The sequence below is a fragment of the Lentzea albidocapillata genome (assembly GCF_000719115.1).
In the GTDB taxonomy this organism is placed as follows: Bacteria; Actinomycetota; Actinomycetes; order Mycobacteriales; family Pseudonocardiaceae; genus Lentzea; species Lentzea albidocapillata.
Map to the genome: position 1 here is coordinate 1 of NZ_JOEA01000010.1, position 56,702 is coordinate 56,702.

Here is a 56,702-nt window from a genome sequence, read left to right on the forward strand (position 1 = left end):
ACGCTCACCCTCCCGGTGGGGAATTACGTGAGCGACGCCCTGCGGAATTACGTGAGCGAAAACCCCTCAGACCTGCGGAATTTCATGAGCGCTGACAAACCCGAACACCTCCAACAACATCTGCTCGGTCAGAACCTCCCCAGGCGTCCCCTGGGAAACGATCCGCCCATCCCGCATGGCCACGATGTTGTCCGCATACCGAGCAGCCAAGTTCAGGTCATGCAACACCATGACAATCGTCCGCCCCATGGACGCATGCAGCTCCTGCACCAAATCCAGCACATCAATCTGATGAGCAAGATCCAGATACGTGGTCGGCTCGTCCAGCAGCAACAGATCAGTTCCCTGAGCAAGAGCCATGGAGATCCACGCCCGCTGCCGCTGCCCACCGGACAGCTCATCCACAGTCCGCTCAGCCAGATCCAAGATCCCGGTCATGGCCAACGCGGCATCAACAGCCGCAGCGTCATCAGAAGACCACTGCCGATACCAGGACTGATGCGGATGCCGCCCCCGAGCCACCAGGTCAGCGACAGTCAGCCCCTCAGGAGCAGATGGAGCCTGGGGCAACATCCCCAGCACCCGAGCAACATCCCGAGTGGACATGGAGTCGATCTGCTTGCCGTCCAGCAACACAGCACCGGACCGAGCAGGCAGCAACCGCCCCAAAGCCTTCAGCAGCGTCGACTTGCCACACCCGTTGGGCCCGATCACCGCGGTAACCGTGCCACCGATGATCGACAGATCGAGCGAGTCGACGACCTGCCGTTCCCCGTAGCCCACGCACAACGACGAAGCCTCAAGACGCACACTCATACCCGCGCCTCCCGGCGGCTTCGGATCAGCAGGAACATCAGATAGGGCGCACCCAAAACCGCAGTCACGACACCGACCGGCAGCTCGGTGCGGTAGATCGTTCGCGCCACCAGGTCCGACAACATCACGAGCGCGCCGCCGACCACCACCGAGCCGAACAACGGCGGCTGAGCGGTGCCGGACAGCCGCAGGGCGATCTGCGGTGACGCCAGCGCGACGAACGTGATCGGACCGGCGGCGGCGGTGGCCACCGAGGCCAGCACGATCGCCACGATGATCAGGAACGACCGCGCGACGTTCACCCGCACGCCGAGGCCGCGTGACGTCTGGTCGTCGAACTGCAGCGCGCCCAGCACGTGACCGCCGATCAGGGCCACGGGGACCAGCACGACCAGCGCCAGGGCGACCGGCACGACGTGCTCCCAGCCGCGGCCGTTCAGCGAGCCGGTGATCCACACCATCGCGCGGCCTGCGTCCTGCACGTCGCCTACCGTCAGCAGGTAGTGCGTGAAGTTGCCGGCCACGGCGGTGATGCCGATGCCGACCAGCACCATCCGAAAGCCCTCGATGCCCTGCCGCCACGCCAGCGCGTAGACCAGCAGGCCCGCGAACAGGCCGCCGGTCAGGCCCGCCAGCGGGAGGCCGATCGAGGCCGCGCTACCGGTCACCACGCCCAGCGAACCGGCGAAGGTGATCACCGAGACCGCGCCGGCGCCGGCTCCCCAGGTCACGCCGAGGATGTCCGGCGAGGCCAGCGGGTTGCGCACGATGGCCTGGAAGATCGCGCCGGAGAGCCCTAGTGCGCCTCCGACCAGCAGGCCCGTCAGTGCTCGCGGCATCCGCAGTTCCATCACCACGAACTGGTCGCGGCGCGTGCCGCCGCCCAGCAGCGTGTCGACGACCTGGGTCACCGTCAGCGGGAAGTCGCCGATCATGATGTCGGCGACCAGCAACGCCGCCAGGACGACCAGCGAGGCCGCCACCACCAGCAACGGCCGGCGGCGCACCCTGAACGAGGCCGCGCCCAGCCTCAGGGAGGGCGTCTTGGCCGCGGGAGTCTTCACGGCGGTCGTCAAATCTTCACCAGCTTCTTGCGCCGCACCAGGAAGATGAAGAACGGAGCGCCGATCAGCGCGAGCATCACGCCGACCTCCACTTCGGACGGGCGGGCGACCACTCGTCCGACGATGTCGGCGAACAGGATCAGGATCGCTCCGAGCAGGGCCGAGTACGGCAGGATCCAGCGGTAGTCGGGGCCGGTGAACGCGCGCGCGACGTGCGGCACCACGAGTCCCAGGAACCCGATCGGCCCGCACGCGGCGACAGCCCCGCCGACCAGCAGCGTGATGGCGAAGATGCCCAGCGACCGCGTCCGGCTGACGTTCACGCCCAGCGACTTCGCCACGTCCTCGCCCAGCGACATGGCGTTGAGCCCCGGCGCGTTGAACGCGGCGATGAACAGGCCGGCCAGCAGGAACGGCAGCACCTGCGTCAGCACCGTCAGGTCGCGGCCGGCGATGGCGCCGACCTGCCAGAACCGGAACGCGTCGAGCGACTGCTGGTCGAGCAGCACGATCGCCGACACCAGGCCGTTCATCAGCGCGGAGACCGCGGCACCGGCCAGCGCCAGCGTCACCGGAGACGGCCCGCCCCGCCCGGCCGACCCGAGCAGGAACACCAGGACGCTCGCGATCATCGCGCCGGCGAAGGCGAACCAGATGTAGCCGACCAGCGAGTTGACACCGAGCAGGAAGATCGAGAGCACGACCGCCAGCGCCGCGCCGTGCGTGACGCCGAGGATGCCGGGATCGGCCAGCGGATTGCGCGTGTGGCCCTGCATGAGAGCGCCACCCACACCGAGTGCGATGCCCACCGCGATGCCGAGCAACGTCCGCGGGACCCGCAGCTCGCGGACCACCACGTCGTCCTCGACGCCGGTCGGCGTGAAGAGACCGTGCCACACCCCGGAAAGCGGGATCTCCTTCGAGCCGATCGCGATGCTCGCCAGGCACACGGCGACCAGCACGACCAGCAGGAAGAGCAGGCCGAACGACCTACGCCCCAAGGCCTTACCCTCCTCAACCCAAGACAGGAGAGGTAAGCCTAACCGAACCACCTCGCCGCACCGAGGTCCAGGGCGCCGGTTCCGGTCACATCACCGGCCTCGCCGGCGGAAGAACGAGCCGAAGAAGATCACTGAACAATATTCAGTCAACCCGTTGTCGGATCAACCAAAAAGTCAGCAGCAAGAGTGTTCTCGATCTCGTTTGGATGGCACCGTTCCACCATCGAGGCACCGAACGGTAGTTGATCGGTCACTCAAATAGCACGAAGGGGTTCCGGGGAATCTTCCCCGGAACCCCTTCGTGTTTTGCCGAATTTCAGCCCTGCTGGTGGTAGGCGTCGAGCACCTCGGCCGGGATGCGGCCGCGGTCCGACACCTTCATGCCCTGCTTACGGGCCCACTCGCGAATGGCCTGGTTCTGCTCACGATCCGCCGATGCGGGGCGCGCCTTCACGCTACCGGCCGGACGGCCGGGCCCAAGACGCTTACGGCCACCCGCACGACGTGCACTTCCCACGAAGTCGGCAAGAGCGTCCCGCAGTTTGCCCGCATTGCCCGAGGAAAGGTCGATGGTGTAGCTGACACCATCCAGTCCGAACTCGACGGTCTCCTCGGCGGTGGAACCGTCCAGATCGTCGACGAGGGTCACCGTGACCTTCTGCGCCATGCGTATCCTCCTGGACCCCGAATGCGCGGTCACCCGCGTTGCCAACTAAAGCCTTCTGCAAGGCAGGTTAGCGCACGGGTGCCGCATTGCACCTATCGACATCCGGAAAGTTACTCATTCAGGGCGAACGAGCGGGAACAAGATGGTCTCCCGGATACCCAGACCGGTGAGCGCCATCAGCAGCCGATCGATACCCATTCCGACACCACCACTCGGTGGCATTCCGTACTCCAGTGATCGCAGAAAGTCTTCGTCGATCGGCATCGCCTCGTGGTCACCGGCGGCCCCAAGACGCGCCTGTGCTTCCAGGCGTTCCCGCTCGATGACCGGGTCGACCAGTTCGGAGTAACCGGTTCCGAGTTCGAATCCGCGCACGTACAGATCCCACTTTTCGGCCACACCCGGCTTGCTGCGGTGCTGCCTGGTCAGGGGAGACGTCTCGATCGGGTAGTCCCGCACGAACGTCGGCGCGTGCAGCGAGTCGCACACCAGGTGCTCCCACAGCTCCTCGACCAGCTTGCCGTGCCCGAACTTCGGGTTCACCTCGAGTTCGTGGCGGTCACAAAGCTTGCGCAGCGTCTCGGCGGGCGTCTCGGGGGTGATTTCCTCACCAACAGCTCCGGACAACGACTCGTAGATGCTCAGCGTCGTCCATTCACCCGAGAGGTCGTACTCGCTGCCGTCCGCCAGCGTGACGATCTGGGAACCCGTCACGGCTTCCGCCGCTTCCTGGATCAGCTCGCGCGTCAGTACCGCGTTCGAGTCGTACGTGGCGTAGGCCTCGTAGTACTCCAGCATCGAAAACTCGGGCGAATGCGACGAGTCCACACCCTCGTTGCGGAAGTTGCGGTTGATCTCGAAGACCTTCTCGATGCCACCGACGACGCAGCGCTTCAAGTACAGCTCCGGCGCGATGCGCAGGAACAGGTCGATGTCGAGCGCGTTCGAGTGCGTGATGAACGGACGCGCGGACGCACCACCCTGCAGCGTCTGCAACATCGGCGTCTCGACTTCGAGGAATCCGCGCCGGTGGAACGAGTCGCGCAGAGAACGAACGACGTTCGCACGGGTCCGAACAGTGTCGCGCGCCATCGGCCTGAGGATCAGGTCGACGTATCGCTGACGAATACGGGTTTCCTCGCCGAGTTCCTTGTGCGCTACCGGCAACGGACGCAGCGACTTCGACGTCAGCTGCCACCCGTCGGCCATCACGGAAAGCTCGCCACGACGTGAGCTGATGACCTCACCACTCACGAAAACGTGGTCGCCGAGGTCGACGTCGGTCTTCCACTCGGAAAGCGCTTCTTCACCGACACCGGCAAGGCTCAGCATCGCCTGCAGTTCGGTGCCATCGCCTTCGCGCAACGTCGCGAAGCACAGCTTTCCGGTGTTGCGCATGAACATCACGCGCCCGGTGACGCCGACCTGCTGCCCGGTCTGCGTGTCGGGTTCCAGTTCGGGATGGGCGTCGCGAATCTCGCGCAACGTGTGCGTGCGCGCGACTTCGACCGGATAGGGCTCCTTGCCGGAAGCGAGCAGCCGCGCACGCTTCTCCCGGCGCACGCGCATCTGCTCTGGCAGGTCTTCTTCGCTGGTCACGAGGTTTTGCTTCGGCTGCTCACTCACGCCGAGAAGGGTACGGAAAGGCGGTAAGGCAAAGCGAACCGGATACCGTTACCTGAGGTGTGGCCGACTGTGAGGTCACGGTGTTCAGGCAGTCGTCGCCTTGCGGCGACGGCGTTGGCCCACACCAGGTGGTGGTGAGGGCCTTCCCGTGGCGCTACCCGCTGCCCACACGGTGTGGGTCTGACATGGGTTTCCATCGGGCTTGTTTAACGTCCCGGCGCAACTCGCCGCGGACGTGCCGCCCGCCGTCTCGCCGACGAGTGCGACGAGGTTGCGGGCGGCGTTGAGGTCGCGATCGAGCACGAGATCGCACTCGTCGCAGTGGTACACCCGGACGTGCAGCGGCAGTTTGGTTTTCACCGCGCCGCAGTCCGAGCAGGTCTTCGAGGACGGATACCAGCGGTCGGCAACGACCAGCCGGCCACCGGCCCAGGTGGCCTTGTAGGTGGCCTGCCGCCGCAGCTCACCCATCCCGGTATCGGCGATGTAGCGCGACAGGCGGCGGTTGCGCAGCATCCCGGACACGTTGAGGTCTTCCAGCACAATTGTGCCGAACCCGCGGACCAGGCGGGTGGTGAGCTTGTGCAGGCCGTCCCGGCGTGCGTGCGCGATCCTGGTGTGCAGCCGCGCGATGCGGACCTGGGTCTTGCGCCATCGGTTCGATGGTCGTTGCCCGCTGCGTTTGTCGGGGCCGACGCGCCGGTCGGCCTGACGCTGCAGGCGGCGTAGCTCACGCTGCGCGAGGTCGAGGTGCCTGGGGTTGGGCACCACCTCGCCGGTCGAGAGCACCGCGAGCGATTTCAAGCCGAGGTCGACGCCGACCACCGCGCCCAGCCGTGTGGCTGCCGGGTCGGCGCGGGTGATTTCCACCGAGAACGAGCCGAACCAGCGCCCGGACTGGTACGAGACAGTGGCCGAGCGGATACGAGCCGTACCTCGCTCCACATGGCGAGCCGGCTTGCGGGTGGACTCGTGCGTGCGCACCGTGCCGATGCGGGGCAGCGTCACGTGCCGCCGATCGTCCGTGAGGCCGAACGCGCCAGTGGTGAACCGGCACGACACCCCGGCCCGCTTGCCCTTGAACCGCGGAAACCACACCCTCGGGCCACGCCGCGTGCCGATGAGGGAACCCCTCCAGTTGGTCAGCGCTGTGGCGAGGTTGGCCAGCCCCGACGAGTACGCCTCTTTGGAGTTCTCACCCCACCAGGGCGCCACCTCGTCCTTGGCCTGGTTCCAGTCCTTGCGCAGGCGGTAGGCCGACCACGACACCGGCGGGGTGAGCTGATCGGCGGGGATGTCGTACGACTGCTCGGCGGCGCGCTGGTCCAGGTTCGCCTTGATCCTCGCCAAGCCCCAGTTGTAGGCGTACCGCTGCGCGCCACAATGCGACTGCAGGGCCGCCTGCTGCCCCGCGGTCGGATCGAGCGCGAATCGATACGCCTGGATCACCGTGACCATCTCGTCGCCACGGTAGCGAACGACACCGACAGTCCCAGCCCGGGACTCACAGACGCTCACGGATGCATGCACATGCTCACAGTTCACCCAGCAGTCGCCAGCCCCTGTGGATCCGTGACGGCCTAAGTTGGACGGATGGATCTACACGCGAGGCGAGCGGACTCGTTCGGCGCGCAGGCCGGGGCCTACGCCGAACACCGGCCTGACTATCCCGTGGCGGCGATCCGGTGGGCCCTGGAGCCACTAGGCACGTCGGAGCGGCTGGACGTGCTCGACCTCGCCGCCGGCACCGGCAAACTGACCTCGGGCCTGGTCGCCGAGGGACACCGCGTAACAGCCGTGGAACCCAACGAGCAGATGCTGTCCGAGCTGGTACGCCGCGTTCACGACGTGCGCGCGCTGCCCGGCCACGCCGAGCACATCCCGGTCCCGGACAGCACCGTCGACGCCGTGTTCGTCGGCACCGCGTTCCACTGGTTCGACCAGGAGAAGGCGCTGCCGGAGATCGCCCGCGTGCTGCGGCCCGGCGGCGTGCTGGCGGCCCTGTGGGTCGAGACCGTCCCGGACGTCGAGTGGGTGAGCGAGCTCGAACAGCTCTCGGCGAGCAGCGTCGAGTCCCGGCGCGACGACCCGACGGAGATCATGGCGCACCCGTCGTTCGGGCCGGTGGAGCGCAGCATCTTCCCGCACACGCAGCGCAGGGACTCGCCGGAGGCGCTCATCGCCACGACGAACACGTACTCGCGCATGATCGTGATCGACGAGGAGGAGCGGGCCGCGATCAACGAGAAGATGCTCGCTTTTCTCCGCCAGCGCCCGGAGACGTCGAACGGGCCGTTCGACGTCCCCCTGCGCTCGGAGGTCTACCGGATGGTGCGCGTCAGCGAGTAGCGGGCATGTTGCGCTCGAACACCATGCGCAGGCCCAGCAGGGTGAGGTCGGGCACGTGGTGCGCGATCGTCGAGGACTCGGAGACGACCAGAGGGGCGAGCCCGCCCGTGGCGATGACCGTCACGGGACCGGGATCGGTCTGCTGGAGCTCCTCGGTGATCTTGCGCACCAGCCCGTCCACCTGGCCGACGAACCCGTAGACGATGCCGGACTGCAGGCACTCCACGGTGTTCTTGCCGATCACGTTGCGGGGCCTGACCAGCTCGACCTTGCGCAGCTGGGCGGCGCGGGAGGCGAGGGCGTCGACCGAGATCTCGATGCCCGGTGCCAGCGCGCCGCCGAGGAACTCGCCGCGCGACGAGATCACGTCGAGGTTCGTGGACGTGCCGAAGTCGACCACGATGCACGAGGTCGCGTAGAGGTGGTGGGCGGCCAGCGTGTTGATCACGCGGTCCGAGCCCACCTCTTTCGGGTTGTCGACGAGCAGCGGGACACCGGTCTTCACGCCCGGCTCCACCAGGATCTTCGGCACCGCGTCGTAGTAGCGGCCGAGCATGACCCGCAGCTCGCGCAGCACCGCGGGCACGGTGGACAGCGCGGAAATGCCGGTGATCTTGTCGGCGTACTCGCCGAGCAGGCCGCGCATGGTCAGCGCGAGCTCGTCGGCGGTCATCCTGGCGTCGGTGCGCATCCGCCAGTCGCGCACGAGCGGGGCCGAGTCGCCGACCCCGTCGTACAGACCGAGCACGATGTTGGTGTTGCCGACGTCGATGGCGAGCAGCACGTTGCGTTTCCTTAGTTCTCGGCCTGGATCAACGCGTCCAGCGCTGTCGCTTCCACGGTCTCAGAAGAAGGCGCGCTGGTGGAGCCGTTCACCAGACCGGACCCCTCTGGGGCGTGCGCGGGGTCGCTGCCGAGGTCGACGGCCTTGTTGTCGGCGTCCACGAACACGACCCGCGGCTTGTAGGCGCGCGACTCCGCGTCGTCCATCTGCCCGTACGCGATCAGGATCACGATGTCGCCGGGGTGCACGAGGTGCGCTGCAGCGCCGTTGATGCCCAGCACGCCGGTGCCGCGCTCGCCGGGGATGACGTAGGTCTCCAGGCGGGCGCCGTTGGTGACGTCGACGATGGCGACCTGTTCGCCCGCCAGCAGGTCGGCGGCCTCCATCAGGTCCTCGTCCACCGTCACCGAGCCGACGTAGTGCAGGTCGGCCTGCGTCACGGTGGCGCGGTGGATCTTGGACTTCAGCATCGTGCGGAACATGTCATTCCCCCTTTTCGTCGCTTTCGCCGAGCAACACCGCGATGTTGTCGATCAGGCGGGTGGAACCGACGCGGGCCGCGACCAGCAGCCGGGCGTCGCCGTTCTCCGGTGCGGGACCGAGGTCGACCCCGCGCAGCTCCAGGTAGTCCACTTCGATCTCGGGCGTCTGCGCCAGCACGTCGTGCGCGGCCTTGAGCACCGCGTCCGCGCCCTGCGACGACACGTGTGCACCGGCGGTGAGCGCGGCCGACAGCGTCACGGCGTGCTGGCGCTGTTCCGGGGTCAGGTAGGCGTTGCGCGACGACAGCGCGAGACCGTCGTGCTCGCGGACGGTCGGCACGCCGACGACGTCGAGCGGGAAGTTGAGGTCGCGCGCCATCTTGTGGATGAGCTGCAGCTGCTGGTAGTCCTTCTGCCCGAACACCGCGTACGTGGGCTGCACGATGTTGAACAGCTTCGACACGACGGTGAGCACGCCCTCGAAGTGGCCGGGGCGGACAGCACCCTCCAGCTCGTCGCCCAGCGGGCCGGGATGCACGGTGACCTGCGCGCCCTCGGGGTACATGTCCTCTACGGACGGCGCGAAGACGATGCCCGCCCGCTCCGCGCGGCAGATGTCCACATCGGACTCGAACTGGCGCGGGTACTTCGCGAGATCCTCGTTCGGCCCGAACTGCAACGGGTTCACGAAGATCGACACGACGACCACCGTGTTCTGCATGACCTGCGCCTCGCGGATCAGCTGCCGGTGGCCCGCGTGCAGCGCGCCCATCGTGGGCACCAGCGCGACGTTGCGCCCGGCGTTGCGAAGCGCCCGGATCACCCTGTTGAGGCGAGCCGGGTCGCGGTGCACCGTGACGTCGTCCGGGCGGTAGTCGTCCTTGGTCAGTGGCTTCGTCACGTCAGTCCTCAAGAGTGGTGCGAACGTCGTTGGCCGCGTCGGGCTTGAGCAGCCCGGAGTCCTCGGCCCGCTCGGCGGTGCGGCGGGCGAGCACGCGGTAGCTGGAAAGGATCTCGGGTGCCTGCTGCGCGAGCACGTCGAGGTGCTTGCGCAAGGTACCCGTGTCGCCCCGGGCAACCGGACCGGTCAGGGCACGGTCGCCGTGGCGCAGCGCGTTGTCGAGCGCGGCGGACAGCAACGGGCCGAGCAGTCGCTCGGCGTTGGCGATTCCGGAGCCGGTGAGCAGGTCCGCGGCGTCGCGGACCAGCGTGATCAGGTGGTTCGCGCCGTGGGCCAGCGCCGAGTGGTAGAGCGGGCGGACGGCCTCGGGGACCCTGACCGGTTCCGCGTCCATCTCGACGACCAGCGCCTCGCCGACGCTCCAGGCCACCTCGTCGCCGTCCGCGGCCGTGACGCCGACGCACGCGGCGCTCATCCGCTGCAGGTCCTCCGGGCGGCCGGTGAACGTCATGACGGGGTGCAGCGCGAGCGTCAGCGCGCCCAGTTCGGCAGCGGGTTCGAGGACCTGCACGCCCATCGCGCCGCTGGTGTGCACGACGATCTGGCCCGCGCGCAGCGACTCGGTGGCGATGAGGCCCTTGACCAGGCCTTCCAGCTCGTCGTCCGGCACGGCCAGCAGCACCAGGTCGGCGCGCGCGGCGACCTCGGTGGGGTCGGCGATCGGGACGCCGGGCAGCAACTCGTCCGCGCGGTCGCGGGAAGCCTGCGAGACGGCGGAAACGCCGGTCACCACGTGGCCCGTCCTGGCCAGCGCGGCGCCCAGCACGGAACCGACGCGGCCTGCCGAGATGACACCGACGGCGAGCCTCGCCGGACGTGGGGTCGCGTCCATGCGACTAACTCCTTCTGACGTTCCAGTCCCTGGTGCGGGTACCGGACGACGCCGCCGAGGGTAGCTGCGCCGAGTGCCCGTGCACCCGCTCGGTGACCGGATTCACCGGCGGGCGGCGGCCCTGGCGGCGTGCAGCGAGTCGAGCAGCGCCCCGTGGCGTTGCTCGGCGCTCTGACCGGCCGTTCCCTGCTCGATGCGGTGCCGCAGGAAGGCCAGTTCGGTGACGGCGATCTGGTAGGTCTTCACGGCCTTGACCGACGCCTCACCCGACTTTCGCTTGACCGCCCGCAGCCAGTTCCGGCGGCCGTTGAGACTGGCCAGCAGGGCGACCTCGCTGTTGGCGATCCACCGGTTCTGCGCCATCGCGGCGAGCTGCCCGGCGACGATCCGCTGTTCGCGTCTGCGCTGCCACACCACGATCGCGACGGCGCCGGCGAACACCGGGACCATGATCAGGAAGTACAGGTTGATGAAGGCCGAACCGGTGCCGACGGTGGTCGAGAAGTTCCACAGCGAGTGCAGCCCGACGGCCGTGAGGTAGCCACCGATCGGCGCGATGACGCGGACCGTGGCGTTGCCGGTGGTCGCCGCTATGCCGACACCGATGCCCGTCATGGCCGTGAACAGCGGGTGCGCGAACGGCGAGAGCACCCCGCGCAGCACGAACAGCGCGATCACGCCGCCGCTCATGTCGCCGAGACCGTTCTCCAGGAAGACCCGGCCGAAGTACCAGATGTTCTCGGTGAACGCGAAGCCCGCGGCCGTGATGCCGGCGTAGACCATGCCGTCCACGACACCGTCGAACTCGTGGCGGCGACGGAGGAACACGGCGATGAGGAACGCGGCCTTGGTGGCCTCCTCGACGATCGGCGCCCCGACGACGGCCGTGAACGTCGTGCCGTCGTCGGTCAGCAGGTTGCCGAGCACCCTGGACGTCTGGTTGAACGCGAGCGAGCTGATGGTCGCGCCGCACGAACCCCAGACGAACGCGAAGAGCAGCATCTTCGCCGGTTCCGGTTCCCAGCGGTCGATCCAGAGGAACGCGCTCACCACGAACGCGACGGGGATCAGCGCCGCGGCGGCACCGACCAGCAGCGGCTCGATGCCGATGCTCGACGTACCCAGCGCGAACAGCACTAGCCCGGCCGCGGCGAGCGCGATCAGCGCCACGACGGGGAACAGGACGGTCCAGCGGCGCTGCTCGATGCGCTTCTTCGTCGGCGTCGGCATGGGGTCGGCGTCGGTCACGGGAAATGACCTTAGATGCACACTTGTCCGATGTTCGACTGGGAAGCCGCTTGGCACGCCGCGTTGTACGGCCCCGGTGGCTTCTTCGCCCGCGGCGAGAAGCCGTCCGCGCACTTCCGGACGTCTCCGCTGGTCGGTCCGGAGCTCGCGGAGGCCCTGCTGACGTTGCTGTCGCGGGTGGACGCCGCGCTCGGATTTCCCCCGGTCGTGGACTTCGTGGACGTGGGTGCGGGCGGGGGCGAACTGGCGTTCGCGGTGCGCTCGCTGGCGTCCGGGTCGCTGGCGGCGCGGCTCCGGGTGACCGCGGTCGAGGTCGGTCCTCCCGTTGAGCTGCCTGGGGTTCGGTGGACCTCGTCCGTACCCCCGTGCGTCGGGCTGCTGGTCGGGCACGAATGGCTCGACGCGATCCCCTGCCCGGTGGTGACCGGGCCTTCCGCCGACCCATGGATCACCCGGTGGTGGCCTGCGCTGGCCGATGGCGCCCTGGCCGAGGTCGGGGCACCCCGGGACGCGGCCTGGGCCGCGGCGGTGTCGTCGGTGCGTGGCGCGGCGTTGGCGATCGACTATGGGCACCTCGCGTCCTCGCGGCGGTTCACGCTGACGGGGTATCGGGGCGGGCAGCAGGTGGAGCCGGTGTTCGACGGGTCCTGCGACATCACGGCGCACGTGGCGTTCGACGCGTGCGCTGCCGCGGCCGGCGGGGACTTCGTGCTGGTGTCGCAGCGGGATGCCTTGCGCGCCTTGGGATTGAGCGGTTCTGTTCGTGGTTCCGGGTGGGACTGGCTGGAGTCGGCCGCGCGGGCCGGACGGATCGCCGAGCTGCGTGATCCGTCCGGGTTGGGCGGCTTCGGGTGGCTGCTGCACGGGAACGGGGTCGCGGTGGCGGACCTGCTGCCGGAGCTGCCGCCCTGGCGTCCGAATCCCGCCAGCTTTTCCACCGGCTGACGACGATCGTCGTCTTCATGCGAATCCACACCGTGTCGCCGTCCGACTCGTTCTCCGACCCCGGCCGTGAGTACCGCGCCTCCGAGCCCGGCGTGCCGTTGCGCTGCTGTCTGCGGAAGTCACTGGAGGCGGAGCCGGTGTGGCTGTTCCGCTACTCGCCTTCGTCCGGGAAGGGCCCGTACGCCGAGGTGGGCCCGGTCTTCACGCACGTGGACTGCCCGGAGGCCCCTTCGTTGGATCGTCTCCCTGTTGAATTGTTGAACAATCCCCGGATCCTACGTTCCTACAACGCCGCAGGTCAGATCGTCGACGGCGAGGTGGCGGAGCCCGGATCGTTCGATCGTGCGATTGCAGGATTGTTGAACAATCCCGCAATCGAGTCGGTGCAGGTCCGCAGCGTGTCGCACGGCTGCTTCTTCTTCGCGGTCACCAGGGCGTGAGTCGGATGCCTCGGCAGCGTCGTCCGGGATACCGACCCGCACGACGGCGCGCTGATCCGGCTCTGCCACGCCGAACTGCGTGAGCTTCACCGGTGTCGACATGACACGATTGCCGGCGTGAGCGAGCAGATCACCGTCGGCGTAGGCGCAGGCGCCCGCTACCTGGGCGTGGACCGCGTGATCGATCTGGGCCCACTGCACCCGTCGGCCCACGGCGCCTACCGCCTGCGCCTGACCGTCACGCCGGACCTCGTGATCACCGCCGCCGAACCGCTGGTGGGCCACCTCCACCGCGGCGCCGAGAAGCTCTTCGAGGTGCGCGACTACCGGCAGGTCCTGACGCTCGCCAACCGCCACGACTGGCTTTCGGCGTTCTGCAACGAACTCGCTGTCGCACTCGCCGTTGAGCGCATGACGGGCATGGACGTCCCGGCCCGCGCGCAATGGTTGCGGGCCCTGCTGTGCGAACTGAACCGCCTGATGGCGCACATGGTCTTCCTGACCCCGTTGTCTCCCAACGCCGCCACGTACCGCGAGGGTGTGCAGGCACTGATGGAGGAGGCGTCGGGCGGGCGCATCCACTTCATGTTCAACAGGATCGGCGGCCTGCGCGAGGACGTCCCGGCCGGCTGGACCGAGCGGGTCGCCGCCTTCCTGTCCACTGTGGACACAGAAACGCTGACCATCGATTTCGGTGCGCTCGAAGGACTCGGAGTGCTGCCGCACGAGGACGCGCTGGCGTACGGGGTCACCGGGCCCATCGGGCGGGCCAGCGGAGTGGACTTCGACCTGCGCCGTGACGACCCGCTGCCCGCTTACAAGGCGTTGGGCTTCTCCCCCGTGGTTCGGACCGAGGGCGATGCGGCCGCGCGTGTCCGGTGTCTTCTCGACGAGGTCCAGAAGTCGGTGGAGCTGGCGCGCGCGTGCCTGGAGCAGTTGCCTCAAGGGCCGGTGAACCTCCGGCTGCCCAAGGCCATCAAGGCGCCCGAGGGTTCCGTCTACACGCGCGTCGAGGCGCCGCTGGGCACTTCGGGCGTGCATCTGTCGTCGCGCGGCGAGAAGACGCCGTGGCGGCTCAAGCTCCGCACGCCGTCGTTCAACAACGTTCAGGCGCTGTCCGCGCTTCTGCCCGGCACGAAGGTGGACGACCTGCCGGCCGTGCTGAGCTCGTTCGCCGTGGTCGTCGGCGACATCGACAAGTAGCCGCCGGCGAAGAACTAGTCTTCGCGGCGGCGCCGGCGACGAGGTGCGTCGCCTCCGCCCAGCGATGCCAGCAGTTCGCTCACCGACTTGCCGTCCGCATGCGCGCCCGACGGGTCTTCCGGCGCGGCACGGCGGCCCGTCGAGACCGCGGGCAGGCGGGCGGACGAGTCCTCGGCGACCCGGCGGCCGGAGACCGGGGCCTCGTCGGCCGGGGAACGCCGGGGCGAGACCGCCGGGAGCCTGGCCGACGACTGCTCGGCGGCGGAACGGCGGCCCACCGGGGGCAGCGACACCAGCGAGTCCTCGGAGGCGGTGCGGCGGGGTGTCCGCTCGTCGGAGCGGCGGCTGGGGCTCGGGGCGTCCGGCTTCAGGGTCTCCCACGAGCCGCTGTCCTGCACCGGAGCCTGAGCCGGCCGGTCGTCCGCCCGGCGGCGGCCTCCGCCGGCCGCCAGGGCCTTCGGGTCGATCATCTCGGTGCGCTCGGCGACGCGGGAACGTGGTTCGGGCTTGCGGGTCTCCACCGACTTCGCGACTGCCGCGGGGGCCTTCGGGGGCTGCTCCGGGCGCGACAACGCCTCGGTGCGGGCCGGGGGCTGCGGCGGGCGCGGCACCCGTTCGGTGCGGTGGACCTGTGCCTGCACCGGCTGGGCCTGCACCGGCTGGGCCTTCACGGTGGGGGGCGGCGGGGCCTTCTGGGGAGCCGGGGTGGCGCCGCTGAGCCTGGCCGAGACGGCGGCCGCCGCCGAGGCCGGGCGGGGCTGCGGCCTGGCCGGTTCCTGCTTCGCGGCCTTCAGCGGCTCGCGGCGGACCACGGCGGGCTGCGGGCGCGGCGAGTTCCTGGCCGGGTCCGGGCGCACGGGCTCGGGGCGCGCCTGCTCGCGGCGCGGGGGCTGCATCTTGGCGTCGTGGGCCACGCGCTCGATCAGTTCGGTGCGCTCGGACGGCTTCTCCGAGGTGACGGACGACGTCGCGGCGATCACCGGCTTGGCGTTGATGACGCGCTGTTCGGGCGCCGCCGCCAGCCGTGTCGCTTCCGAGCCGATCGAACGCAGGCGGGTCGACTCGGCGCGCAGGGCCACACGTTCGACGAGGACGTCGCCGCCGAGCAGGCCTTGGAGGTTGTCGCGCAGCGCGTGCAGATCGGCGCGCAGGGCCTCGATGTCCGCGCGCGACTCTTCCTCGATGCGCTTGCGGGTCTCCGACTCGATCTCGAGCTCGTACTCGCGGCGGGCGGCGACCTCGCGCTCCAGTTCCAGTTCGTAGACGGACTGGAGATCGGCCACCTCGTCGTCACGTTCCGTGACCTGCCTGCGATACCTCGCAGCGAGGAAGGCACCCACCAGAGCCGCCCACAACGCGGCCACCACGGCCAGACGCAGCATGCGGGCGCTGTCACTCAGCACGAGCACCGCCGCGGCCACGAGGGCGAGCGCCAATGCCGCTACCAACAGCAATCGCCCTGAGCCACGACCGTGATCATCTCGCTCGTCGTCGGTCGACGCGCCTCGCCCGGTCATGCGCACTACGGTACCGCGTAGTTATGTGACTGAGACCTATGGCCGGGTATCTAATCCTTCCCGGAACCCTCTTCCGGCGTCTTGCAGCAGTGCTCCAGCCACAGCGCCGCAGCCGTCAGCGCGACCGCCGCGATCACCCCGACAACGCCCGCCACCAGGTCGTTCGAGGCCGCGGGGAACGAGTCGCGGACGGGCAGGACGAAGATCAGCAAACCGGTCCAGGCACCGAACATCAGAGCGCCCAGAACGGACGAGGCCTTCGCCAGCACGACCGCTCGGGCGGCCGTCAGCGGCTGCACCGGACGCGCGCCCCGCCGGCGCTGGATCCTGGCCCGCAACGAGAACGCGAAGACGGCCTCCACGACCGCGATGACGAACAGCGTCGACCCGGCCAGCAGAGGCAACGGCGGCAACGAGTCGTACGTGAGCCGCAGCAGCAGATGCGCGAGCAGACCGCCGACGATCGCAACGGACGCCAGATCGCGAGGACGGGTGAACTTCACGCTTCCATCCAACCCGAAAGCACGAGATCGTCGCGCCGCCGCACGCCTTCGGCCGAAAACTGCAGGCCCGCAACGGGTCCGTGGCCCGCCAGCACCGCGTCCGGCTCGACGTCGAGCCACGGGATGAGAACTGTTGCGCGCTCAAACGCCCCAGGATGCGGCAGCAGCAGGTCCGGGTGGTCCGAAGTCACCCCGTCCACCGAAACCACGTCCACGTCCAATGTGCGGGGGCCCCAGCGCTTCTCCCGCACGCGTCCGGCGGCGTTCTCCAACGCCTGACCGCGCCGCAGCCAGCCCCACTCGTCCACGTCGTCCGAAGAGACGATCACGATGGCGTTCAGGAAGTCCGGCTGGTCCTCGACGCCCCACGCCGCCGTCTCGTACACCGGCGACACAGCGACGACGAACGGCCGCAACCCGTCCACGGCGGACTGCAGGAACGAAAACCGGTCGCCGAGGTTCGAGCCGATCGAGAGGACCGCGCGGCTCAACGGGCTTCCTTGGGCAGCGGCGCGGCCAGCCGGCGCGACCGGCGGATCGTCACCGACACGTCGTCGAACGTCAGCGGGATCGGCGCGGACGGCTTGTGCAGTGTCACCTCGACCGCGTGCAGCCGTGAGTCCGCCATCGCGGCGTCGGCGATACGGCCGGCCACGGTCTCGATGAGATCGCACGGCTCGCCACCGATGATCCCCGCGGCCATCTCGGCCAGCTCGCCGTAGTGGTAGGTCTCTTTCAGGTCGTCGGTGCGGGCCGCCGCGCTCAGGTCCAGCCAGAGCGTGACGTCGACGACGAACTCCTGCCCGTCGCGCTTCTCGTGCTCGAACACCCCGTGGTTGCCGCGCACCCGCAGGCCCGTCAACGTGATCCGGTCAGCCATGTCCCCGCCTCCACGCAGCGGCGACGGCGACCGCGTCCAGCGTCCGGTCGACGTCGTGCACCCGCACACCCCACGCTCCGTTGAACGCGGCCAGAGCGGACACCGCCGCGGTCGCGTCCTCCCTGCCGTCCGGTGGACGGTTGCCGAGCAACGTGCCGAGGAAGCGTTTGCGCGACGCCCCCACCAGCACCGGGAAGCCCAGCTCGACCAGTTCGTCCAGGCGCTGCAACAACTCCCAGTTGTGGTCGCCGAGCTTCGCGAACCCCAGCCCCGGATCGAGCACGATCGACGACTCCGCGACACCGGCGGCCAGCGCGGCCTCGACGCGCTCCAGCAACTCCGTGCGAACGTCCGTCACCACGTCGTCGTACGTCGCCAGCGTGTCCATCTCCGTGCTGTGCCCACGCCAGTGCATGAGCACGTACGGAACTCCGGCCGCGGCGACGACAGCGGCCATCCCGGGATCGGCCAGGCCACCGGACACGTCATTGACGATCGACGCGCCCGCCTCCAACGCCGCTGCGGCAACGGAAGCGCGCATGGTGTCCACGCTGACCGGCACGCCCTCACCGGTCAGCGCCCTGATCACCGGCACGATGCGGGCGATCTCCTCGGCCGGTGCCACGCGCTTGGCTCCGGGCCGGGTCGACTCGCCACCCACGTCGATCATGTCCGCACCGCGCTCGAACATCTCGACGCCGTGCGCGACCGCGTCCCGCCGGTCGATGTAGCGGCCACCGTCGGAGAACGAATCGGGCGTCACGTTCAGCACGCCCATCACGACACAGCGGCCGGGACGATGCAGACCGTTCACCTCGACCGGCCCCTGATCAGTTCGATCGCTTCCGCCCGTGAGGACGCGGACGTGCGCAGCAACCCCCGCACCGCCGACGTCGTCGTGCGGGAACCGGGCTTGCGCACACCGCGCATGCCCATGCACAGGTGCTCGGCCTCCATCACGACGATCACGCCGCGCGGCTCCAGCTTGCGCACCAGGGCGTCCGCGACCTGCGACGTGAGCCGCTCCTGCACCTGCGGCCGCTTCGAGTAGAGGTCGACGAGCCTCGCGAGCTTCGACAACCCCGTCACGCGGCCGTGCTCGTTCGGGATGTATCCGACGTGCGCGACGCCGTGGAACGGCAGTAGGTGGTGCTCGCAGAAGCTGAACATCGGGATGTCCGTGAGGAGGACGAGCTCCTCGTGGCTCTCGTCGAACGTCTTCGCGAGGACGCTGTCCGGCTCGGTGTAGAGACCGGCGAACAACTCCCGGTAAGCGCGCGCCACCCGTGCGGGTGTCTCGCGCAGACCCTCCCGGTCCGGATCCTCACCGCACGCGATCAACAGCTCGCGCACCGCAGCCTCCGCGCGCGCATGGTCGAAGACCCGCCGCGCGGAGACGCCGGCCTCCCCGTCGTGGGTGAGGCCGGCGTCTCCGTCGAGCTGGTTTTGCTCGGTCACTGCCGCTCGTCCTGGTCGGGCTGCGCCTTCTTCGGCTCCCAGACGTTGTGCGGCTTGCCGCCTGGCACCGTCGCCGGGGTCCATCCGGGCGGGGCGCCGTAGTTCGGCGGACCCGCCTGGTTCGCAGGCTGACCGGGCTGGTGGACACCGTTCGACCCGTTGGGCGACGGCAGCGCCTCGGTGGCCGGTTCCGCGGCAGCGGGCTCTGCCTGCTGCGGGTTCGGCTCGTCGTCGAGGGTGTCCTCGACGACCGGGGGCCACGGTTCCCCGCGCTCCCTGGCGAGCTCACCAGGGGTCTTGATCGGCGGGATTTCGGACGGCCTGCGGTCACCGAAGTCGTTGAACTGGGTGATGCGCGGCCGCTTCTCGACGCGGGCGAAGATCCGCTCCAGTTCCTTCTGGTGCAGGGTCTCCTTCTCGATCAGCTCGAGCGTGAGGTCGTCGAGGACGTCGCGGTAGGTGACGAGCACCTCGTACGCCTCGGTGTGCGCGGCCTCGATGAGCTTGCGCACCTCCTCGTCGATCTCGTGCGCGACCTCCAGCGAGTAGTCCGCCTGGCGACCGGCCGAGCGTCCGAGGAACGGCTCGCCCTGCTCCTGCCCGTACTTCACGGCGCCGAGCTTCGCGCTCATGCCGTACTCGGTGACCATCGCGCGGGCGATCTTCGTCGCCTGCTCGATGTCGTTGGACGCACCCGTCGTGGGTTCGTGGAAGACGAGCTCCTCGGCGGAACGGCCACCCAGTGCGAACACCAGTCGCGCGATCATCTCGGACCTGGTCATCAGGTCCTTGTCCTCTTCCGGCACCGACAGGGTGTGACCACCCGTGCGGCCGCGGGCGAGGATCGTGACCTTGTAGACCGGGTCGATGTCCGGCATCGCCCACGCGGCCAGGGCATGCCCTGCCTCGTGGTACGCGGTGATCTTCTTCTCCTTCTCGGAGATGATCCGGCTCTTGCGGGCCGGACCGCCGATCACGCGGTCCACGGACTCTTCGAGCGCCGCACCGTCGATGGTGTGGCCGTTGTGGCGCGCGGTGAGCAGCGCGGCCTCGTTGATGACGTTCGCGAGGTCGGCGCCGGAGAACCCGACGGTGCGCTTCGCGAGGCCGTCGAGGTCCGCGTCCGCCGCCAGCGGCTTGCCCTTCGAGTGCACCCGGAGGATCTGCTTGCGGCCCTTCAGGTCCGGTACGGACACCGGGATCTGACGGTCGAAGCGGCCGGGGCGCAGCAGGGCGGGGTCGAGGATGTCGGGACGGTTCGTCGCCGCGATCAGGATGATCCCGCCGCGCGAGTCGAAGCCGTCCATCTCGACGAGCAGCTGGTTGAGGGTCTGCTCGCGCTCGTCGTGACCGCCGCCCATACCCGCGCCGCGGTGGCGGCCCACGGCGTCGATCTCGTCGACGAAGACGATGCACGGCGCGTTCTGCTTGGCCTGTTCGAACAGGTCACGCACACGCGAGGCACCGACACCGACGAACATCTCGACGAAGTCCGAACCGGAGATCGAGTAGAACGGCACGCCCGCCTCGCCGGCGACAGCTCGGGCGAGCAGCGTCTTACCGGTGCCCGGCGGGCCGTAGAGCAGCACGCCCTTCGGGATCTTCGCGCCGAGTGCCTGGTAGCGGCCGGGGTTCTGGAGGAAGTCCTTGATCTCCTCGAGCTCCTCGACGGCCTCCTCGGCACCGGCGACGTCGGAGAACGTCGTCTTGGGCATGTCCTTGGACAACTGCTTGGCCTTGGACTTGCCGAAGTTCATGACGCGGTTGCCGCCACCCTGGGCGTTGTTCATCATCCACATGAGCAGCAGCAACAACAGGCCGAGCGGCACGAGGTAGATCAAGATCTGCATCAGGATGGACTCCTGGCTGACCTTGGTCTCGACGGTCGGCTTGTTGCCGGCCTGGTCGAGGACGGTGAAGATCTCGTCCGTCGAGCTGGCCGGGAACTGCGTGATCAGGCGGTTGCTGCCCTCGAAGGTGGTGCCGTCGGTGAGGGTGAGTCGGAGACGCTGCTCCTTGTCCTCGATCGTGGCTTCCTTGACCTTGCCGTCCCGCACCTGTTGGAGTGCTTGAGACGTCTTGACCGGGTGGTAGCCGCGTGCGTCGTCGAAGAGCACGGTGAAGACGAAGTAGAGCAGCAACACCGCAGCGATCCACAGCAGCGGGTTGCGAAGCAGGCGCTTGCGGTCCATGCACTTACGGCCGGCGGGCGGCCTCGACCCTCCCTGACTTGCGCGTCGGGCAGTGGAAGACCCACATACCGCGTCCGACCAGCCTACCGCTCGCTGGCCGGGTACTGAGCAACCAACGGGTGGGGGCGATCCGTGGTTCCCGCGGGTGACCCCCACCACGCATGTTCACGCAGTTTGGTTCATCCGGAACAAATACGGCCGTCCAGACGAGTGACGCAGGTCACGCCATCTCATTACGTTTGCGGGTCACATGTCATCCTCATTCATCCCCCGAGTGTTCTCCCCGCCACTCGAAAGAGTGAACACGTGACCGAAGGTAAGTAACTGTATGTCAGCACGTCATACGTCCCCCGGATTGTTCCGGCGGGTGGCCCTCCCCGTGGCCGCCCTGCTCGGGGTGGTCGCGGCGGCGGGCGTCACGGTCGTGGCACTGCGTGCCACCAGCGGTGCCGACTGCTCCGGCGCACTGCCGTTGAAGATCGCCGTCACACCGGCCGCCCTGGATGTGGTGAACGCGGCGGCGCAGGACTACCAGCGATCACAGCCGGTCGTGCGCGGCCGGTGCGTTCAGGTCCAGGTCGAGTCGCGCAACGCGGCCGACGTGGCGAACGAGCTCCCCACCGCGCAGATCAACCCCCACTCCCTCTGGATCCCGGACTCCTCGATGTGGGCGGCCGAAGCCCAGCGCCAGGCCGCCGAGACCGGCCCGGAGGCCCCGAAGCTCGACATCAAACCCTCGCTGGCGTCGAGCCCGCTGGTGATGGCGGGCTCCGAGCAGGCGATGTCCAAGATCGGCTTCCCGATCACCCCCGTCTCGTGGGCCAAGGTCGTGGACCCGAAGGTCCAGATCTCCATGAGCGACCCGACGATGACGTCCGAGGGCCTCGCCTCGCTGTTCGTGATCCGTACTTTGCTGGGTAACCCGGACGGAACGCCCAAGCCTGAGCTGGTCGGCACCCTCCTGCGCGTGGGCCGCAGCGCCGTCCCGTCGGTCCGCGACTCGTTCGGCAAGGTCACCACCGACGCGGAGAAGGCACCGCTCTTCGCCGCCACCGAACAGTCCGTGGTCGCCAACAACCGCTCGGCGAAGGACAACGCCGTCCTGGGCGCCCCGCCCAGGGAGGGCACGCTCTCGTTCGACTACCCGCTGGTCCGGGTCTCCCGCCCGAACGAGACGGACGGCATCGGCGAGGCAGCGGCCGAGTTCGAGAAGGCCCTCCGCTCCGGCGAGACCTCCAAGCGCTTCGGCGAGGCGGGCTTCCGCACGGTGGGCGGCGCCGCCCCCGCGAAGTGGAGCACCGACGTGGAGGGCGTGCAGGCGGGCGACGTCAAGCTGATCGAGACCCCGGACGCGAACCAGGTCTCCGAACTGCTGCGCACGTGGGGCGCCATCAGCCTCGACATGCGCATGCTGACGGTCATCGACGTCTCCGGCTCGATGATCGAGAAGAGCGGCAACGGCAAGACCCGCGTGGAAGCCGCCACCCAGGCGTCCATGACCGCTCTCTCCATGCTCCCGGACACCACGGCGATCGGCCTGTGGGCGTTCTCCACCGACAAGAAGCCGCCGAACGACTGGATCGAACTGGTCCCGATCGGCCCGCTGGGCGAACCCCTGGCCGGCGTGACCCGCCGCAAGCGCCTGGAGGCAGGCGCCTCCCAGCTGCCAGGCCTCGTAGGCGGCGGCACGGCCCTGAACGACACGACCCTGGCCGCCTACCGCCACGTCCTGAAGGGCTACGACCCGTCGAAGGTCAACTCGGTCGTCCTGATGACCGACGGCCGCAACGACGACATCTCGTCGATCGACACCAACGCGCTGATCGAGACCCTGAAGCGGGAGTCCGACCCCGCGAAGCCCGTCCCGGTCATCATGGTGGGCCTCGGCGACGAGGTGGACATGGACGCGCTCCGCGCGATCTCCGCCGCCACCGGTGGCAAGGCGTACCAGGCGCCGAACCCGGAGGACATCCGCGGCGTGCTGCTGGACGCCGTGTCGCAGCGGCGGTGCCGTCCGAACTGCTGATTCTCGTGTGACGCACGCGGGGCGCTTTCGTACTCTCATGCAGTACGAAAGCGCCCCGCGTGCGTTTCGAGCAGGCCGATCAGAAACTCAGCTGGAGTAGACCTTCGGATCCAACGTGCCGATGTACGGCAGATCCCGGTACCGCTCCGCATAGTCCAGCCCATACCCGACGACGAACTCGTTGGGGATGTCGAAGCCGACGTACTTCACCGGCACCTCGACCTTCACCGCGTCGGGCTTGCGCAGCAACGTGCACACCTGCAGCGACCGGGGCTTGCGCGACTGCAGGTTCTTGAGCAGCCACGACAGGGTCAGTCCCGAGTCGATGATGTCCTCGACGATCACCACGTTGCGGTCGGCGATGTCGCGGTCCAGGTCCTTCAGGATGCGCACCACGCCGGACGACGACGTGGACGACCCGTAGGACGAAACGGCCATGAATTCGAGCTGCACCGGAACGGGCAGCGCGCGGGCAAGGTCGGCCATGAACATCACGGCGCCCTTGAGCACAGTGATCAGCACGAGGTCGGAGTCACCTTCTGGGTGATCAGCCGCGACCTGCTTGGCGAGTTCGGTGACCTTGTCGCTGATCTCCTGCTCGGTGATGAGCACGGATGCGATGTCGCCGTCGTACACGGACAGGTCCCCTCTGCTTAAGACTGTGGTTCCACAACGAGCCTGCCATGCGCGCGCCGCACGACAAAGCCGCCAGGTAGCCAGACACCGCCCTGACCGCGCCATTCACTCACCAGTGCGTCAACGCGGCGCAGATGCGAATCGGACAGTTCGGGCACGCCTTCGTCGATCAGCCACGCCCTGACCACTCTGCGTCGCAAAGCCGCAGGCAACTCTGCGATGTCGTCGACGGCACAGCAGTCGCCGGCGAAGGCTTCCGCGAGAGAGTCGAGTGCGTCACAGTCCTCACGCAACTGTGCCGCCGTGCGCGCCAGTGACGAGGCCACGCCGCCCTGCAGCACGTTCTCCAGCAACGGCAGGACCTCCGTCCTCAGCCGCACACGCGTGAACGACGGGTCGAGGTTGTGCGGGTCCTCCCACACCGCGATGCCCTGCTCCGCACACGCCGCACGGGTGACGGCACGGGACACGCCGAGCAGCGGACGGCCCCACGGCGCGTCGAACGCGCGCATGCCGGCGATCGAGCGCGGGCCGGACCCGCGCCCCAGGCCCAGCAGCACGGTCTCCGCCTGGTCGTCCAGGGTGTGGCCGAGCAGCACGACGCCGGATGACGGCTTCAGGGCCGCGTAGCGGGCTTTGCGGGCCGCGGCCTCGGGCCCGCCGCCACCTTCGACGAAGACCGGCTCCACGCGCGCTACGAGACCGAGTTCGGAACACTGCCGGGCCGCCTTCAGGGCCACGTCGCCCGATCCCGGCTGCAGCTGGTGGTCCACGACGACCGCGGACGCGCTGGGCACCAGCCGTGCCACGGCGGCGGCCAGGGCGAGCGAGTCCGCGCCACCGGAGACCGCGACGGTCACGTGCTCCGGCCGCACCTCGTCCAGGAAACGGCGGACCGCCGTCCTGATCTCGGCGACCGGTCCGTTCACGGTGACACGCGGCGCAGCCAGCTCATGGGCTCGGCGATCTCGGCGCGGGTCGGCAACGTGTCGGCGGACGTCCAGATCGCGTTGAAGCCGTCCATGCCGACTCGTTCCACCACGTAGTCGGTGAACGCCGCGCCCTCCTCGTACTGCCGCACCTTCGCCTCGACGCCGAGCACCGTGCGCAGGATCCGGTCGAGCAGGCCGCCGCCCTTGCGCCGCGCGCTGAAGCGGGTGCGGATGGTCGACACGGACGGGACCACGGTGGGCCCCATCGCGTCCATCACGTGGTCGGCGTGGCCTTCGAGCAAAGTGGACAGTGCGATGAGCCGGTCCAGCAAAGCTTTCTGCTGCGGCGACTGGATGAGCTCGATCAGCCCCATCGGGCCGTCGCCGGCGCGCAGCTTGGTGCGGAAGTCGCGGATCACGTCGGTCAGCGGCGCGCGCTCTTCATCCATTGAGGACAGCAGCGCCGTGACCTGGTCGGAGAAGTACTTGCGCAGCCACGGCACGCCGGTGAACTGCAGCCGGTGCGTGCACTCGTGCAGGCACACCCACATGCGGAAGTCGTCGTCCGGCACGTCCAGGGCCTGTTGCGCGCCAACGATGTTCGGCGCGACGAGCAACAACCGTCCGGCGAGCTGCTCATTGGGGCTGAACGGGTCGTACTGGCCCAGCACCCGCGAGGACAGGAACGCCAGCACGACGCCCGCCTGCACACCGGCCGTACTGGCGAGGATGCCCGCCATCGGACCTGTCTGGCGCGGCATCGCGGGCGCCGTCAGCGCGGCCAGGCCCTGCGCGGCGGCCGCGACCCACGCTGGCCTGTCCACGACCTCGCCCGGCAGCAGCGGCAGTCCCTGACCGAGCCCGGTCAGCTCGCGGACGTGCACCTCCGCCTGGGGGGCGAGCTCACGAAGTCTGCCTACGACGTGGTCGGCCTCGTCCTTGCCGATCACGGGGCCCGGCCGGACGAGCCGCACGGCGGTCGAAACCGCCAGCTCCCAGTCCACCGGGCCGAGCTCTGCCTCCGTCGCGCCGTTCACGCTTCCGACGCTACCTGCGCACGGCCCGCTACCGAAGTGCGGGCTGGTGCGCTGGGCACGCAACCAAATGCGCGAGCAGCGCTGAAACACAGCGTCTGCCGGTGCGAATTCCCGCGAAGTCGGTCATGAAACCAACCGAATAGGCTGGTCTTGTGCAGCTTCGATACAACTATCGCGTCTACCCGACGCCTGGTCAGCGTGACGCGCTGGCGCGGGCGTTCGGGTGCGCGCGTGTGGTGTTCAACGACGCGTTGCACGCCCGCCGGGCAGCCCACGTGAACGGCGACCCGTACCTGTCGGACGGCGAGCTGTCCAAGCGGGTCATCACCCGCGCCAAGACCACGCCGGAACGGGTGTGGCTGGGCGAGGTGTCGGCGGTGGTGTTGCAGCAGGCCCTCGCGGACCTCAACACCGCGTACCGCAACTTCTTCGCCTCGGTCACCGGCAAACGCAAAGGCCGCAAGGTCGCCCCGCCCCGGTTCCGGTCCCGCAAGGACAACCGGCAGGCCATCCGGTTCACCCGCAACGCCCGGTTCACGGTCCTGGGCAACGGCCGGTTGCGCCTGCCGAAGATCGGTGACCTCGACGTGCACTGGTCGCGTGACTTTCCCGCCGAACCGTCCTCGGTGACCGTCCTGAAGGACGCGGCAGGCCGGTACTTCGCCTCGTTCGTCGTCACGACCGAGAAGGATCAGACACTGCCGGCGGCGGAGTCCGAGGTCGGTATCGACTTGGGCCTGACGCATTTCGCGGTGCTCTCGGACGGCACGAAGGTGGTAGCGCCGAGGTTCCTGCGCCAGGCGGCGCGCAGGCTACGGCGATTGCAGAAGTCGCTGAGTCGCAAGGTCAAGGGCTCGAACAGGCGCAGGAAAGCCGTGGTGAAGCTAGCCCGTGCTCATGCGCGGGTGGCTGACACCCGGCGGGACTGGCAGCACAAGCTGTCCACGGCGATCATCCGCGACAACCAAGCGGTGTACGTCGAGGACCTCTGTGTCGCCGGTCTCGGCCGGACCCGGCTCGCGAAGTCCGTGCACGACGCCGGATGGGCCGGTTTCACCGGCATGCTGGAATACAAGGCGGCCCGATACGGGCGGACCTTCGGCCGGAGCGGCCGGTGGTTCCCGTCCACCCGGATGTGCTCGGTCTGCGGACATGTCAACGACAAGATGCCGTTGAACGTCCGGGTGTGGATCTGCCTGTGTGGCAGCGTCCACGACCGGGACATCAACGCCGCCATCAACATCCTCGCCGCAGGACGTGCGGAGAGGCTAAACGACCGTGGAGCGCAGGTAAGACCAGCACCCGTGCCGGCACCGCGCCGTGAAACGGGAATCCACCCAGACGCCGCACTATCCACGCGCGGCGTGGAGGGAATCCCAGCCCTTTAGGGCGAGGAGAACGTCAAGAACAGCCACAGCCTCGCAACGCGGCGGCCAGCACGTCCAGCGCGGGCCGCACCTCGGTCTCCGGGTTGCGGTTGCTCGCGGACATGAACGAGAACACGAGCACGCGGCCGTCCACGTCGACGACCATGCCGGCGAGCGCGTTGACGCCGGTGAGCGTGCCGGTCTTGGCCCGCACCCAGCCCTTGCCCGGCGCCGCGGTGCCGTTGTAGCGACCGGCGAGGGTGCCGCTGCCGCCCGCGACCGGCAGCGCCGTGAGCAACGGCCGCAGCTTCGCGGTGCGCGCGTCGTCCAGCGTGGGCTTCGCCGCCGTGGTGAGGACGTCGGTGAGCAGCTTGGGCGGGATCTTGTTCGTCGCGGACAGCCCGCTGCCGTCCACGAAGTTCGCCCCGGTGAGGTCGAAACCGTTCTTGGTGAGCACGTCCCGCACGGCCTTCACGCCGCCCGCGAACGACGGCTCGTTGCCCGTCCTGATCGCGATCTCGCGGGCGATCGCCTCGGTCAGCACGTTGTCCGAGATCTGCATCATGTTGTCGACGAGCTGCTCGATCGGCGCCGACTTGATCTCGCCGAGCACCTGCGCGCCCGCCGGAGCCGCGCCGGCCGTGGCCGCGGGGGCCCCGATGCGCTGTGCGAACGCGTCCGCCGCGGCCTGGGCCGGGCTGCCGGTGCGCGTGCCGTTGACGTTGGTCTGGTCGATCCGGCCGCCGTCGAGCATGAACGGCATGATCGGCGCGACCGAACCGCCCACGATGTCCACCGACTCCCACTGCGGCCCGAGCGGCTCGCCCGCGTACCGGCTGAGGTCGAACTGGACCTTGGTGACCGGGCCCTTGGCCTTGACCTGGCCGACCAGGTCGTCGAGCGTCGCGGCGCCGGGGTAGACCGACCGGCCGGGCGCGCCGGAGATCGTCGGATCGCCACCGCCGACGATGACCACGGTGCCGGGCTCCGCGCCCTGGACGACCTTGGTGGACAGCTGGTCGGTCTTCTCGAGGCTCAGCAGTGCCGCGGCGGCCGTGAGGATCTTGAGGCTCGACGCCGGGGTGGCGGCGGTGGTGTCGCCCTGCTGCCACAGCGCGGTGCCGCTGGCAGGGTCGATGACGCTGCCGGTGAGCGTGCCCAGCGCGCTGTTGCCCGCCGGTCCGGTCAGCGCCCGCTTCACGCCGGCGGCGGTCGGTGCCGGTGCGCCCGCGGTGACCGCCTTGACCAGCGGCTGGACGTTCGCGGGCGCGGCCGGGGGCCTGGTCTCGATCGCCTTGGTGCCGCCGAACTCCTTGACCGCGTAGATCGTGGCGCCGGCCAGTGCCGCGACGACGAGCAGGCTCAGGACCGCGAACAGCGGCTTGCGGCTCTTCCTGGGCTCCTCGGCGAGGCGGTCCTCGGGTTCCTCCTCGTAGCCGGTGACGGGGAGGTCCCGGGGCTCCTGGCGCGGAGGCGGCGGTACCGGACGGGCCGGCTCGGCACGCGGCGGTTCCTGACGCGGCGGTTCCTGACGCAGCGGTGCCTGGCCCTGGAGCTGGTCGACGCGCTTGGTCTGCTCGGGACGCGGCTGATGCTGCTGCCGGTCGGACTTGACCTGCTGGTCGAACCACGACTGTTCCAGGTGCGGCAGCTGGTCGACGCGCGCCGTCTTGCCGGGCGGCACGGAGAGCTCCGTGGTCCTCTGCTCCGGCCTCGGCACGACGCGGGTCTGGTCCTTCTTCGGCTCGACGCGCATCGGGACGGCCCGAGGTTGGCCGACTTCTGGACCAATCGTCCCGTGAGACTTCCCACCGGCGGTGTCGCCGGAAGGCCTGCCGGAACCGCCGGAACCGGCCGTTGGCACACCCAGGGTGGCATGACCCGGCCCGGTGGCGTTCGGGGCGGAACGGATCGGCGACGAGCGCGGCGGCTCCTGAGTGGACGGTGCCGAGAGCACCGCGGCGAGCGGCAAACGCATCGTCGGCTGATCCACGGACGGGCGGTTGACCTGCACCGTTGGCTGTGAGGCGGCAGCGACCGACTCGGCGTCGTCGTCCTCGGTCGGCCACTGGGGGTCGTCCGGCAAGAGAGCCTCCGTCAGCTCGGTACGGGCAATCTCACACCCACCAACCGCCGCTCCGATGAGGGTTGACAAGGCGTCGTGGTCCACACTAGTGGGCGTCACGAATGGGCTACATGAGCGAGGACCAGTGGAGTTCGACGTCCTGATCGAGATCCCCAAGGGCGTGCGCAACAAGTACGAGGTGGACCACAAGAGTGGCCGCATCCGCCTCGACCGCACGTTGTTCACGTCGACGCAGTACCCCGCCGACTACGGGTTCATCGAGAACACCCTGGGTGAGGACGGCGACCCGCTGGACGCCCTCGTCCTCGTCCAGGAACCGACGTTCCCCGGCTGCCTGATCGCCGCGCGCGCGATCGGCATGTTCCGCATGACGGACGAGAAGGGCGGCGACGACAAGGTTCTGTGCGTCCCGGCCTACGACCCTCGTCACGAGCACCTGCGGGACATCCATCACCTGGCGGAGTTCGACCGCCTGGAGATCCAGCACTTCTTCGAGGTCTACAAGGACCTGGAACCCGGCAAGAGCGTCGAGGGCGCGAGCTGGGTGGGCCGCACCGAGGCCGAGGCCGAGGTCAAGCGCTCCTACCAGCGTCTGAAGGACGCCGAGGCGCGCGGCGAAACGCTGCACTGAGCACGACGAAAAGAGGGGGCCGCTCGAAGCGACCCCCTCTTTTTCATGTCCTGGCCTAAACCGCGATCGCCTCCGCGTCCGCCACGCGCTCCAGGCCCGACCGGGTCGAGAGCGGCTTCTCGCGCAGGAACCACACGAGGACGAACGCCACGATCATCACGATGCCGCCGGTCAGGAAGACCGTGTCGATCGCGCTGGAGAAGCCGTCGAGGAACGGCTTGGCCAGCACCGGGTCGAGGCCGTTGAGGAACTCGGTGTTGTTGATGTCCACACCGGTCCCGCCCTGCAGCATCTTCGCGAACTCCGGGTTCTGCGCCAGGGCGGCCTTGAACGCGTCGGTCTGCAACGCGGACTGCAGCCCGGAAGCGATCTTGTCGCCGACCGTGGTGAACAGGATCGACAGGAACACCGCGGTACCGACGGTGCCACCGATCTGGCGGAAGAACGTCGCCGAGGCGGTCGCCACGCCCATGTCACGCGGCTCGGCGTCGTTCTGGATCGCCAGCAGCAGCGTCTGCATGCACTGGCCGAGGCCCGCGCCCATGACGAACATGTAGACCATGACCAGCCAGCTCGGCGTGTCCGTGCCGATGGAGCTGAGCAGGAACAGCGCGATCGTCATCAGCCCGGCGCCGATGATCGGGAACATCCTGTAGCGCCCGGTCTTCGACGTGACCTTGCCCGCGATCGCGGTGGCCGACATGATGCCGAACGTCATCGGCAGCAGCATCAGACCGGCCGTGGTGGGCGTGACGCCCTTGACGATCTGCAGGTACAGCGGGATGGAGACCATGCCGCCGAACATGCCGATGCCGAGCACGAAGTTGATCGCGTTGCCCAGCGAGAACGTGTGGTTGCGGAACATCCGCATCGGCAGCAGCGCCTCGTCGCCCATGCGGTTCTCGACCCACACGAACGCCACCAGGCCGAGCGCGCCGATCACGTACATGGCGATCGACGTCACCGATGCCCAGCCCCACTCGCGGCCCTGTTCGGCCACGATCAGCAGCGGCACCAGGCCGACGGTCAGCGCGATGGCGCCACCGAAGTCGATGCGGTGGTTCACCCGCTGGTGCGGGATGTTCAGCACGCGGGCGACGACGAACAGCGCGAGCAGCGCGATCGGGACGTTCACGAGGAACACCCAGCGCCAGCCGGTGACACCGAGGAACGTGGGAAGACCGGCGAACACGCCGCCGATGACCGGCCCGAGCACGCTGGCCGAACCGAAGACCGCCATGAAGTAGGCGGAGTACTTGCTGCGCTCACGCGGCGAGATGATGTCGGCCATGATCGCGAACGCGAGCGACATCAGGCCGCCGGCGCCCAGACCCTGCACGGCGCGGAACGCGGCCAGCTCGTACATCGACGTCGCGATGCCCGCGAGCAGCGAGCCGATCAGGAACAGCGAGATCGCCGCGAGGTACATCGGCTTGCGCCCGTAGATGTCCGACAGCTTGCCGTACAACGGGGTCGTGATGGTCGCGGTGATCAGGTAGGCGGTGGTCGCCCACGCCTGCAGCGTCTGTCCGTGCAGCTGGTCCGCGATGGTCTTCATGGCGCTGGCGACGATCATCTGGTCCAGCGCCGCGAGGAACATGCCCAGCAGCAGCCCGGACAGGATCGTCATGATCTGGCGATGCGTCAGGGAAACCCCTGGCGTGGGTGTCGCATCGGTTGTCGTTGACATTTCTAGTTTTCCCCTCCTGCGCGGGTCCCCATCCCGCGTGCGGTCAAAAGCACCGGAATCGTGCGCTCGTAGTCCTGGACGAAGCGTTCGAACAGGTCCGCGAAGCCCCTGAAGTCCTCGTCGACCCAGTCCGCGAACACCTGCTCGATCGCCTCGTTGCGCTGCCGGCGTCGGCTCAGAATCAGCTCACGGCCCGCTTCGGTGACCGCGAGAACGCTGGCCCGGCCGTCCGCCGGATCAGCACGCCTCTCCACGAGTCCGTCCTTCACGAGCCCGGCCACCTGCCGGCTGATCGTGGACGGATCGGAGAGCACCGCCTCCGCGAGCGCACTCGAGCGGCACTCCCCGAGGCCGGAGAGTGTCGCGAGAAGCACGAAGGCGGACTTGTCCATGCCCTGCTTGGCCATCTGATGACTGACCTGGGCGTGCATCTTGTTCAGCCGCACCATCGCCATGCCGACTCGGTCCGCGAGCTCGTGCTCGGGATCGACACCGGTGCCGAAGCACCTGCCCGGATCGACCATCTGACACCTCGTTGCTTGTAGCATCCAACTAGTTGCTCGGTACAAGCATCCATCCCGGTCCAGCGATTCGCAAGTGAGTTCCGAGTCTCACTCCACAGCGGAGTGGTACGGACGCGCCGAGTAGTGGTTACCGGCGGGTAGCAACTTGGGTTACTCGTCGGTAGCATCGCTCTCATGAGCCAAGACGTGTCGTTCATCGCCGATGCCATGAAGCAGGCGGTGCCCTACGTGAAGACCACGGGCATCGAGTTCGAGGAGGTCTCCGCCAGCCGCATCGTCGCGTCGCTGCCGGACACCCCGACGCTGCACAACCACATCGGCGGGCCGCACGCCGCCATGATGTTCGGCCTCGGCGAGTCCGCGTCCGGTGCCGTCGTGATGGCCGCGTTCGCCGCGCACCTCGGCAAGGCCACGCCGCTGGCCGTCCGCGCGGAGATCGCCTACAAGAAGATCGCGATGGGCCCGTTGCGCGCGGAAGCCGTGCTGGGACGCTCCGCGGACGAGGTGCTGGCCGAACTCGAGTCCGGCACGCGGCCCGAGTTCCCCGTCACGATCACGATCACCAACGCCGAGGGCGTGACCACCGGCGAGATGACCGTCGTCTGGACGCTCAAGCCCGTGCGCTGAACTGGGCATCTCCGTATTTCAGTTCGGAATCGCGGTGAACCGATCCGATCCAAATACGTAACCTTGGCCACACCGCTCCGGGCAGGCAGTATTCCGGGCTATGTCGGGGTGGAGAAGTGTGGGCGGAGTCGTACTGGTCTTGCTCACCGCAGGATGTGCCGCGCAGGTGCAGTCGAGGCCCGTTGCCGTGGAGAAGCCGGCCGAGAACACCCCGGTGACGGCGTCGTCGTCCGCGGTGATCCCGCCCGCCCAGCTGGGCATCAGCGTGGCATCGATCGTCGACGGCCGTTCCGTGATGCTCTCCGACGGGTCGAAAGCCGAGGTCAGCGGCCTCGCACAGCCGGGACCGTGCTGGGCTGAGGCCGCCGGCGACTTCGCCAAGGCGATGCTGCTGAACCAGCAGGTGCGCTACGACCGCGCGACCGGCGCGCTCAGCCTCACGGACGGCACCGACTACGCGTTGCTCGCGCTGGGCAACGGCGCCGGGCGCACCGCGGGCGCGCCGACACCGGGCCAGAAGGAAGCCGAAGGGGCCGCGCAGCGCGTTCCGATGGGCCTCTGGGGAGCGCCGTGCGGCGGCAAGGACGCCCTGGAGACCTCCACTCCCCCGCCTCCGCCACCACCGCCGGCCCCGACCACGACGACGAAGCCGCCCGCGCCGCCCAAGCCGAAGCCCGTCTTCTACGCGAGCTGCGACGAGGCACGCCGGGCAGGCGCGGCACCGCTCTACTGGGGCCAGCCGGGCTACCGCATCGAACTCGACGGGAACCGCAACGGCGTCGCCTGCGAGTCCCGCTACAGCGGCGGGTATCGCTGACCGGCGGGCAATAACCTCAGCGGCATGAAGCTGGACAGCGCTGCCGTCGACTACACGCCGGGCGAGGCCGGGGCCATCGCGAAGCGGGCGGAGGACCGGGGTTGCGACGGGTTCTGGCTCGCCGAGACCAGGCACGACCCGTTCCTCGCGCTGGCCGGCGCCGCCGCGGCGACCGAGCGGATCGAGCTCGGCACGGCGATCGCGGTGGCGTTCGCGCGCAACCCGATGACCGTCGCGACCACGGCCAATGACCTCCAGTTGCTCTCCGGGGGCCGGTTCAACCTCGGGCTGGGTTCGCAGGTCGAAGCCCACATCACCAAGCGCTTCGCCATGCCGTGGAGCAAGCCGGCCGCGCGCATGCGCGAGTTCGTGCTGGCGATCCGCGCCATCTGGCACGCCTGGGAGACCGGCGAGCGGCTGGCGTTCCGCGGCGAGTTCTACAAGCACACGCTGATGACGCCGTTCTTCGATCCCGGCCCGAACCCGCACGGCACCGCACCGATCTACCTCGCGGGCGTCGGCGGACTGATGACCGAGGTGGCGGGCGAGGTCGCGGACGGCTTCCTGTGCCACAACTTCACGACCGAGCGGTACCTGCGCGAGGTCACGCTGCCCGCGCTCGAACGCGGCCGCGCGAAGGCCGGCAAGACGTTGGAGGGCTTCGAGATCAGCGGCCCGGTGTTCGCCGCGACGAACGACCAGGAGATCGCGGACGTCAAGCGGCAGATCGCTTTCTACGGGTCGACGCCCGCGTACCGGCCGGTGCTGGACCTGCACGGCTGGGGCGCGCTGCACGAGGAGCTGCACCGCATGTCACGGCGGCAGCAGTGGGCGGAGATGAGCGAGCTGATCACGGACGAGGTGCTGGCCGAGTTCTGCGTTCTCGGCACCCCGGAGACCGTCACGGCCGCCTTGCTGGACCGGTACGGCGACGTCGTCACCAGGGTTTCTCCGTCGAGCGCGGTGCTTCAGCGCCCGGAGAAGTGACTGAGCCCCTGACGTGCCAGCTCGGCGTGGAACGCGTCGAGCTCCGCGCGCACTCTCGAGACGCCCCTCTTGCGGATCCAGCGGCGTCTGCCGACGGTGGCCGCGGTCAGGGCGAAGGGCAGTGCCAGCAGGGTCAGGGCCAGCATCATGATCATGTCGTCTCCTCAAGGGTTGCGAACAAGCAACGACCAATCGAGACATCGCTTACGGTACCGGCTCGAACGCCACCCAGGTGGAGCAAAGCCACCGACAGCAACTCAGTTCTTGACTAATTTTGTTTTCGGTGTGACGCTTGCGCCATGTTCGAAGTGGCGGTGATCGAGGATCCTTCCGCGGCCGAGGTGTCGCTGGACCCGGTGCGGGCACGACTGCTCGCGGAGCTGGTGGAGCCCGGATCGGCGACGATGCTCGCCGCGAAGGTCGGGCTGCCCAGGCAGAAAGTGAACTACCACCTGCGCACGCTGGAGCAGCACGGCCTGGTGGAGCTCGTCGAGGAACGGCGCAAGGGCAACGTGAACGAGCGCCTGATGCAGGCGACCGCCGCGTCCTACGTCATCTCCCCGACGGCGCTCGCGGCCGTGCAGCCGGACCCGGCGCGGGCACCCGATCGGCTTTCCGCCCGGTGGCTGCTGGCGGTCTCCGCCAGGCTGGTGCGAGACGTCGGCACGTTGCTCACGGGCGCGACCAAGGCGAAGAAACGACTCGCGACCTTCGCGCTGGACGGCGAGGTCAGGTTCGCCACGGCGGCGGACCGCGCGGCGTTCGCCGAGGAGCTCGCCGGGTTCATGACGCAGCTGGTCGCCAAGTACCACGACGAACAGGCCGAAGGAGGGCGTCCGCACCGAGTCGTCGTCGCCCTGCACCCCAGCGTGAACGCCAAGGAGGAAGAGTCGTGACGCACGAGTTCGAGATCAGCAAGGAAGTCGAGGTCGACGGAACTCCCGAGCAGGTCTGGGACGCCATCGCGACCGGGCCGGGCATCGACTCGTGGTTCATGGGCCCGCACACCGTCGACGGGCGCCTGGGCGGTCGCATGTCGCTCGACCTGGGCTTCTTCCAGGAAGCCTCGACGATCACCGCGTGGGAGCCCGGCAAGCGCCTCGCCTACGAGAGCGACAAGGGCGAGGACGGCACGTTCCACGCGATGGAGTACCTGATCGAGAGCAGGGAGCAGGGCTCGACCGTGCTCCGGTTCGTGCACAGCGGCATCCTCGCCGACGGCTGGGGCGACGAGTTCGTCGACCAGCAGTCGAAGGGCTGGGACATGTACCTGTTCACGATGGCGGAGTACGTGAAGCACTTCGCGGGCAAGCACGGCGTGTACGTGTTCGCCCAGTGGCCGCCGCAGCCAGAAGGGGCCGACAACTGGCCGGTGCTGCTCAACGCGCTCGGCATCCCCGAAGGCGCGCAGGTCGGCGACGAGGTCACCCTCGAACCGTTCGGCGTCACCGGCGTCGTCGACTACCTGGTCGAGCACGACGTGCACAACTTCCTGGGCGTGCGCGGCCCGGAGGGCATCTACCGGTTCCACGGCACCAACGCCGTCGGCCACCACCTGTTCGGTGACGCGACCGGGCAGGCCGAGAAGTGGCAGGCGTTCCTGAATCAGACCGTCGGCGGGCAGACCTCGTAGACGTAGTCCGCGTGCCCGTACGGCACCACGTTCCGGTCGCGGCGGATCACCGAGACCCGTCCGCCGCGATCGGAGCAGGACTTCCGGAAACCCTCGTCGGTGTACTCGATCTGGAAGAAGTCGTTGCCGAACGCGTCGGCGTACGCGTTGCACTCGTCGCGAGCCTGGCAGTCCTCGGCGATGGCGAAGTCGAAGCCGATCTCCTTCTTGCCCGCGTCACCGAGTTCGGCGGTGTTCTTCTGCGCCACCGCAAGGCCCTGTTCGTGCGCGTACCTGACGAACGCCTTCATGAACTCCTTGGTGGCGTTGAGGTCGAACGCCCCCTCGGCCCTCGTGTAGGAGTCGAGGTTGTCCGGCTCGACGCCCTTGAAGAAGGCCGTCTTGCAGTCCTTGATCCACTTCTTCTGGATCTCGAGGATCCTGTTCCGCTTCTCCACGGTGGAGATGTCGAGGATGCCCTCGGCCCACTCCGGGTCGATCGCGACCTCACCGTCCGGCTTCTTCACCAGCAGGTCGGCGTGGTTCTTGCGCCACCAGTCGAGCCCGCCGTCCATCGTGCCCGGCTGCGTCTGCAACGCGTTGAGGTAGCAGATGTTGTAGCGCCGGCCGTCGATGATCTTGCTCCGGTCCCGCACGACGATCTTGACCGGCACGTCCGGCTGGTAGGCGCCGCCGAGCTGGTAGTCGAGCTGCCCACCGGCCGGCGGCAACTCGCGCGGCGGCAGGTCCGGCTCGCCCGAACAGGAGGCGACCAGCAGGAGCAGGGCGGCCACCACCGCGGTGGTTCTCATGCGCGGCAGTCTGTCACTCGCCGGGTTGCGCAGGCGTAACAGCACAGCACTCCATTGCTTTTGAATGAGATCCAGCTTCCTGGTTACGCCGTTGGGCGGCCATCACGCCCTTCACGGCGGGTACGCCCTTCTCATGCGGTGGCTGTTGCTGATCATCCTGCTGACCGGCTGTTCCGCGATACCCCTGTCGTCCTCCGCACCACAGGTGGACCGGGTACCGACCGGCACCCTCGACGCCGCCACCGCGCGCACGTCGCTCGCGGCCCTGCCCGTCGCCGCTCCGGGCCGGATGGACGGGTACGTGCGCGACTGCGCGGACGGCAAGGCGTGCGTGTTCGGCCAGCCGTGGTTCGACACCGACGGCGACGGCTGCGACCAGCGCAGCCAGGTCCTGGCCCGCGACCTGACCGGCGTCGAGCGCAAGCCGGGCCGCTGCGGCGTCCAGGCGGGCACGCTCGACGACCCCTACACGGGCTCGCGCGTCACCGGCGTCTCGAAGATCCAGATCGACCACGTGGTGCCGTTGGCGGAGATGTGGCGCAGCGGCGCTTCGGCGTGGGCGCCCGAACAGCGCCTGGCCGCGGCCAACGACCTGCGCAACCTCGTGGCGGTTTCCAGCAAGGTGAACCGGTCGAAGAGCGACAAGACGCCCGACGAGTGGATGCCACCCAATGCCGGGTACGCGTGTTCGTATGGGCGGATCTACGTGACGGTGAAAGCCGCTTATGGGCTGTCGGTGGCTCCGGCGGAACGTTCGGCGCTGGAGAACGCGCTCACGGCGTGCGGTTAGCGAAAGGCAGAAGGGCCAGGTCAGCGAATGACCTGGCCCTTCCGTCTCACCGAGCCGCCTATCGGAATCGAACCGATGACCTGCTCATTACGAGTGAGCTGCTCTGGCCGACTGAGCTAAGGCGGCGAGACGCGATAACTATAACCGACCCGCAGCCGCGTTACTCACAGGGGTCGGCATCGTTGTACGGACCGTGACCGACGTCACCGCCTCCTAACCGCCGAGGAGAGGTTCATGCGCCGTTCGTTGTCCGTGCCGCTGGCCGGGTTGCTGCTTGCGCTCGTCGCGGCTCCCGCGCTCGCGCAGCCTCCGACCACTCCGGTTCCGGGGCCGCGCGATCCGAACCAGCCGCCGGCGTCGGCGCCGAACGGGCCGCAGCCCCTTGCGCATGCCGTCGGTGATGCCGGGACCGGGCTCAGCGTGGTGCGGCTCGGGCCGCAGGGGGTGCCGACGAACACGATCCTGCCTGGGCTCGGTGAGCAGTTGCCGAAGCAGTCGGTGACCGAGTTCGGGCTGGGGCTCGCGAGTGCGCAGGTGAACACCGAGGCGTTCCTGAGCACCGAGCGGGTGGTGACGCAGGCGAATCCGTTCGGGTTCGCGGTGGCGGGCCGGTCGCCGCAGTCGCCGGGGACGTTGGTGCAGACGGCGATTCCGGACAACCCGCAGCCGACGAACGGCGGGCTGCCGATTCCGGAGACGCCGCTTGCGAAGCTGAAGGTGCTCAACGGCAGCGTGCACGCGCGGTGGGACGAGAAGGTCGGGCCGTGCGTCAGCCCGCTGGCCACGGCGAAGACGTCGCTGGCCGGTCTCGAGGTGTTGAGCGCGTTGCCGGCCGAGGTGCCGTTGCCGGTGAAGACCAGTCTGATCAGCATTCCGGACACGTTCGAGGCGAGTTCCGTCGTCAAGCTCGTCGACCTGCCCGGCAGCAAGAACAAGGCGGTCGAGTCGACGTCGACGATGCGCGCGGTCAGCATCGAGCTGGCTGGTGGCATCAAGATCGACGTCGCCAGCCCGCCGACGCTCACGGCGACGGCCACCGGGGACGAGGCGACCTCGAAGATCACCTACACCGCGCCGGTGCTGAAGGTCAGTCAGAACGGCAAGGAGCTCGGCACGCTCGACGCCGCGCACCCGGCCCTCGACATCCCGTTGCTGCTGGACCTGGTCGTGGTCAAGCTGCAGATCGCGGGGCTCAACGAGAAGAAGGCGGCCTTCACGGGCACCGGGTTCAGCGGGTTCCAACTCGGGGCCACCGCGCGGATGCTCGACGTGCAGGTGCTGCCGACGGACAAGCTGAAGCTGCCGAACCTGCCGACGGCGCTCGCGCAGATCTCGCTGGGCGAGCAGATCGTGCGGGCCGCGGCGCCGCAGGGCGGCGTGATCTGCGGGACCTCGCAGCCGCCGCAGACGACCGTGCCGCAGCAGCCCGGCGCGCCAGTGGCGGCACCGCCCAAGGGAGCACCGCCGCTGGCTTACACGAACGCCGCGTACCAGTCGATCCCGCTGTTCTGGACCGGCACGGCATTGCTGCTCGCCGGAGTGGTGATCTTCGCGGCGCTGCCGGCCAGGCGCAGGTCGTCCTAGGGCACGAGGTATCAGCCTCGCTTCATCCCCGGTGCAGCGTCGTCACCATCGCCTCGATGGCGATGCGGGGCTTCACGTTGACCTCGATGGCCTCCCGGCAGGCCAGCACGGCCTCGAGCCGCCGCAGGATCGACTCCGACGACCACTGGGCCGCGGCGGTCCGGGAGTCCTGGGCCCGGTCCGGGTGCATCAACGCCGCCTCGGAGCCGGTCCGAACCACCAGCGCGTCGCGGTAGAACGCGGCCAGGTCGACCAGGGCCATGTCCAGGGAGTCGCGCTGGGTCCGGGTGGCCCGCGACTTCTGCCGCTTCTCCAGGTCCTTCAACGCGCCCTTGGCGCCGCGGGAGGCGGCGGCGGTCCCCTTGCCCGTTCCGCCGGCCCCCATCGCGGTCTCCAAAGCCTCCCGCTCGGACTCGTTGCGGGACTCGTTGGCGGTGGAAGCGTCGTCTTCTGCGGCCTTGATCAGTTCGTCGGCGCAGGTGAAGACGTCGGCGGGCTTGCGCAGCGCCAGCGGGATCCGCAGCACGGCCTCGCGCCGGGACCGCGTCTGCTCGTCCGAGGCCAGCCGGCGGGCCCGTCCGACGTGCCCGCCGCAGACCGCGGCCGCCCACTGCGCCATCTCCGGCGACACCCCGTCGACGGCCTCCAGGGCCGAGGCGATGGCGGCGGGCCGAGGCGATCCCAGCGACACGAGCCGGCAGCGGGAGCGGATGGTCACCGACACGTCGTCGGGGTGGTCGGACGGCGCGCACAGCAGGAACACCGTCCGCGCCGGCGGCTCCTCGACGGCCTTCAGCAGCGCGTTGGCCGCGCCCTCGGTGAGCCGGTCGGCGTCCTCGATGATCACGACCTGCCACCGGCCCGACGTGGGACGGCGAGCGGAGATCTGGACCAGGGAGCGCATCTCGGCGACGGAGATCGACAGGCCTTCGGGCGCCACGACGCGAACGTCGGCGTGCGTGCCGTGCAACGTCGTGCGGCAGCCGGAGCACTCACCGCAGCCGGGGCGGTCGTCCGCCACGACGCACTGCAGCGCGCCGGCGAAGGCGCGGGCGGTGGACGAACGGCCGGAGCCGGGTGGGCCGGTGAAGAGCCAGGCGTGGGTCATCACGCCGGGTGCGGGGGTGCCGCCCGCGACGATCATGGCCGCTGCCTCTGCGGACGCCGACAGCATCGCCACCGCCTCGGGCTGGCCGACCACCTCGTCCCACACGCTCATGGGTGCAGTCTTCCAGCGACGGATCAGACCGCGGCCTGGGGGACCGCGCGCTTGCGCCCGGCCAGCAGCGGGAGCACGGAGGAGCGGACCCGGTCGGCCACCTCGTCGGCGTCGCCCTCGGCCTCGACCACCACGTAGCGGTCCGGATCGGCGGCGGCCATCTCGCTCAGCAGCCGCTGCACGCGCCAGTGGTGTTCCGGGCCGATGCCCTTGGCGTCGGCGCCGGGGCGGTCGAGCAGGATCGTCAGGTCCGGGCGCAACCGGCCGGTGGCCCAGTCGACCAGGCCTTCGAGCTCCTGGTGTTCCAGCGTGCTCGTCGCGGTGAAGTGCGCGAGCGGCGAGTCGACGTAGCGCTCCATCACCACGATGGAGCCGCTGTCCAGCGCGGGGCGCACCTGCCGTTCGACGACATCGGCACGGACTGCGGCGGCGACCAGTGCCTGTGCGCGCACGCCTGCCAGTTCGGCGGACGACAGCATCGTGCGCAGGCGGCGTTCGTCGTGTTCGGGGTCGGCGGCCAGCAGCACGTCGAGGCCCTCGGCGCGCAACGCGGCGGCCAGGCGGCGGGCCTGCACCGACGTGTCCTCCTGGGTGTCGCCCTCGACCGCGATCAGCATGCCCTTGGCGTGCCGGCGGCCGCGGATCGCCGCGAACAGCGACGACAGCACCGGCTCCTCACGGCGGTCGTCCATCTGCCGGTACGCGACGAGCCCCAGGACGATCGCGATCGCGGCGCCGCCGAGCATCACCGGCCGGGTCGCGTCGACCTCCATCGGATGGCCGAACACGCTGACCTGCCGCTTCTGCAGCAACGCGACCAGCAGCGGCGCACCGGCCGAGGCACCGAACAGCACGATCTTCAGCAACGACTGGATCAGCGCGACCGTGCGGCCGCGCATGGCGTCCTCGACCTGCGAACCCACGATCGTCAGGCCCGTCAGGAACGCCACGCCCGCGCACGCGCCGACCAGCGCCACCGTCAGCAGCGCGATCCACAGGTGCGGGGCCAGCGCGACCAGCACCAGCGAGATGCCGGCGAAGACGATCGTGACGCCGAACAGGCGGTTGTAGGCGAGGCGCTGGGCCAGCCGGGGCGCGGTCGCCATGCCCACCGCGAGCCCGAAGAACACGGCCACGAACAGCAGGCCGAACGTCGAGGCGCCGCCCAGCAGCGACTGCGCGTAGAGCTTCGCCGTCGCGATCACGACACCGGCCGCGGCGAACGCGCCGATCATGCCGATGACCAGGCCGCGGACCAGCGGCGTCGCGGCGGCGAACTTCAGGCCCTCGCGGAACATCGCGCCGAAGCCGGGCTTGTCGCCCTCCTCCTCCTTCTTGGGGGCGGAGGAGACGCGGCCGGACAGCTCCGGCAGGCGGGTCGCGACCAGGATCGCCGAGGTGAAGTAGAGCAGTCCGTTGATCACCACCGCGATCGTCGCGATGTTGAACTCGAGGTTCCCGCCCTGCAGGTTCAGGTACGCGGGGATGCCCGCGATCAGGGAGTACAGGCCGAAGCCGCTGATCGTGGAGATGCCGTAGGTCATCACCAGGCCGAGCTGGTTCGCCGACTCCACCTGGTCGGGGCGGCGCAGCAGGTTCGGGACGGCCGACTCCTTGGCCGGGATCCACAGCATCGCGCAGCAGCCGACCAGGAAGTTCGCCACGAAGAGCCAGATCGGCGAGCCGATCAGCGCGATCGAGATGAACAGCGACCCGCGCAGGACGTCGCAGATGACCATGACCTTGCGGCGGTCGAACTTGTCCGCGAGCACGCCGCCGATGGGCGCGAAGAGGATGCCCGGCAGCAGCTGGGTCAGCACGACCAGCGACAGCGCGAACGACTGCCACTGGTAGCTCTTCATCATCTCGGAGACCAGACCGGTCAGCGCGAGCAGTGACAGCCAGTCACCAACGCTGCACAAGTAGGTGACGAGCCAGAGCCGCCGGAACGGCCTGATGGCAAGTACCGATCGAAGCCGGTGAACCGTGGACACGCTGGACTGGGCCTGCCCTGCCTGGCCTGCCTCGGTCGCCGGTGTGTCCGCGTCCTGAATTTCAGTCACCCCTAAGTCGCCACTCCCGTGCGGTCAGCGTAACCGGATGTGGTGATTCAGGATGCCGGACTCACAGCACGGCTAGCTGAAGATCGCTCCGAGAATACTGACCAGGACCAGGACGAAGAACCCGATGACGACCAGGCAGCCGATGAACGCGGCCACGCCGCTCGTCTGCTTCGCGGGCAGCTGCTGTTGCTGCTGTTGTTGTGGCGCAGACATTTGGTTCGTCGACGCGAACTGCTGGATCGCGTACTGGTGCGCCGGCTGAGGCGCTCGCTGCGCCCGGCCACGCGGCCGGCGCTGCTCCTGCTGCATCTGCGACCAGACGGCCTGCCGCAGTTCCTCGGTCGGCTCGACAGGTGTAGGCACCGCCACACGTGACCTAAAAGAAAGAGACGTCCACTGTGACATTGATTGGGGAGCGACGAACTTGTCAGCCGTAACCAGCCCCGCGAGCGGGTCGGGGTACAGCCGGGGAGGCGGCGGGGCCTGAGTCCCGTCGGGTCCGAACTCGTTGATCGGCACCGCCACCCCCTGATCAGCTCTTGGACTTGGCCGGAGCCTTCTTGGCCGCGGGCTTCTTCGCCGCCGCCGGCTTCTTGGCCGGAGCCTTCTTCTTGACCGGGCCCTTGGCGCGCTTCTCGGCCAGCAGCTCGGCCGCGCGCTCGTCGGTGATCGACTCGACGCTGTCCGTCTTGCGCAGCGACGCGTTCGCCTCACCGTCGGTGACGTACGGGCCGAAGCGGCCCTCCTTGATCACCATCGGCTTGCCGGACACCGGGTCGTTGCCCATCTCACGCAACGGCGGCGCGGCGGCGGCGCGACCGCGCTTCTTCGGCTCGGCGTAGATCTTCAGCGCCTCTTCGAGCGTGACGGTGAAGATCTGGGACTCGTCGACCAGCGACCGCGAGTCCGTGCCCTTCTTCAGGTACGGGCCGTAGCGGCCGTTCTGCGCGGTGATCTCGGCGCCCGTCTCCGGGTCCTTGCCGACCACGCGCGGCAGCGAGAGCAGCTTCAGCGCGTCGTCCAGTGTGACCGAGTCCAGCGACATCGACTTGAACAGCGAGCCGGTGCGCGGCTTCGGGGCCTTCGCCTTCGACGGCGTGCCGTTCTCCGCCGGCTCGGGCAGGACCTCGGTCACGTACGGGCCGAAGCGGCCTTCCTTGGCCACGATCTCGTTGCCCGAGACCGGGTCGGTGCCCAGCGAGCGGCCCTCCTGCGGCGTCGAGAAGAGCTTCTCGGCGATCTCCGCGGACAGCTCGTCCGGCGCCAGGTCGTCCTGCACGTTCGCGCGCTGTGCGACCCCGTCGACCTCGCGCTCCAGGTACGGCCCGAAGCGGCCGACACGCACGACGACCGTGCGGCCCTCGGCGTCGCTGAACAGCGGGATCGAGTTGACCTCACGCGGGTCGATGTCCTCGACACCCGTGCCGACCAGCTTCTTCAGGCCGCCGGAACGGCCGATCGAGCCGTCGGGACCGATGCTGCCGCCGAAGTAGAACCCGGACAGCCAGTTCGTGCGGCCCTGACGACCTGCGGCGATGCCGTCCAGCTCGTCCTCGAGCGCGGCGGTGAAGTCGTAGTCGACCAGGCGGCCGAAGTGCTGCTCCAGCAGCCCGACCACGGCGAACGCCACCCAGGACGGGACCAGCGCCGCGCCCTTCTTCCACACGTAGCCGCGGTCCTGGACGGTGCTGATGATCGACGAGTAGGTGGAGGGACGGCCGATGCCGAGCTCCTCCATCGTCTTGATCAGCGACGGCTCGGTGTAGCGCGAGGGCGGCGAGGTGGAGTGACCGTCCGCGGACAGCTCCGCGATCGTCAGGTCCTGGTCCTTGACCAGCAGCGGCAGGCGCGACTCCGCGTCGTCCGACTCGCCGCCGGCCTCGGCGTCGACGGTCTCGACGTAGGCCTTGAGGAAGCCGGCGAACGTGATCGTGCGGCCGGACGCGGCGAACGTGACCTCCTGGCCCGTGCCCGCACGGCCCTGGATGCGGATGCTGGTCGTGTTGCCCCGCGCGTCGGCCATCTGGGACGCGATCGTGCGCTGCCAGATCATCTCGTAGAGCTTGAACTCGTCCGAGTCGAGCTCGGCGGCCACCTGGCCAGGCGTGCGGAAGACCTCTCCGGCCGGCCTGATCGCCTCGTGGGCCTCCTGCGCGTTCTTGACCTTGCGCGTGTACTGGCGGGGCTGCGGCGAGACGTACTGGGCGCCGTAGAGGTCCGTGGCCTGCGCACGAGCGGCGTTGATCGCGGTCTCCGACAGCGTCGTGCTGTCGGTACGCATGTAGGTGATGTAGCCGTTCTCGTACAGCTTCTGCGCCGTGCGCATCGTGCGGTCGGCGGAGAACCGCAGCTTGCGGCCCGCCTCCTGCTGCAGCGTCGAGGTCATGAACGGCGGGTACGGCTTGCGCGTGTACGGCTTCTCCTCGACCGAGGAGACCTTGACCGGCGCGTTCTGCAGTCCGGCGGCGATGGCGCGGGCCTGCGCCTCGTCCAGCACGGTGACGTCGGACTTGCCCGTCAGCTTGCCGTCCGAGCCGAAGTCGCGGCCCGTCGCGAGACGCGTGCCGTCGACGGCCACGAGACGCGCGCCGAACTGACGCGGCGCGGCGTCGGCACCGGCGTCCATCTGCGCGGAGATGTCCCAGTAGCTCGCGGAGACGAACTTCATCCGCTCGCGTTCGCGCTCCACGACCAGACGCGTCGCCACGGACTGCACGCGGCCTGCCGAGAGCTTCGGCATGACCTTCTTCCACAGGACCGGGCTGACCTCGTAGCCGTAGAGGCGGTCGAGGATGCGCCTGGTCTCCTGCGCGTCGACCAGGTCCTGGTCGAGGTCGCGGGGGTTGGCCGCGGCGGCCTGGATCGCGGACTCGGTGATCTCGTGGAACACCATCCGGCGAACCGGGACCTTCGGCTTCAGCGTCTCCAGCAGGTGCCACGCGATGGCTTCACCCTCGCGGTCACCGTCTGTCGCGAGGTAGAGCTCGTCGACGTCCTTCAACGCTTCCTTGAGCTCGGAGACCAGCGACTTCTTGTCGGCGGAGACCACGTAGAGGGGCTCGAAGCCGTGGTCGACGTCCACGCCGAGCCTGGCCCAGGCCTGGCCCTTGTACTTCGCCGGAACGTCGGCGGCACCGCGCGGCAGGTCCCGGATGTGTCCCCTGGAGGACTCCACGACGAAGTTGGCGCCGAGGTACGAGGCGATCTTGCGCGCCTTCGTGGGCGACTCGACGATCACCAGTCGTCGGATGCTGCCCTCGCCTCCGCTGCTCTTCTTCGTCCGTGTCGATCCAGCCACTCGCCGTCCCGCTCTCTTCCAAACCCGGTTCCCAGGCCCGCCAGTGTTGCCCAGCGTCGGCCGAAAAGCACACCATCCGTCATGTCTCCGCGACGCCCGTACGACGAGACAGAGTGACACAACCATGCCGGACGGCCCGCTCAGGCCGCCGGCCAGGTGCTCATCGCCACTCCCTGCGGAGGGCTTCCGACCAGTTCAGCCAGCCGCGCCAGCCTCCGTCGACCGGTTACCCGCAACGCCGGAGCCCCTACCAGGGTGCACGGAAGTCCGGATGCGAGCAGCGCATTTTGCAACGGTGCGTGTGTCTGCGGCGCGTTGGGGTCCAAACCGAGCAGGTACGCGGACTCCATCCAGCTGCCCGCGGCCAGCGCCCAGACGCGCAGCACTGCTCCGTTCAGCTCGAAGTCCGGCGGCACCGTCTTGGCAGATCCGTCCAGCCAGCGAGCGGCCAGAGGGGTGAGGTCGGTGCGGAACGGCGTGCGGACGAAGTGCGTGCCTTCCCCGTTGACGCACAGCTCAGTGGTGACGCCACGGTCGGCGCAGGCCTGCTTGAGGGGACGCAGCCGCCACTCGTCGCGCAACTCGGTGTACACGCGGGCGGCCGTGCCGCGCGCGAAGCTGACGGCCTGACCGGGCCCGCAGAGGAAACCGGCGAGGTCCGCCTTGGCCGGGGTGCGCGCCTCGGCCGAGAAGAAGGACAGCTGCCCAACCACGGCCCACAGGGTAGAACAGACGTTCGAGTGTGGCCAGTACGAGCCCGCCGCGCTACTGCTGCCCGACCTCCTGCCCCTTCGACCTGATCTCCGTGCAGGGGGCCGACTTGCCCAGCGCATCGGAGTACTTCGGCCGTTTCTGCAGCTCCTGGAAGGTCGCTCGGAGGTCTTCCGGACTGGTCACGACGTTGGTGTCGGCCAGCGCCTTCTCCGCGCCCTCCAGGAACTGGGCATTGGGTTCCAGCGCCTGGACGGGTGCCTGCGCGTCTCCGTACGACTTCGCGGACTCCGTGACGAACTTGACCAGCTGTTCGTGCACGTTCTCGAGGTCGTCCTCGGGCGCGCCGAGTTCCTTCAGCTTCTTCTCCGCACCGGCGAACGCGGTGGCGTTGGACGTCAGCAGTCGGAGGTAGGCGGTCTTGACCGCGGCGAAGTCCGCTGGGTCCTGTTTGCGCAGCTCAAGGCCCGCTTCCAGGCCCGGGAGGACGCCGCCGCAGAACGCGTCCACCCACTGCCGCTGGGTGTCGGTGATCGGCTTGTCCGCCTCGGAACCGCAGGCGGTCAGCACGATGGAACCTGTCATCAGAACGGCGAGCAGACGTGTCCTCACCCGGCCTAGTTTCCCCCGGACTGCTTCGCCAGCCCCTGCCAGGCCGTGCACACCTTGTTCGCACGGAACGCCTCGGTGTACTTCGGGGTCGTCTCCACGATCTGCTTGAACAACGTCCCCACGCTGTCACCGCTGCTGCCGACCATGATCTGCTTGTAGCGCTCTGGGAACTTGTCGTCCGCCGCCTGCGCCCGCAGCCGCGCTGAACTCTCGTCGAAGGTCTTGGCCTCGTTCCGCAGCGCCTTGACCAGCCGCTCGTGCAGGCTGCGCACGTCCGAACCCAACGGGCCGAGTTTCTCGAGTGCGTCGGCCATGTGCCGGTTCGACACCGCCGCTCCCGCCGTCCAGACGACCACGGCCTCCTTGACGGCCTCCATGCCCTCCTGGGCCTTGCCCTGGAGTTGGAGTCGCGCGGTCTGCGTGACGCCCATGGGCCCGCAGTACGCCTCGAACCAGGCCACCGGGTCGGCACCTGGCACGTCCACCGTCGTGGTGGGTGCCGGTGTGGTCGTCGGCCGACTCGGAGGAGCAGGTGTGCTGCACGCGACGAGCGCGACGGCACTCAGGACAGCAGCGATCGACAAACGTGCGTGCACGGTGAATCCCCCAGGAAACGTCTGACCAGACCGCCGAACGGTACACGTTCGGGCGATCTGGTCAGACGGATTTCCGCGCGTCAGGACGGAGGAGGCGACGCCTGCAGGCCCTTGCAGTTCGACGCCTTCTGCGCCGCCCCCGCAAGGCCCGTCTCGTCGAACTTCTTCTGCACGTCGGCGCCCGCCTTCTCCAGTTCGCCCGCCTTCGTGACCATCTCGGTGAAGGCGGTGACGACCTGGGTCGCGTCCGTCGACGAGTCCAGCTTCGACTTGGTGTCGGCGAGCAGGGTCCTGATCTGCCCCATGCCGTCCTGCGCGGCGGTGGCCAGCTCCTTCGACCTCGGGTGCGGGCCGTTCTCCAGCGCCTTGAGGTCCGCGATCGACTTGTCGACCACCGCCACCTTCGACCCGAGCCAGTCCGACAGGCCCGTCTTGAGCTTCGACGGGTCGCTCATGTCGATCGGCGGCTCGTCGGCCATGGTCTTCACGGTGCCGTCGACGGCACCGCAGACCTTGTCCATCCACGCCACGACGTCCGCCTCGCTGGCGGCGGGCGTCGGCGAACCTCCGCCGGTGCACGCGGTGACCGCGAGCAGGCAGCTGGCCATGACTGCGATGAGTGTGCGGCGCATGGGCCGGAAGTTACTCCGAACGGCCCCGCTCAACTCGTCGGCGTGACGTCGAGGCGCTGCATCTCCTGGCACTTCTGTGCCGACTGCGTGGCCTTCTGCAGCTCGGGGACGTCCTTGAGGTCACGCAGCGGGTCGGCGAGCTCGGAGAGCTTCGCGATGGCCTCTCCGGCGGCCTGGAGGCCTCCGGTGGCGTTGTTGGCGTCCGCCTGCTCGACCTTGATCTTGGCGTCGGCGAACACGGCGCTGAGCGAGGTGAACGTCTCGCCCATCTTGGTGACGGCCTGCTCACCGCCCTCGACGGGCGACGGGCCGACGTTCTTCAGGCCCTCCGCCGACTTCGCGAAGGCGTCGGCGAGCTGGCCCATGTACGCGGCCATCTCGGCCTTGAGCTTGGTGGAGTCGCCGGCGTCGAGCTTCGGGGCCGTCTTCTCGATCTTGGCGAACTCGGATGCCGCACCGCACACCTTGTCCATGTAGGCGACGGCCTGGGGGTTGGCCGCGCCGCTGGTGGGTGTCGTCGAAGTGCCGGAGTTGCCACCGTTGGTGCACCCAGCCAGCGCAAGCGCGGCAACAGCGGCAGTGGCGACGAGGCTGCGCCTCATGTCGTAACTCCTCGGTCGGGGTACGTCGGGGGGAAGACCCGAACGTACCCCGACCGGAGCTGGATCTACGCGGCGCCGTTGCTGACGGTCTCCGCGGGAGCGTCCGCGATCGAGGTGCCTCGACGCTTGGACACGACCACCGCACCGACGATGATCAGGGTCGCGACCAGGGCGATCGCGATCCGGATCGGGTCGGACGCGCTCTCACCGATGGAGAAGGTGACGATGGCCGGCGCGATCAGCACCGAGACCAGGTTCATGACCTTGATCAGCGGGTTGATGGCCGGACCGGCGGTGTCCTTGAACGGGTCGCCGACCGTGTCACCGATCACCGTGGCCGCGTGGGCGTCGGAGCCCTTGCCACCGTGGTTGCCGTCCTCGACCAGCTTCTTGGCGTTGTCCCAGGCACCACCGGAGTTGGCCAGGAACACCGCCATCAGCGTGCCGGTCGCGATCGCACCGGCGAGGTACCCGGCCAGCGGGCCGACGCCGAGGCCGAAGCCGACGGCGACCGGGGCGAGCACGGCCATCAGACCCGGAGTCGCCAGCTCACGCAGCGAGTCCCTGGTGCAGATGTCGACGACGCGGCCGTACTCGGGCTTGACCGAGTAGTCCATGATTCCGGGGTTCTCGCGGAACTGACGGCGCACCTCGAACACGATGGCGCCGGCAGCGCGCGTCACGGCGTTGACCGCGAGGCCCGAGAACATGAAGACAACAGCCGCGCCGATGGTGATGCCGACGAGGATGTTCGGGCTGAACACCAGGTTGGTGAACGACACGGGCAGGTCGCCCGTGACGCTGCCGACCTTGGCGATGGCCTTCTCGATCGCGTCGCGGTAGGAGCCGAACAGCGCCGTCGCGGCGAGCACCGCCGTCGCGATCGCGATGCCCTTGGTGATGGCCTTGGTGGTGTTGCCGACCGCGTCGAGCTCGGTGAGGATCTGCGCGCCCTCGCCGTGCACGTCACCGGACATCTCGGCGATGCCCTGCGCGTTGTCGGAGACCGGGCCGAAGGTGTCCATCGCGACGATGACGCCGACGGTCGTGAGCAGACCACAACCGGCGAGCGCGATCGCGAACAGCGAGACGATGACCGAACCGGACAGCAGGAACGCGCCGTACACGGCGGCACCGATGACCAGCGCGGTGTAGACGGCCGACTCGAAACCGACCGAGATACCGGACAGGATCACCGTGGCGGCACCGGTCAGCGAGGTCTTGCCGACCTCCTGCACCGGCTTGTGCTCGGTGCCGGTGTAGTAGCCGGTCAGCCAGAGGATGACGCCGGCCAGCACGATGCCGATGATCACCGCGACGGACGCGATCAGCGCCGGGTTGCCGGTGGTCGACTTGACCGCGTCACTGATGCCGTTGAGGTCGGCGAAGGAGCTCGGCAGGTACGCGAACGCCGCGATGGTGCACAGCACCGCGGAGATGACCGCGGAGATGTAGAAGGAGCGGTTGATGGCGGCCAGGCCGTTCTCGCCCGCCTTCGCCTTCGTCGTGTACACGCCGATGACCGCGGTCAGCACGCCGATCGCGGGAACGATCAGCGGGAACAGCAGACCCTGCACGCCGAACGCGGCGGTGCCGAGGATCAGCGACGCGACGAGCGTCACGGCGTAGGACTCGAAGAGGTCCGCGGCCATGCCGGCGCAGTCACCGACGTTGTCGCCCACGTTGTCCGCGATGGTGGCGGCGTTGCGGGGGTCGTCCTCGGGGATGCCCTGCTCGACCTTGCCGACGAGGTCGGCGCCGACGTCCGCGGCCTTGGTGAAGATGCCGCCACCGACACGCATGAACATCGCGAGCAGCGCGGCACCGAAACCGAAGCCCTCCAGGACCTTCGGGGCCTGACCGGCGTAGACGAGCACGACGAGCGCCGCACCGAAGAGACCGAGACCGACGGTGGTCATGCCGACCACGCCACCGGTGCGGAACGCGATGCGCGTCGCCTTTTCGCGACCGCCTTCTTCGTTCGCGGCGGCGGCGACACGCACGTTGGCGCGCGTGGACAACCACATGCCCAGGTAGCCGATAGTCGCCGAGAACGCGGCACCGACGATGAAGAACAGAGATCGGCCGATTCGTTCGGCCAAATCGTCTGCCGGTAGCGCGAACAGCAGTACGAACACGATCACGACAAAAATGCCGAGCGTGCGGAACTGCCGGTTGAGGTAGGCCGCTGCGCCCTCCTGAACCGCCTTGGCGATGTCCTGCATCTTGGGGGTGCCCTGGCCTGCGGCCAGCACCTCCTTGAGCAGCACGTACCCGACGGCGAGAGCAGCCAGGGCGACCACGGCGACCACGGCTACGACGCCGCGATCACCCCCGGAGAGCTCGAGGCCCTCCGCGAGGAAATGCCGGGACATCCGTCCTCCTGGTGAGTTGCCATGTGCAGCGCCAAGGCAGTCCAGCCGCCCAGCGCGACGTGACGCATCCCTCATTGGATGCGATGAGCGGGGAGTCTAGGGGTTGCTTGCAACGAGGCAACGAAACGTCCCGATCCGTGCACACACCGTTATCTGCGCAGGAAGTCGAGTACGGCCCGGCCGGGACTGTCGGTGGTGTATGCGAAGCTCGATCCCGTGGTGGATCAGGGACGCCGGTTGCTGGACCGCGTGCTGGCGGGTGTGCCCGCCGGGGAGTCACCCCTCACGCACGCGCGTGATTTGCCGTTACGCCAGGCAGATCACGTGCAGTGGCCTGCGTGGACGGCTCCCGCGGTCGTTGAGGCGTTCGTCGAGACGGGTGTGCGCGAGCCGTGGCGGCACCAGGCCGAGGCCGCCGCGCTGGCGTGGTCCGGGCGGCACGTGGTCCTCGCGACGGGCACGGCGTCGGGCAAGTCACTTGCCTACCAGTTGCCCGTACTTTCCACTCTTTTGGCGGACACGAAGGCCACCGCGCTGTACCTGTCACCAACCAAAGCCCTTGGGGCGGACCAGCTCCGGTCGCTCGAGGAACTGGGGATCAAGGGGGTGCGCGCGTCGTCCTACGACGGGGACACCCCGATGGCCGAACGCGACTGGGTCAGGGCGCACGCGAACTGGGTCTTCACCAACCCGGACATGCTGCACCGCGGAATCCTTCCGCAGCACCCGAAATGGCTGCGGTTCTTCCGCCGGCTGAAGTACGTGGTGATCGACGAGTGCCATTCCTATCGAGGCGTTTTCGGTTCGCACGTGGCGTTGTTGATGCGGCGCTTGAGGAGGGTCGCGCGTAAATACGGCGCGGATCCGATCTTCGTTCTGGCATCGGCCACTGTGGCTGATCCTTCTGGATCCGCGCAGCGATTACTGGGCGTCCCGGTTTCCGCTGTCGTGGACGACTTTTCGCCGCGTGCGTCGCGCACGGTCGCGTTGTGGGAGCCCCCACTGACCTCTCTGGAGGGTGAGAACGGCGCGCCCGTCCGGCGCTCGGCGGGCGCGGAGACGTCGCGCATCCTGGCCGATCTCGTCGTCGAGGGCGCACGATCGCTCGCCTTCGTGCGCTCGCGCCGCGGTGCCGAACTGACGGCGCTGGGCACCCAGCGGATTTTGTCCGAAGTGGACGATGAGCTGCCTCCCCGCGTGGCCGCGTACCGGGGCGGGTTCCTGCCGGAGGAGCGGCGGGCGCTGGAGAAGGCGCTGTCCACGGGCGACCTGCTCGGCGTCGCGACCACGAACGCGCTGGAGCTCGGTGTCGACATCGCCGGGCTGGACGCGGTGGTGGTGGCCGGTTTCCCCGGCACCCTGGCGTCGTTCTGGCAACAGGCGGGCCGTGCGGGCAGGTCCGGGGACAGTGCACTGGTCGTGTTCGTGGCGCGCGACGACCCGCTGGACACGTACCTGGTGCACAACCCGGCCGCGGTGCTGGACAGACCGGTCGAGGCGACGGTGCTGGACCCGCTGAACCCGTACGTGCTGGGCCCGCAGCTGGCGTGCGCGGCGTCCGAGATGCCGTTGACACCGGCCTGCCTGGACGACTTCGGCGGGCCGCTCGCCGAGGCCGTGCTCGCCGACCTGGTGGCGGAGAAACTGCTGCGCAAGCGGCCTGCCGGCTGGTACTGGGCGTCGCACGACCGGCCGCACGCCGGGGTGGACATCCGCGGTTCCGGCGGTGACCAGGTGGCCGTCGTGGAGTCGGACTCGGGCCGGATGCTCGGCACGGTCGACCCGGGATCCGCCTGCTGGCAGGTGCATCCCGGCGCCGTGTACCTGCACCAGGGGCGGGCGTACGTCGTCGACGAGCTCGATCTGGACAGCGGTCTTGCGATGGTGCACCGCGAAGACCCGGAGTGGACGACACAGCCGCGTGACTGCGTGGACATCACCGTCGTGCGCGAGGTCGAACGCACCGACTTCGGCGGGGTGTCGGTCTGCCTGGGCGAGGTGGAGGTGACGACCCAGGTCGTCGGCTACCTGCGCCGGCTGCCGTCCGGCGTGGTGCTCGACCAGATCCCGCTCGACCTGCCGGAGCAGTCGCTGCGGACGCGCGCCGTCTGGTACACCGTCGACGAGTCGCTGCTGTTCGACGCCGGCGTGGAGGCGAAACGCGTCCCCGGCGCCCTGCACGCCGCCGAGCACGCGGCGATCGGCCTGCTGCCGCTGTTCGCGACGTGCGACAGGTGGGACATCGGCGGCGTGTCGACGGCCGCGCACCCGGACACGGGGATGCCGACGGTGTTCGTGCACGACGGCCACCCCGGCGGCGCGGGCTTCGCTGATCGAGGCCACTCGGCCCTGCGGGCCTGGCTGTCGGCGACCCGAGCCGCGATCAGTGCCTGCGGGTGCCCGATGGGCTGCCCGTCGTGCGTGCAGTCACCCAAGTGCGGCAACGGCAACGATCCGCTGGACAAGGCCGGTGCAGTGCTCGTGCTGGACGTGGTGCTGGGCAAAATCGCCTGACCGGGTGGCCGCTTTTTGGCTACCGTGGCGTCGTGAACGCATGCGGCTGCAACGCCACCGACCGGACCCGTCGCGCCTAGGCGCGGCTGAGCCGGAAGCCCGCCGCGCCCTCGCGCGCCGGGCCTGATCACTCCGCCGCGCCCGTCCCTTCTGGCCACGGGTTCATTGGAGACTTCCTTGTTCACGCCCTTTTCCGACCTCGACAGCCTTCTCGCCGACCTCGTCGCCTCCGTGCGCGAGATTCTCGGCCCCACCTACGTCGGCACGTACCTGCAGGGTTCGTTCGCCCTGGGCGCTGGTGACGTCCACAGCGACTGCGACTTCATCGTCGCCTGCACCGAGCCGCCGTCCGGCGATCGCGAAGCCGGGCTGCGCGCGTTGCACGCCGAGATCCCGGCCCGTCCCGGTCGGTGGTCGACGGAGATCGAGGGCTCGTACGCCGACGTGGAGTCACTGCGCTCGGTGGCAGGCCTCGGGGTTCCGTGGCTGTTCAACGACCACGGCACGCGCACCCTGGAGTGGGACCTGCACTGCAACAGCCCGCACGCCCGCTGGATCCTGCGCCACCACGGCATCGTGCTGGACGGCCCGCCGATCACCTCACTCGTCGACGAGGTACCGGCTTCCGCATTGCGCTCGTCGATGCTGGCCGAGCTGCCGCACGTGCTCGACGGCATTCGCGAGTGGGCGCCGATGGGCAACGCGTGGTCGCAGCGCTACATCGTCTCGGCCTACTGCCGCACGCTCTACACCATCCACACGGGAGAGGTGGAGTCCAAGCGCGGCGCCCTGTTGTGGGCAAAGAAAATGCTCGATCAGCGGTGGCACCCGCTGATCGAGCAGGTCTTGCAGGACCGGAACCTCGGCTGGCACGCCGACGCGGTTCCGCGGCCCGGATCCATGGAGGAGACCTTCGCTTTCGCTTCCTACGCGGAAACTCTCCAGCTCTAGGTCTACCACTTTTCCGTGAGGGCGCCCAGCGCCCGAGCCTGCGGGGGTCTGGGGGTCGCCCCCCCAGATGGACAACGCGTCCGACCCGGTGAGCGCGTAGCGCGAGCAGGGTCGGCCCAAGGACGCTGAGGCGCGGCGGGGCTCACGGGTACCCCGCCGCGCTCTCCACGTGCCGAACACTGTTTTCCCGCCTGCTACCGCTTCGTGACCGGATCCCTTGGAACATCGGTGGAATCTGGTTCGTTCGTCTCGACAGGACACGCGGGAGGCGACGGTGTCGACTGTCTTCTGACGAACTCCGGGGAGGAGCCGGCTTCACCGACCGCGGCAGAGCTGGTGCTCTGCCACTAACGTCCTCGGCCCGGTCACTGTTGCGGGAGGCTGTCCTTCGGGGTGCGTGTTCGGCTTTTCGCCCGTTCCTCTGCCGGCCCCCGACGTGCGGGGTGCGGAGGCCGATCGTCGGATCGGGCTTGGTGGAACGGCCGTGCAGGGCATCGCCTTCGGGGTTGTCGGGGAGAGTCCACGACGACACCCAGCACGGCCGGGCTTCGCATTCAGTTGTGTGTCAGACGGCTTCGAGCTCGTAGCGCGCCGGGGCGTGCACGGCCTCGACAAGCGCGTCCTGCACGACGTGTGCGTCCGGCAGGTTCCAGCCGCAGACCTGCGGCTTGACCCGCCAGTGCACGACACCGTGCGCCATGGTGGTGGGCGGCAGCGGGATGTACTCCCCCTTGCCGTAGAGGTGCACGTCCGGGTTGTTGGCCAGCTCGGTGTTGAGCGTCGAGCCGGACTTCACGAGGAACATCCAGCGGCCGGACGGGGTCGCGGCGATCGGCACGGGGACGCCGATCGACCGCAGTGCGACGGCCGCGCGGCGGCCGAGGTCGGTGCCGACCTCGATCGCGTCCACGACGTGGCCGGTGGCGACGAGAAGGCTGTACGAGCGGCCCGCCCACCACGTGGCGACCTGGTCGGGACGGGTCCCGACGCGGTCCACCCAGTCGCGGTGCACGGGGATCGGGCCGTGGAGCTCGAGGCCGCTGCGGCCCGCCCACTTCGTGACGCCGTTCTCCGTGCCGGCCGGATAGGTGCCGGGCAGTACGGGCCAACCGCGGTACGCGAGGCTCACGGCCTCGGCACGCAGTTCGATGCGGAAGGCCCCGCGCCAGCTATCCGACCAATCCATCTTCCGTCGCCTTCTTCCTAGGCTCTGACTCGACATCGGCAAGGTGTCGGTGTCGTAGGGACACCGCGTCGGTGCCGCCACTACAACTAACGACACCGGCACCGGCCTCCGTAACCCCCGCTCGACAACTGGTAGCTACGGAACGGCGAACGTCCTTTGCCGGACCGGGCAACTGAACTCCGCGCGTTTGGTTCGATCACCGTTCAGCATGTCCCGGCGCCAGTGTGAGTCCGCTCACCGCTGTGAGCCGACCGCTCGTCGTGCTCCAAACGGCTCGATCTTCGGCCGGACCTGCCCTGGCTCGTGCAGTCGCCGGGCCGAACGGCGTAGTCGCTGACACCTCCACAACCACCTCCCATCCGTTCACCGCGCAGCTCGTCAGCTCGGCCCGGTTCTCCGAAGCCACGCGTTTCGCCTGCTCACAAGCACTTTCGGCGCCGTCGACGACACGAGCGGCCGCCGCGAGCGCCGCCAGGTCGGCGGCACCGGTCACCCGGTGCCGGGCGACGACCGCCGAACCGATCCGCGCACCGGCCACCACGACGACGATCAGCGACAACATCGCCACCACACCGCTCACCGCAGCCGAACCGCGCTCGCACCCGAACCGTTCGCCGTTCATCGCGGCTCCGGCACGGCGAACGCCCGTGCGCTGAGCGGTAAGCCCAACGGCCCGCGTTTGCTGACCATGACCTTGATCGCATCGTCTTGGGTGTCGATCACGACGTCGGCGCCGGACACGATCCGCCCGGCCGCTTCCTCGCCACGCTGCTGTTCGCCGCGGGCGGTGAGCCGCGCCGCCTCTCTCGCCGCGTCG

At 69.0% G+C, this 56,702-nt stretch carries 55 protein-coding genes and 1 tRNA gene (1 of these 56 running past the window's edge); 16 read left to right on the plus strand and 40 right to left on the minus strand.

The genetic code is table 11. The features are described 5' to 3' along the window. Positions 1–66: 66 nt before the first annotated feature. From IG04_RS0116315 to tnpB, 6 genes are all read right to left on the minus strand, one after another. Positions 67–816, minus strand: coding sequence for an ABC transporter ATP-binding protein (locus IG04_RS0116315; protein WP_051770043.1), 750 nt, complete (start codon positions 814–816; stop codon positions 67–69). Continuing rightward, positions 813–1,880, minus strand: coding sequence for a FecCD family ABC transporter permease (locus tag IG04_RS0116320; RefSeq protein WP_036014937.1), 1,068 nt, complete (start codon positions 1,878–1,880; stop codon positions 813–815). The genes IG04_RS0116315 and IG04_RS0116320 overlap by 4 nt, the downstream gene beginning before the upstream one ends. 8 nt (positions 1,881–1,888) lie before the next feature. Continuing rightward, positions 1,889–2,881 (minus strand): FecCD family ABC transporter permease, encoded by a 993-nt coding sequence (locus tag IG04_RS0116325; RefSeq protein ID WP_245816598.1) that lies wholly within the window; start codon positions 2,879–2,881, stop codon positions 1,889–1,891. A gap of 316 nt (positions 2,882–3,197) precedes the next feature. Beyond that, positions 3,198–3,548, minus strand: coding sequence for a histone-like nucleoid-structuring protein Lsr2 (locus IG04_RS0116330; protein ID WP_030477509.1), 351 nt, complete (start codon positions 3,546–3,548; stop codon positions 3,198–3,200). Between the two features lie 114 nt (positions 3,549–3,662). Further along, positions 3,663–5,117: a lysine--tRNA ligase gene (lysS, locus tag IG04_RS0116335; protein ID WP_051770093.1), complete on the minus strand. Its 1,455-nt coding sequence runs from the start codon at positions 5,115–5,117 to the stop codon at positions 3,663–3,665. Positions 5,118–5,258: 141 nt separating this feature from the next. Further along, complete coding sequence (gene tnpB / locus IG04_RS0116340) at positions 5,259–6,632, minus strand: IS607 family element RNA-guided endonuclease TnpB (protein ID WP_030477511.1); 1,374 nt, start codon at positions 6,630–6,632, stop codon at positions 5,259–5,261. Between the two features lie 135 nt (positions 6,633–6,767). On the opposite strand from tnpB, the gene IG04_RS0116345 reads away from it, so the two are divergent. Beyond that, positions 6,768–7,523: a class I SAM-dependent methyltransferase gene (locus IG04_RS0116345; protein WP_030477512.1), complete on the plus strand. Its 756-nt coding sequence runs from the start codon at positions 6,768–6,770 to the stop codon at positions 7,521–7,523. Here the strand turns inward: IG04_RS0116345 and IG04_RS0116350 are convergent. The 5 genes from IG04_RS0116350 to IG04_RS0116370 form a co-directional block, all read right to left on the minus strand. After that, on the minus strand, positions 7,513–8,307 hold the full coding sequence (locus IG04_RS0116350) for a type III pantothenate kinase (protein WP_030477513.1): 795 nt from the start codon (positions 8,305–8,307) through the stop codon (positions 7,513–7,515). The two genes, IG04_RS0116345 and IG04_RS0116350, sit on opposite strands and share 11 nt — an antisense overlap. Before the next feature lie 11 nt (positions 8,308–8,318). After that, entirely contained in the window at positions 8,319–8,789 is a 471-nt protein-coding gene (gene panD / locus IG04_RS0116355; protein WP_030477514.1) for an aspartate 1-decarboxylase, read from the minus strand. A gap of 1 nt (position 8,790) precedes the next feature. Next, positions 8,791–9,690: a pantoate--beta-alanine ligase gene (panC, locus tag IG04_RS0116360; protein ID WP_084402009.1), complete on the minus strand. Its 900-nt coding sequence runs from the start codon at positions 9,688–9,690 to the stop codon at positions 8,791–8,793. Position 9,691: 1 nt separating this feature from the next. Further along, complete coding sequence (locus tag IG04_RS0116365) at positions 9,692–10,582, minus strand: Rossmann-like and DUF2520 domain-containing protein (protein ID WP_030477516.1); 891 nt, start codon at positions 10,580–10,582, stop codon at positions 9,692–9,694. 102 nt (positions 10,583–10,684) lie between these two features. After that, positions 10,685–11,812, minus strand: coding sequence for a PrsW family intramembrane metalloprotease (locus IG04_RS0116370; RefSeq protein WP_030477517.1), 1,128 nt, complete (start codon positions 11,810–11,812; stop codon positions 10,685–10,687). Between the two features lie 48 nt (positions 11,813–11,860). Between IG04_RS0116370 and IG04_RS0116375 the strand changes: the two genes are divergently transcribed. The 3 genes from IG04_RS0116375 to IG04_RS0116385 all read left to right on the plus strand — a co-directional run bounded on the left by IG04_RS0116375 (position 11,861) and on the right by IG04_RS0116385 (position 14,418). Further along, on the plus strand, positions 11,861–12,775 hold the full coding sequence (locus IG04_RS0116375; protein ID WP_030477518.1) for an SAM-dependent methyltransferase: 915 nt from the start codon (positions 11,861–11,863) through the stop codon (positions 12,773–12,775). A 17-nt stretch (positions 12,776–12,792) separates the two neighbouring features. Next, on the plus strand, positions 12,793–13,215 hold the full coding sequence (locus tag IG04_RS0116380; protein WP_051770045.1) for a DUF1203 domain-containing protein: 423 nt from the start codon (positions 12,793–12,795) through the stop codon (positions 13,213–13,215). A 117-nt stretch (positions 13,216–13,332) separates the two neighbouring features. Next, a complete protein-coding gene (locus tag IG04_RS0116385; protein WP_030477520.1) occupies positions 13,333–14,418 on the plus strand; it encodes an NADH-quinone oxidoreductase subunit D in 1,086 nt (361 codons plus the stop codon). 14 nt (positions 14,419–14,432) lie between these two features. Here IG04_RS0116385 and IG04_RS44025 read toward each other — a convergent pair whose 3' ends face one another. From IG04_RS44025 to ftsH, 7 genes are read right to left on the minus strand one after another with little or no spacing between them, the layout of a single operon-like run. Next, a complete protein-coding gene (locus IG04_RS44025; RefSeq protein ID WP_144065611.1) occupies positions 14,433–15,935 on the minus strand; it encodes a DUF6779 domain-containing protein in 1,503 nt (500 codons plus the stop codon). A gap of 50 nt (positions 15,936–15,985) precedes the next feature. Beyond that, the gene (locus IG04_RS0116395) at positions 15,986–16,438 is read right to left on the minus strand and encodes a DUF3180 domain-containing protein (protein WP_030477522.1); all 453 of its coding nucleotides are present in this window, start codon (positions 16,436–16,438) and stop codon (positions 15,986–15,988) included. Further along, positions 16,435–16,929 (minus strand): 2-amino-4-hydroxy-6-hydroxymethyldihydropteridine diphosphokinase, encoded by a 495-nt coding sequence (gene folK / locus IG04_RS0116400; protein WP_030477523.1) that lies wholly within the window; start codon positions 16,927–16,929, stop codon positions 16,435–16,437. The genes IG04_RS0116395 and folK overlap by 4 nt, the downstream gene beginning before the upstream one ends. Next, positions 16,926–17,318 (minus strand): dihydroneopterin aldolase, encoded by a 393-nt coding sequence (gene folB, locus IG04_RS0116405; RefSeq protein WP_030477524.1) that lies wholly within the window; start codon positions 17,316–17,318, stop codon positions 16,926–16,928. Before folB ends, folK begins: the two co-directional genes overlap by 4 nt. Beyond that, complete coding sequence (folP, locus tag IG04_RS0116410; RefSeq protein WP_036014941.1) at positions 17,311–18,096, minus strand: dihydropteroate synthase; 786 nt, start codon at positions 18,094–18,096, stop codon at positions 17,311–17,313. Before folP ends, folB begins: the two co-directional genes overlap by 8 nt. A 32-nt stretch (positions 18,097–18,128) precedes the next feature. Then, positions 18,129–18,776 (minus strand): GTP cyclohydrolase I FolE, encoded by a 648-nt coding sequence (gene folE / locus IG04_RS0116415; protein ID WP_030477526.1) that lies wholly within the window; start codon positions 18,774–18,776, stop codon positions 18,129–18,131. Beyond that, positions 18,773–20,968: an ATP-dependent zinc metalloprotease FtsH gene (ftsH, locus tag IG04_RS0116420; protein ID WP_030477527.1), complete on the minus strand. Its 2,196-nt coding sequence runs from the start codon at positions 20,966–20,968 to the stop codon at positions 18,773–18,775. The genes folE and ftsH overlap by 4 nt, the downstream gene beginning before the upstream one ends. Positions 20,969–21,335: 367 nt before the next feature. On the opposite strand from ftsH, the gene IG04_RS0116425 reads away from it, so the two are divergent. Continuing rightward, positions 21,336–22,994, plus strand: coding sequence for a substrate-binding domain-containing protein (locus IG04_RS0116425; RefSeq protein WP_245816602.1), 1,659 nt, complete (start codon positions 21,336–21,338; stop codon positions 22,992–22,994). 87 nt (positions 22,995–23,081) lie between these two features. Here the strand turns inward: IG04_RS0116425 and hpt are convergent, their stop codons facing one another. The 3 genes from hpt to IG04_RS0116440 are packed head-to-tail and all read right to left on the minus strand — an operon-like array spanning position 23,082 to position 25,599. Continuing rightward, complete coding sequence (gene hpt / locus IG04_RS0116430; protein WP_030477529.1) at positions 23,082–23,630, minus strand: hypoxanthine phosphoribosyltransferase; 549 nt, start codon at positions 23,628–23,630, stop codon at positions 23,082–23,084. Positions 23,631–23,647: 17 nt separating this feature from the next. Further along, on the minus strand, positions 23,648–24,559 hold the full coding sequence (gene tilS, locus IG04_RS0116435) for a tRNA lysidine(34) synthetase TilS (RefSeq protein WP_030477530.1): 912 nt from the start codon (positions 24,557–24,559) through the stop codon (positions 23,648–23,650). Continuing rightward, positions 24,556–25,599: a zinc-dependent metalloprotease gene (locus tag IG04_RS0116440; protein ID WP_030477531.1), complete on the minus strand. Its 1,044-nt coding sequence runs from the start codon at positions 25,597–25,599 to the stop codon at positions 24,556–24,558. Before IG04_RS0116440 ends, tilS begins: the two co-directional genes overlap by 4 nt. A gap of 152 nt (positions 25,600–25,751) precedes the next feature. Between IG04_RS0116440 and IG04_RS0116445 the strand changes: the two genes are divergently transcribed. Continuing rightward, a complete protein-coding gene (locus IG04_RS0116445; protein WP_030477532.1) occupies positions 25,752–26,987 on the plus strand; it encodes an RNA-guided endonuclease InsQ/TnpB family protein in 1,236 nt (411 codons plus the stop codon). Between the two features lie 13 nt (positions 26,988–27,000). Here the strand turns inward: IG04_RS0116445 and dacB are convergent, their stop codons facing one another. Next, complete coding sequence (gene dacB / locus IG04_RS0116450; protein ID WP_030477533.1) at positions 27,001–29,052, minus strand: D-alanyl-D-alanine carboxypeptidase/D-alanyl-D-alanine endopeptidase; 2,052 nt, start codon at positions 29,050–29,052, stop codon at positions 27,001–27,003. A 124-nt stretch (positions 29,053–29,176) separates the two neighbouring features. Between dacB and IG04_RS0116455 the strand changes: the two genes are divergently transcribed. After that, positions 29,177–29,683: an inorganic diphosphatase gene (locus IG04_RS0116455; protein WP_030477534.1), complete on the plus strand. Its 507-nt coding sequence runs from the start codon at positions 29,177–29,179 to the stop codon at positions 29,681–29,683. Positions 29,684–29,738: 55 nt separating this feature from the next. Here the strand turns inward: IG04_RS0116455 and IG04_RS0116460 are convergent, their stop codons facing one another. Both IG04_RS0116460 and IG04_RS0116465 read right to left on the minus strand, forming a co-directional pair. Continuing rightward, a complete protein-coding gene (locus IG04_RS0116460) occupies positions 29,739–31,373 on the minus strand; it encodes an MDR family MFS transporter (RefSeq protein WP_030477535.1) in 1,635 nt (544 codons plus the stop codon). Between the two features lie 2 nt (positions 31,374–31,375). Continuing rightward, a complete protein-coding gene (locus tag IG04_RS0116465) occupies positions 31,376–31,897 on the minus strand; it encodes a MarR family winged helix-turn-helix transcriptional regulator (RefSeq protein ID WP_051770048.1) in 522 nt (173 codons plus the stop codon). A 174-nt stretch (positions 31,898–32,071) separates the two neighbouring features. Between IG04_RS0116465 and IG04_RS0116470 the strand changes: the two genes are divergently transcribed. The 3 genes from IG04_RS0116470 (at position 32,072) to IG04_RS0116480 (ending at position 34,328) form a co-directional block, all read left to right on the plus strand. Then, positions 32,072–32,524, plus strand: a complete 453-nt coding sequence (locus tag IG04_RS0116470; protein WP_030477537.1) for a DUF4442 domain-containing protein — start codon at positions 32,072–32,074, stop codon at positions 32,522–32,524. 118 nt (positions 32,525–32,642) lie between these two features. Continuing rightward, positions 32,643–33,341, plus strand: coding sequence for an excalibur calcium-binding domain-containing protein (locus IG04_RS0116475; protein WP_211257778.1), 699 nt, complete (start codon positions 32,643–32,645; stop codon positions 33,339–33,341). A gap of 24 nt (positions 33,342–33,365) precedes the next feature. Further along, positions 33,366–34,328, plus strand: coding sequence for a TIGR03617 family F420-dependent LLM class oxidoreductase (locus IG04_RS0116480; RefSeq protein ID WP_051770051.1), 963 nt, complete (start codon positions 33,366–33,368; stop codon positions 34,326–34,328). Here IG04_RS0116480 and IG04_RS46505 read toward each other — a convergent pair. Further along, positions 34,310–34,483 (minus strand): hypothetical protein, encoded by a 174-nt coding sequence (locus IG04_RS46505; protein WP_157512937.1) that lies wholly within the window; start codon positions 34,481–34,483, stop codon positions 34,310–34,312. The two genes, IG04_RS0116480 and IG04_RS46505, sit on opposite strands and share 19 nt — an antisense overlap. A 144-nt stretch (positions 34,484–34,627) precedes the next feature. Between IG04_RS46505 and IG04_RS0116490 the strand changes: the two genes are divergently transcribed. Then, on the plus strand, positions 34,628–35,224 hold the full coding sequence (locus tag IG04_RS0116490; RefSeq protein WP_030477540.1) for an ArsR/SmtB family transcription factor: 597 nt from the start codon (positions 34,628–34,630) through the stop codon (positions 35,222–35,224). Continuing rightward, the gene (locus IG04_RS0116495) at positions 35,221–35,961 is read left to right on the plus strand and encodes an SRPBCC family protein (RefSeq protein WP_030477541.1); all 741 of its coding nucleotides are present in this window, start codon (positions 35,221–35,223) and stop codon (positions 35,959–35,961) included. Before IG04_RS0116490 ends, IG04_RS0116495 begins: the two co-directional genes overlap by 4 nt. On the opposite strand, the gene IG04_RS0116500 is transcribed toward IG04_RS0116495, so the two are convergent. Continuing rightward, positions 35,934–36,752, minus strand: coding sequence for an endo alpha-1,4 polygalactosaminidase (locus IG04_RS0116500; protein ID WP_036014949.1), 819 nt, complete (start codon positions 36,750–36,752; stop codon positions 35,934–35,936). The genes IG04_RS0116495 and IG04_RS0116500 overlap by 28 nt on opposite strands. A 133-nt stretch (positions 36,753–36,885) precedes the next feature. On the opposite strand from IG04_RS0116500, the gene IG04_RS0116505 reads away from it, so the two are divergent. Next, positions 36,886–37,542, plus strand: a complete 657-nt coding sequence (locus tag IG04_RS0116505) for an HNH endonuclease family protein (protein ID WP_030477543.1) — start codon at positions 36,886–36,888, stop codon at positions 37,540–37,542. Between the two features lie 52 nt (positions 37,543–37,594). Here IG04_RS0116505 and IG04_RS0116510 read toward each other — a convergent pair. Continuing rightward, positions 37,595–37,668 (minus strand) — tRNA-Thr (locus IG04_RS0116510). 108 nt (positions 37,669–37,776) lie between these two features. On the opposite strand from IG04_RS0116510, the gene IG04_RS0116515 reads away from it, so the two are divergent. Further along, entirely contained in the window at positions 37,777–39,126 is a 1,350-nt protein-coding gene (locus tag IG04_RS0116515; RefSeq protein WP_030477544.1) for a hypothetical protein, read from the plus strand. Between the two features lie 22 nt (positions 39,127–39,148). On the opposite strand, the gene IG04_RS0116520 is transcribed toward IG04_RS0116515, so the two are convergent. From IG04_RS0116520 to IG04_RS0116565, 10 genes are all read right to left on the minus strand, one after another. Then, a complete protein-coding gene (locus IG04_RS0116520) occupies positions 39,149–40,345 on the minus strand; it encodes a DNA polymerase III subunit delta' (protein WP_030477545.1) in 1,197 nt (398 codons plus the stop codon). Positions 40,346–40,368: 23 nt separating this feature from the next. After that, the gene (locus IG04_RS0116525) at positions 40,369–42,408 is read right to left on the minus strand and encodes a bifunctional MFS transporter/dTMP kinase (RefSeq protein WP_084402013.1); all 2,040 of its coding nucleotides are present in this window, start codon (positions 42,406–42,408) and stop codon (positions 40,369–40,371) included. A 72-nt stretch (positions 42,409–42,480) separates the two neighbouring features. Next, positions 42,481–42,771 carry a hypothetical protein gene (locus IG04_RS46510; protein WP_144065612.1) on the minus strand — a complete coding sequence of 97 codons (291 nt, stop codon included), beginning with the start codon at positions 42,769–42,771 and terminating at the stop codon, positions 42,481–42,483. A gap of 169 nt (positions 42,772–42,940) precedes the next feature. Then, a complete protein-coding gene (gene topA / locus IG04_RS0116535) occupies positions 42,941–45,706 on the minus strand; it encodes a type I DNA topoisomerase (protein ID WP_030477548.1) in 2,766 nt (921 codons plus the stop codon). Positions 45,707–45,846: 140 nt separating this feature from the next. Next, positions 45,847–46,419 carry a hypothetical protein gene (locus tag IG04_RS0116540; RefSeq protein WP_030477549.1) on the minus strand — a complete coding sequence of 191 codons (573 nt, stop codon included), beginning with the start codon at positions 46,417–46,419 and terminating at the stop codon, positions 45,847–45,849. 52 nt (positions 46,420–46,471) lie between these two features. Continuing rightward, positions 46,472–47,029 carry a hypothetical protein gene (locus IG04_RS0116545; RefSeq protein WP_084402014.1) on the minus strand — a complete coding sequence of 186 codons (558 nt, stop codon included), beginning with the start codon at positions 47,027–47,029 and terminating at the stop codon, positions 46,472–46,474. 5 nt (positions 47,030–47,034) lie between these two features. Next, positions 47,035–47,625: a hypothetical protein gene (locus IG04_RS0116550; protein ID WP_144065613.1), complete on the minus strand. Its 591-nt coding sequence runs from the start codon at positions 47,623–47,625 to the stop codon at positions 47,035–47,037. Positions 47,626–47,705: 80 nt separating this feature from the next. Further along, a complete protein-coding gene (locus IG04_RS0116555; RefSeq protein WP_030477552.1) occupies positions 47,706–48,257 on the minus strand; it encodes a hypothetical protein in 552 nt (183 codons plus the stop codon). Positions 48,258–48,286: 29 nt separating this feature from the next. Next, positions 48,287–48,859 carry a hypothetical protein gene (locus tag IG04_RS0116560; protein WP_030477553.1) on the minus strand — a complete coding sequence of 191 codons (573 nt, stop codon included), beginning with the start codon at positions 48,857–48,859 and terminating at the stop codon, positions 48,287–48,289. A gap of 65 nt (positions 48,860–48,924) precedes the next feature. Beyond that, complete coding sequence (locus IG04_RS0116565) at positions 48,925–51,234, minus strand: sodium-translocating pyrophosphatase (RefSeq protein ID WP_030477554.1); 2,310 nt, start codon at positions 51,232–51,234, stop codon at positions 48,925–48,927. Positions 51,235–51,450: 216 nt separating this feature from the next. Between IG04_RS0116565 and IG04_RS0116570 the strand changes: the two genes are divergently transcribed. Next, complete coding sequence (locus IG04_RS0116570) at positions 51,451–53,748, plus strand: DEAD/DEAH box helicase (RefSeq protein WP_030477555.1); 2,298 nt, start codon at positions 51,451–51,453, stop codon at positions 53,746–53,748. 177 nt (positions 53,749–53,925) lie between these two features. Further along, on the plus strand, positions 53,926–54,699 hold the full coding sequence (locus IG04_RS0116575; RefSeq protein WP_030477556.1) for an aminoglycoside adenylyltransferase domain-containing protein: 774 nt from the start codon (positions 53,926–53,928) through the stop codon (positions 54,697–54,699). A 565-nt stretch (positions 54,700–55,264) separates the two neighbouring features. On the opposite strand, the gene IG04_RS0116580 is transcribed toward IG04_RS0116575, so the two are convergent. From IG04_RS0116580 to IG04_RS0116590, 3 genes are all read right to left on the minus strand, one after another. After that, positions 55,265–55,885, minus strand: coding sequence for a bifunctional DNA primase/polymerase (locus tag IG04_RS0116580; protein WP_030477557.1), 621 nt, complete (start codon positions 55,883–55,885; stop codon positions 55,265–55,267). A gap of 196 nt (positions 55,886–56,081) precedes the next feature. Then, the gene (locus tag IG04_RS44735; protein WP_063758279.1) at positions 56,082–56,507 is read right to left on the minus strand and encodes an Rv3654c family TadE-like protein; all 426 of its coding nucleotides are present in this window, start codon (positions 56,505–56,507) and stop codon (positions 56,082–56,084) included. Then, positions 56,504–56,702 carry the 3' portion of a TadE family type IV pilus minor pilin gene (locus IG04_RS0116590; protein WP_051770055.1) on the minus strand. 101 nt of this gene lie beyond the right edge of the window, so 199 of the gene's 300 nt are visible here — the last part of the coding sequence; its start codon lies beyond the right edge, outside the window; its stop codon occupies positions 56,504–56,506. The genes IG04_RS44735 and IG04_RS0116590 overlap by 4 nt, the downstream gene beginning before the upstream one ends.

Bases quoted from the DNA above. Each gene is read 5' to 3' on its own strand.
- IG04_RS0116315 (WP_051770043.1), bottom strand. From the start codon at position 816: ATGAGTGTGCGTCTTGAGGCTTCGTCGTTGTGCGTGGGCTACGGGGAA.
- IG04_RS0116330 (WP_030477509.1), bottom strand. From the start codon at position 3,548: ATGGCGCAGAAGGTCACGGTGACCCTCGTCGACGATCTGGACGGTTCC.
- lysS (WP_051770093.1), bottom strand. From the start codon at position 5,117: ATGCGCGTGCGCCGGGAGAAGCGTGCGCGGCTGCTCGCTTCCGGCAAG.
- tnpB (WP_030477511.1), bottom strand. From the start codon at position 6,632: ATGGTCACGGTGATCCAGGCGTATCGATTCGCGCTCGATCCGACCGCG.
- IG04_RS0116345 (WP_030477512.1), top strand. From the start codon at position 6,768: ATGGATCTACACGCGAGGCGAGCGGACTCGTTCGGCGCGCAGGCCGGG.
- panD (WP_030477514.1), bottom strand. From the start codon at position 8,789: ATGTTCCGCACGATGCTGAAGTCCAAGATCCACCGCGCCACCGTGACG.
- IG04_RS0116365 (WP_030477516.1), bottom strand. From the start codon at position 10,582: ATGGACGCGACCCCACGTCCGGCGAGGCTCGCCGTCGGTGTCATCTCG.
- IG04_RS0116370 (WP_030477517.1), bottom strand. From the start codon at position 11,812: ATGCCGACGCCGACGAAGAAGCGCATCGAGCAGCGCCGCTGGACCGTC.
- IG04_RS0116375 (WP_030477518.1), top strand. From the start codon at position 11,861: ATGTTCGACTGGGAAGCCGCTTGGCACGCCGCGTTGTACGGCCCCGGT.
- IG04_RS0116380 (WP_051770045.1), top strand. From the start codon at position 12,793: ATGCGAATCCACACCGTGTCGCCGTCCGACTCGTTCTCCGACCCCGGC.
- IG04_RS44025 (WP_144065611.1), bottom strand. From the start codon at position 15,935: ATGACCGGGCGAGGCGCGTCGACCGACGACGAGCGAGATGATCACGGT.
- folB (WP_030477524.1), bottom strand. From the start codon at position 17,318: ATGGCTGACCGGATCACGTTGACGGGCCTGCGGGTGCGCGGCAACCAC.
- folP (WP_036014941.1), bottom strand. From the start codon at position 18,096: ATGGGCGTGCTGAACGTGACGCCCGATTCGTTCTCCGACGGTGGCCGC.
- ftsH (WP_030477527.1), bottom strand. From the start codon at position 20,968: ATGGACCGCAAGCGCCTGCTTCGCAACCCGCTGCTGTGGATCGCTGCG.
- IG04_RS0116460 (WP_030477535.1), bottom strand. From the start codon at position 31,373: ATGTCAACGACAACCGATGCGACACCCACGCCAGGGGTTTCCCTGACG.
- IG04_RS0116465 (WP_051770048.1), bottom strand. From the start codon at position 31,897: ATGGTCGATCCGGGCAGGTGCTTCGGCACCGGTGTCGATCCCGAGCAC.
- IG04_RS0116470 (WP_030477537.1), top strand. From the start codon at position 32,072: ATGAGCCAAGACGTGTCGTTCATCGCCGATGCCATGAAGCAGGCGGTG.
- IG04_RS0116480 (WP_051770051.1), top strand. From the start codon at position 33,366: ATGAAGCTGGACAGCGCTGCCGTCGACTACACGCCGGGCGAGGCCGGG.
- IG04_RS46505 (WP_157512937.1), bottom strand. From the start codon at position 34,483: ATGATCATGATGCTGGCCCTGACCCTGCTGGCACTGCCCTTCGCCCTG.
- IG04_RS0116490 (WP_030477540.1), top strand. From the start codon at position 34,628: ATGTTCGAAGTGGCGGTGATCGAGGATCCTTCCGCGGCCGAGGTGTCG.
- IG04_RS0116500 (WP_036014949.1), bottom strand. From the start codon at position 36,752: ATGAGAACCACCGCGGTGGTGGCCGCCCTGCTCCTGCTGGTCGCCTCC.
- IG04_RS0116505 (WP_030477543.1), top strand. From the start codon at position 36,886: ATGCGGTGGCTGTTGCTGATCATCCTGCTGACCGGCTGTTCCGCGATA.
- IG04_RS0116515 (WP_030477544.1), top strand. From the start codon at position 37,777: ATGCGCCGTTCGTTGTCCGTGCCGCTGGCCGGGTTGCTGCTTGCGCTC.
- IG04_RS0116520 (WP_030477545.1), bottom strand. From the start codon at position 40,345: ATGAGCGTGTGGGACGAGGTGGTCGGCCAGCCCGAGGCGGTGGCGATG.
- IG04_RS0116555 (WP_030477552.1), bottom strand. From the start codon at position 48,257: ATGCGCCGCACACTCATCGCAGTCATGGCCAGCTGCCTGCTCGCGGTC.
- IG04_RS0116560 (WP_030477553.1), bottom strand. From the start codon at position 48,859: ATGAGGCGCAGCCTCGTCGCCACTGCCGCTGTTGCCGCGCTTGCGCTG.
- IG04_RS0116565 (WP_030477554.1), bottom strand. From the start codon at position 51,234: ATGTCCCGGCATTTCCTCGCGGAGGGCCTCGAGCTCTCCGGGGGTGAT.
- IG04_RS0116580 (WP_030477557.1), bottom strand. From the start codon at position 55,885: ATGGATTGGTCGGATAGCTGGCGCGGGGCCTTCCGCATCGAACTGCGT.
- IG04_RS44735 (WP_063758279.1), bottom strand. From the start codon at position 56,507: ATGAACGGCGAACGGTTCGGGTGCGAGCGCGGTTCGGCTGCGGTGAGC.